General features: G+C 71.6%; 64 protein-coding genes, 1 tRNA gene and 1 riboswitch (2 of these 66 cut by a window edge). Of the genes, 36 read left to right on the top strand and 29 right to left on the bottom strand.

Annotated elements, in window-relative coordinates; genetic code table 11:
• Both ACFQ2V_RS14560 and ACFQ2V_RS14555 read left to right on the top strand, forming a co-directional pair.
• Positions 1 to 232: the 3' end of a CHAT domain-containing protein gene (locus ACFQ2V_RS14560; protein ID WP_386053565.1), read on the top strand. 2,036 nt of this gene lie to the left of the window's left edge; only the last 232 of its 2,268 coding nucleotides appear in the window; its start codon lies beyond the left edge, outside the window; it ends in the stop codon at positions 230 to 232.
• A gap of 3 nt (positions 233 to 235) precedes the next feature.
• A complete protein-coding gene (locus ACFQ2V_RS14555) occupies positions 236 to 2,191 on the top strand; it encodes a caspase family protein (RefSeq protein ID WP_386053564.1) in 1,956 nt (651 codons plus the stop codon).
• Between the two features lie 191 nt (positions 2,192 to 2,382).
• Here ACFQ2V_RS14555 and ACFQ2V_RS14550 read toward each other — a convergent pair.
• From ACFQ2V_RS14550 to ACFQ2V_RS14530, 5 genes are all read right to left on the bottom strand, one after another.
• Positions 2,383 to 2,455, bottom strand: a tRNA-Ala gene (locus tag ACFQ2V_RS14550).
• A gap of 83 nt (positions 2,456 to 2,538) precedes the next feature.
• A complete protein-coding gene (locus tag ACFQ2V_RS14545; protein WP_386053563.1) occupies positions 2,539 to 3,192 on the bottom strand; it encodes a histidine phosphatase family protein in 654 nt (217 codons plus the stop codon).
• Positions 3,189 to 3,599: a ribosome silencing factor gene (rsfS, locus tag ACFQ2V_RS14540; RefSeq protein WP_386053562.1), complete on the bottom strand. Its 411-nt coding sequence runs from the start codon at positions 3,597 to 3,599 to the stop codon at positions 3,189 to 3,191. The genes ACFQ2V_RS14545 and rsfS overlap by 4 nt, the downstream gene beginning before the upstream one ends.
• Positions 3,596 to 4,219 (bottom strand): nicotinate-nucleotide adenylyltransferase, encoded by a 624-nt coding sequence (gene nadD / locus ACFQ2V_RS14535; RefSeq protein WP_386053561.1) that lies wholly within the window; start codon positions 4,217 to 4,219, stop codon positions 3,596 to 3,598. The genes rsfS and nadD overlap by 4 nt, the downstream gene beginning before the upstream one ends.
• Positions 4,220 to 4,236: 17 nt before the next feature.
• Positions 4,237 to 4,455, bottom strand: a complete 219-nt coding sequence (locus tag ACFQ2V_RS14530) for a hypothetical protein (RefSeq protein ID WP_386053560.1) — start codon at positions 4,453 to 4,455, stop codon at positions 4,237 to 4,239.
• A 229-nt stretch (positions 4,456 to 4,684) separates the two neighbouring features.
• Between ACFQ2V_RS14530 and ACFQ2V_RS14525 the strand changes: the two genes are divergently transcribed.
• Positions 4,685 to 5,812 (top strand): glycosyltransferase family 2 protein, encoded by a 1,128-nt coding sequence (locus tag ACFQ2V_RS14525; RefSeq protein WP_386053559.1) that lies wholly within the window; start codon positions 4,685 to 4,687, stop codon positions 5,810 to 5,812.
• Here the strand turns inward: ACFQ2V_RS14525 and ACFQ2V_RS14520 are convergent.
• Positions 5,797 to 6,492 (bottom strand): class I SAM-dependent methyltransferase, encoded by a 696-nt coding sequence (locus ACFQ2V_RS14520; protein ID WP_386053558.1) that lies wholly within the window; start codon positions 6,490 to 6,492, stop codon positions 5,797 to 5,799. The two genes, ACFQ2V_RS14525 and ACFQ2V_RS14520, sit on opposite strands and share 16 nt — an antisense overlap.
• Before the next feature lie 47 nt (positions 6,493 to 6,539).
• A complete protein-coding gene (locus ACFQ2V_RS14515; protein WP_386053557.1) occupies positions 6,540 to 7,823 on the bottom strand; it encodes a glutamate-5-semialdehyde dehydrogenase in 1,284 nt (427 codons plus the stop codon).
• A 112-nt stretch (positions 7,824 to 7,935) separates the two neighbouring features.
• Positions 7,936 to 8,047: riboswitch (TPP riboswitch) on the top strand.
• Between ACFQ2V_RS14515 and thiE the strand changes: the two genes are divergently transcribed.
• The 8 genes from thiE to proB all read left to right on the top strand — a co-directional run bounded on the left by thiE (position 8,046) and on the right by proB (position 15,498).
• Positions 8,046 to 8,753, top strand: coding sequence for a thiamine phosphate synthase (gene thiE / locus ACFQ2V_RS14510; protein WP_386053556.1), 708 nt, complete (start codon positions 8,046 to 8,048; stop codon positions 8,751 to 8,753). It overlaps the preceding riboswitch by 2 nt.
• Entirely contained in the window at positions 8,750 to 10,003 is a 1,254-nt protein-coding gene (locus ACFQ2V_RS14505; protein ID WP_386053555.1) for an FAD-dependent oxidoreductase, read from the top strand. Before thiE ends, ACFQ2V_RS14505 begins: the two co-directional genes overlap by 4 nt.
• Positions 10,000 to 10,200 carry a sulfur carrier protein ThiS gene (gene thiS / locus ACFQ2V_RS14500; protein ID WP_386053554.1) on the top strand — a complete coding sequence of 67 codons (201 nt, stop codon included), beginning with the start codon at positions 10,000 to 10,002 and terminating at the stop codon, positions 10,198 to 10,200. Before ACFQ2V_RS14505 ends, thiS begins: the two co-directional genes overlap by 4 nt.
• Positions 10,201 to 10,202: 2 nt before the next feature.
• Positions 10,203 to 11,003 carry a thiazole synthase gene (locus tag ACFQ2V_RS14495; RefSeq protein WP_386053553.1) on the top strand — a complete coding sequence of 267 codons (801 nt, stop codon included), beginning with the start codon at positions 10,203 to 10,205 and terminating at the stop codon, positions 11,001 to 11,003.
• A gap of 77 nt (positions 11,004 to 11,080) precedes the next feature.
• Positions 11,081 to 11,782: a thiamine phosphate synthase gene (locus ACFQ2V_RS14490; RefSeq protein ID WP_386053552.1), complete on the top strand. Its 702-nt coding sequence runs from the start codon at positions 11,081 to 11,083 to the stop codon at positions 11,780 to 11,782.
• Positions 11,779 to 12,603, top strand: a complete 825-nt coding sequence (gene thiD / locus ACFQ2V_RS14485) for a bifunctional hydroxymethylpyrimidine kinase/phosphomethylpyrimidine kinase (RefSeq protein ID WP_386053551.1) — start codon at positions 11,779 to 11,781, stop codon at positions 12,601 to 12,603. The genes ACFQ2V_RS14490 and thiD overlap by 4 nt, the downstream gene beginning before the upstream one ends.
• A complete protein-coding gene (gene thiC / locus ACFQ2V_RS14480) occupies positions 12,600 to 14,324 on the top strand; it encodes a phosphomethylpyrimidine synthase ThiC (protein ID WP_386053550.1) in 1,725 nt (574 codons plus the stop codon). Before thiD ends, thiC begins: the two co-directional genes overlap by 4 nt.
• Before the next feature lie 61 nt (positions 14,325 to 14,385).
• A complete protein-coding gene (gene proB / locus ACFQ2V_RS14475; protein ID WP_386053549.1) occupies positions 14,386 to 15,498 on the top strand; it encodes a glutamate 5-kinase in 1,113 nt (370 codons plus the stop codon).
• Between the two features lie 147 nt (positions 15,499 to 15,645).
• Here the strand turns inward: proB and ACFQ2V_RS14470 are convergent, their stop codons facing one another.
• From ACFQ2V_RS14470 to ACFQ2V_RS14415, 12 genes are all read right to left on the bottom strand, one after another.
• The gene (locus tag ACFQ2V_RS14470) at positions 15,646 to 17,277 is read right to left on the bottom strand and encodes a solute symporter family protein (protein WP_386053614.1); all 1,632 of its coding nucleotides are present in this window, start codon (positions 17,275 to 17,277) and stop codon (positions 15,646 to 15,648) included.
• A gap of 11 nt (positions 17,278 to 17,288) precedes the next feature.
• A complete protein-coding gene (locus tag ACFQ2V_RS14465; protein ID WP_386053548.1) occupies positions 17,289 to 17,576 on the bottom strand; it encodes a DUF485 domain-containing protein in 288 nt (95 codons plus the stop codon).
• A gap of 182 nt (positions 17,577 to 17,758) precedes the next feature.
• Positions 17,759 to 19,450: a sodium/solute symporter gene (locus tag ACFQ2V_RS14460; RefSeq protein WP_386053547.1), complete on the bottom strand. Its 1,692-nt coding sequence runs from the start codon at positions 19,448 to 19,450 to the stop codon at positions 17,759 to 17,761.
• Positions 19,451 to 19,483: 33 nt separating this feature from the next.
• Positions 19,484 to 19,939, bottom strand: coding sequence for a hypothetical protein (locus ACFQ2V_RS14455; protein ID WP_386053546.1), 456 nt, complete (start codon positions 19,937 to 19,939; stop codon positions 19,484 to 19,486).
• A complete protein-coding gene (locus tag ACFQ2V_RS14450) occupies positions 19,936 to 20,724 on the bottom strand; it encodes a LytR/AlgR family response regulator transcription factor (protein ID WP_386053545.1) in 789 nt (262 codons plus the stop codon). Before ACFQ2V_RS14450 ends, ACFQ2V_RS14455 begins: the two co-directional genes overlap by 4 nt.
• The gene (locus ACFQ2V_RS14445) at positions 20,721 to 21,845 is read right to left on the bottom strand and encodes a sensor histidine kinase (protein WP_386053544.1); all 1,125 of its coding nucleotides are present in this window, start codon (positions 21,843 to 21,845) and stop codon (positions 20,721 to 20,723) included. Before ACFQ2V_RS14445 ends, ACFQ2V_RS14450 begins: the two co-directional genes overlap by 4 nt.
• A 93-nt stretch (positions 21,846 to 21,938) precedes the next feature.
• Positions 21,939 to 23,471: a GTPase ObgE gene (gene obgE / locus ACFQ2V_RS14440; RefSeq protein WP_386053543.1), complete on the bottom strand. Its 1,533-nt coding sequence runs from the start codon at positions 23,469 to 23,471 to the stop codon at positions 21,939 to 21,941.
• A gap of 134 nt (positions 23,472 to 23,605) precedes the next feature.
• The gene (gene rpmA / locus ACFQ2V_RS14435) at positions 23,606 to 23,875 is read right to left on the bottom strand and encodes a 50S ribosomal protein L27 (RefSeq protein WP_045190101.1); all 270 of its coding nucleotides are present in this window, start codon (positions 23,873 to 23,875) and stop codon (positions 23,606 to 23,608) included.
• 47 nt (positions 23,876 to 23,922) lie between these two features.
• On the bottom strand, positions 23,923 to 24,231 hold the full coding sequence (gene rplU / locus ACFQ2V_RS14430) for a 50S ribosomal protein L21 (RefSeq protein WP_188031777.1): 309 nt from the start codon (positions 24,229 to 24,231) through the stop codon (positions 23,923 to 23,925).
• Positions 24,232 to 24,355: 124 nt separating this feature from the next.
• Complete coding sequence (locus ACFQ2V_RS14425) at positions 24,356 to 27,742, bottom strand: Rne/Rng family ribonuclease (RefSeq protein ID WP_386053542.1); 3,387 nt, start codon at positions 27,740 to 27,742, stop codon at positions 24,356 to 24,358.
• A gap of 210 nt (positions 27,743 to 27,952) precedes the next feature.
• Entirely contained in the window at positions 27,953 to 28,726 is a 774-nt protein-coding gene (locus ACFQ2V_RS14420) for a TIGR03936 family radical SAM-associated protein (RefSeq protein ID WP_386053541.1), read from the bottom strand.
• 35 nt (positions 28,727 to 28,761) lie between these two features.
• The gene (locus tag ACFQ2V_RS14415) at positions 28,762 to 29,538 is read right to left on the bottom strand and encodes a lysophospholipid acyltransferase family protein (protein WP_386053540.1); all 777 of its coding nucleotides are present in this window, start codon (positions 29,536 to 29,538) and stop codon (positions 28,762 to 28,764) included.
• Positions 29,539 to 29,623: 85 nt separating this feature from the next.
• On the opposite strand from ACFQ2V_RS14415, the gene ACFQ2V_RS14410 reads away from it, so the two are divergent.
• From ACFQ2V_RS14410 to ACFQ2V_RS14370, 9 genes are all read left to right on the top strand, one after another.
• The gene (locus ACFQ2V_RS14410; protein WP_386053539.1) at positions 29,624 to 30,907 is read left to right on the top strand and encodes a DUF2207 family protein; all 1,284 of its coding nucleotides are present in this window, start codon (positions 29,624 to 29,626) and stop codon (positions 30,905 to 30,907) included.
• A gap of 107 nt (positions 30,908 to 31,014) precedes the next feature.
• Positions 31,015 to 33,681, top strand: coding sequence for a valine--tRNA ligase (gene valS / locus ACFQ2V_RS14405; protein ID WP_386053538.1), 2,667 nt, complete (start codon positions 31,015 to 31,017; stop codon positions 33,679 to 33,681).
• A gap of 92 nt (positions 33,682 to 33,773) precedes the next feature.
• Positions 33,774 to 34,598, top strand: coding sequence for a DUF4129 domain-containing protein (locus ACFQ2V_RS14400; protein WP_386053537.1), 825 nt, complete (start codon positions 33,774 to 33,776; stop codon positions 34,596 to 34,598).
• Positions 34,595 to 35,134, top strand: a complete 540-nt coding sequence (locus ACFQ2V_RS14395) for a hypothetical protein (protein ID WP_386053536.1) — start codon at positions 34,595 to 34,597, stop codon at positions 35,132 to 35,134. Before ACFQ2V_RS14400 ends, ACFQ2V_RS14395 begins: the two co-directional genes overlap by 4 nt.
• A 2-nt stretch (positions 35,135 to 35,136) precedes the next feature.
• Positions 35,137 to 36,126: an AAA family ATPase gene (locus ACFQ2V_RS14390; RefSeq protein ID WP_386053535.1), complete on the top strand. Its 990-nt coding sequence runs from the start codon at positions 35,137 to 35,139 to the stop codon at positions 36,124 to 36,126.
• Between the two features lie 7 nt (positions 36,127 to 36,133).
• On the top strand, positions 36,134 to 37,447 hold the full coding sequence (locus ACFQ2V_RS14385) for a DUF58 domain-containing protein (RefSeq protein WP_386053534.1): 1,314 nt from the start codon (positions 36,134 to 36,136) through the stop codon (positions 37,445 to 37,447).
• Complete coding sequence (locus ACFQ2V_RS14380) at positions 37,444 to 38,034, top strand: hypothetical protein (RefSeq protein WP_386053533.1); 591 nt, start codon at positions 37,444 to 37,446, stop codon at positions 38,032 to 38,034. Before ACFQ2V_RS14385 ends, ACFQ2V_RS14380 begins: the two co-directional genes overlap by 4 nt.
• A 154-nt stretch (positions 38,035 to 38,188) precedes the next feature.
• Positions 38,189 to 38,833: a TetR/AcrR family transcriptional regulator gene (locus ACFQ2V_RS14375; protein ID WP_386053532.1), complete on the top strand. Its 645-nt coding sequence runs from the start codon at positions 38,189 to 38,191 to the stop codon at positions 38,831 to 38,833.
• Positions 38,834 to 39,046: 213 nt separating this feature from the next.
• Complete coding sequence (locus ACFQ2V_RS14370; protein ID WP_386053531.1) at positions 39,047 to 40,594, top strand: DHA2 family efflux MFS transporter permease subunit; 1,548 nt, start codon at positions 39,047 to 39,049, stop codon at positions 40,592 to 40,594.
• Positions 40,595 to 40,741: 147 nt separating this feature from the next.
• Here ACFQ2V_RS14370 and ACFQ2V_RS14365 read toward each other — a convergent pair whose 3' ends face one another.
• From ACFQ2V_RS14365 to tig, 7 genes are all read right to left on the bottom strand, one after another.
• Positions 40,742 to 41,380: a hypothetical protein gene (locus ACFQ2V_RS14365; RefSeq protein WP_386053530.1), complete on the bottom strand. Its 639-nt coding sequence runs from the start codon at positions 41,378 to 41,380 to the stop codon at positions 40,742 to 40,744.
• Positions 41,381 to 41,427: 47 nt separating this feature from the next.
• A complete protein-coding gene (gene clpX / locus ACFQ2V_RS14360; RefSeq protein WP_386053529.1) occupies positions 41,428 to 42,705 on the bottom strand; it encodes an ATP-dependent Clp protease ATP-binding subunit ClpX in 1,278 nt (425 codons plus the stop codon).
• 331 nt (positions 42,706 to 43,036) lie between these two features.
• The gene (locus ACFQ2V_RS14355) at positions 43,037 to 43,291 is read right to left on the bottom strand and encodes an acyl-CoA-binding protein (RefSeq protein WP_386053528.1); all 255 of its coding nucleotides are present in this window, start codon (positions 43,289 to 43,291) and stop codon (positions 43,037 to 43,039) included.
• A gap of 140 nt (positions 43,292 to 43,431) precedes the next feature.
• Positions 43,432 to 44,085, bottom strand: a complete 654-nt coding sequence (locus ACFQ2V_RS14350; RefSeq protein ID WP_386053527.1) for an ATP-dependent Clp protease proteolytic subunit — start codon at positions 44,083 to 44,085, stop codon at positions 43,432 to 43,434.
• A 33-nt stretch (positions 44,086 to 44,118) separates the two neighbouring features.
• Positions 44,119 to 44,766, bottom strand: coding sequence for an ATP-dependent Clp protease proteolytic subunit (locus ACFQ2V_RS14345; RefSeq protein WP_386053526.1), 648 nt, complete (start codon positions 44,764 to 44,766; stop codon positions 44,119 to 44,121).
• 201 nt (positions 44,767 to 44,967) lie between these two features.
• Positions 44,968 to 45,384 carry a hypothetical protein gene (locus ACFQ2V_RS14340; protein ID WP_386053525.1) on the bottom strand — a complete coding sequence of 139 codons (417 nt, stop codon included), beginning with the start codon at positions 45,382 to 45,384 and terminating at the stop codon, positions 44,968 to 44,970.
• Positions 45,385 to 45,547: 163 nt separating this feature from the next.
• Positions 45,548 to 46,897: a trigger factor gene (gene tig, locus ACFQ2V_RS14335; protein WP_386053524.1), complete on the bottom strand. Its 1,350-nt coding sequence runs from the start codon at positions 46,895 to 46,897 to the stop codon at positions 45,548 to 45,550.
• Between the two features lie 140 nt (positions 46,898 to 47,037).
• On the opposite strand from tig, the gene ACFQ2V_RS14330 reads away from it, so the two are divergent.
• A complete protein-coding gene (locus ACFQ2V_RS14330; protein ID WP_386053523.1) occupies positions 47,038 to 47,553 on the top strand; it encodes a hypothetical protein in 516 nt (171 codons plus the stop codon).
• Between the two features lie 14 nt (positions 47,554 to 47,567).
• Here the strand turns inward: ACFQ2V_RS14330 and ACFQ2V_RS14325 are convergent, their stop codons facing one another.
• Positions 47,568 to 47,864, bottom strand: coding sequence for a DUF2087 domain-containing protein (locus ACFQ2V_RS14325; RefSeq protein WP_386053522.1), 297 nt, complete (start codon positions 47,862 to 47,864; stop codon positions 47,568 to 47,570).
• Between the two features lie 205 nt (positions 47,865 to 48,069).
• Between ACFQ2V_RS14325 and ACFQ2V_RS14320 the strand changes: the two genes are divergently transcribed.
• The gene (locus ACFQ2V_RS14320) at positions 48,070 to 49,332 is read left to right on the top strand and encodes a tyrosine-type recombinase/integrase (RefSeq protein WP_386053521.1); all 1,263 of its coding nucleotides are present in this window, start codon (positions 48,070 to 48,072) and stop codon (positions 49,330 to 49,332) included.
• On the opposite strand, the gene ACFQ2V_RS14315 is transcribed toward ACFQ2V_RS14320, so the two are convergent.
• Together ACFQ2V_RS14315 and ACFQ2V_RS14310 are read right to left on the bottom strand one after the other, a co-directional pair.
• Positions 49,283 to 49,996, bottom strand: coding sequence for an ImmA/IrrE family metallo-endopeptidase (locus tag ACFQ2V_RS14315; protein WP_386053520.1), 714 nt, complete (start codon positions 49,994 to 49,996; stop codon positions 49,283 to 49,285). The genes ACFQ2V_RS14320 and ACFQ2V_RS14315 overlap by 50 nt on opposite strands.
• A gap of 2 nt (positions 49,997 to 49,998) precedes the next feature.
• Complete coding sequence (locus ACFQ2V_RS14310; protein WP_386053519.1) at positions 49,999 to 50,346, bottom strand: helix-turn-helix domain-containing protein; 348 nt, start codon at positions 50,344 to 50,346, stop codon at positions 49,999 to 50,001.
• 80 nt (positions 50,347 to 50,426) lie between these two features.
• On the opposite strand from ACFQ2V_RS14310, the gene ACFQ2V_RS14305 reads away from it, so the two are divergent.
• The 14 genes from ACFQ2V_RS14305 to ACFQ2V_RS14240 all read left to right on the top strand — a co-directional run.
• The gene (locus ACFQ2V_RS14305) at positions 50,427 to 50,660 is read left to right on the top strand and encodes a helix-turn-helix domain-containing protein (protein WP_386053518.1); all 234 of its coding nucleotides are present in this window, start codon (positions 50,427 to 50,429) and stop codon (positions 50,658 to 50,660) included.
• Entirely contained in the window at positions 50,657 to 50,872 is a 216-nt protein-coding gene (locus ACFQ2V_RS14300) for a hypothetical protein (protein WP_386053517.1), read from the top strand. The genes ACFQ2V_RS14305 and ACFQ2V_RS14300 overlap by 4 nt, the downstream gene beginning before the upstream one ends.
• A 189-nt stretch (positions 50,873 to 51,061) precedes the next feature.
• Positions 51,062 to 51,280, top strand: a complete 219-nt coding sequence (locus ACFQ2V_RS14295; protein ID WP_386053516.1) for a hypothetical protein — start codon at positions 51,062 to 51,064, stop codon at positions 51,278 to 51,280.
• The gene (locus tag ACFQ2V_RS14290) at positions 51,277 to 51,579 is read left to right on the top strand and encodes a hypothetical protein (RefSeq protein WP_386053515.1); all 303 of its coding nucleotides are present in this window, start codon (positions 51,277 to 51,279) and stop codon (positions 51,577 to 51,579) included. Before ACFQ2V_RS14295 ends, ACFQ2V_RS14290 begins: the two co-directional genes overlap by 4 nt.
• The gene (locus ACFQ2V_RS14285; protein ID WP_386053514.1) at positions 51,576 to 52,007 is read left to right on the top strand and encodes a hypothetical protein; all 432 of its coding nucleotides are present in this window, start codon (positions 51,576 to 51,578) and stop codon (positions 52,005 to 52,007) included. Before ACFQ2V_RS14290 ends, ACFQ2V_RS14285 begins: the two co-directional genes overlap by 4 nt.
• Positions 52,001 to 52,138: a hypothetical protein gene (locus ACFQ2V_RS14280; protein WP_386053513.1), complete on the top strand. Its 138-nt coding sequence runs from the start codon at positions 52,001 to 52,003 to the stop codon at positions 52,136 to 52,138. Before ACFQ2V_RS14285 ends, ACFQ2V_RS14280 begins: the two co-directional genes overlap by 7 nt.
• Positions 52,135 to 52,263: a hypothetical protein gene (locus tag ACFQ2V_RS14275; RefSeq protein WP_386053512.1), complete on the top strand. Its 129-nt coding sequence runs from the start codon at positions 52,135 to 52,137 to the stop codon at positions 52,261 to 52,263. The genes ACFQ2V_RS14280 and ACFQ2V_RS14275 overlap by 4 nt, the downstream gene beginning before the upstream one ends.
• Complete coding sequence (locus ACFQ2V_RS14270) at positions 52,260 to 52,394, top strand: hypothetical protein (protein ID WP_386053511.1); 135 nt, start codon at positions 52,260 to 52,262, stop codon at positions 52,392 to 52,394. The genes ACFQ2V_RS14275 and ACFQ2V_RS14270 overlap by 4 nt, the downstream gene beginning before the upstream one ends.
• Complete coding sequence (locus ACFQ2V_RS14265; RefSeq protein WP_386053510.1) at positions 52,391 to 52,885, top strand: DUF1643 domain-containing protein; 495 nt, start codon at positions 52,391 to 52,393, stop codon at positions 52,883 to 52,885. The genes ACFQ2V_RS14270 and ACFQ2V_RS14265 overlap by 4 nt, the downstream gene beginning before the upstream one ends.
• Positions 52,882 to 53,124, top strand: coding sequence for a hypothetical protein (locus ACFQ2V_RS14260; protein ID WP_386053509.1), 243 nt, complete (start codon positions 52,882 to 52,884; stop codon positions 53,122 to 53,124). Before ACFQ2V_RS14265 ends, ACFQ2V_RS14260 begins: the two co-directional genes overlap by 4 nt.
• Positions 53,121 to 53,273, top strand: coding sequence for a hypothetical protein (locus ACFQ2V_RS14255; protein ID WP_386053508.1), 153 nt, complete (start codon positions 53,121 to 53,123; stop codon positions 53,271 to 53,273). The genes ACFQ2V_RS14260 and ACFQ2V_RS14255 overlap by 4 nt, the downstream gene beginning before the upstream one ends.
• Positions 53,270 to 53,569 (top strand): hypothetical protein, encoded by a 300-nt coding sequence (locus tag ACFQ2V_RS14250; RefSeq protein ID WP_386053507.1) that lies wholly within the window; start codon positions 53,270 to 53,272, stop codon positions 53,567 to 53,569. Before ACFQ2V_RS14255 ends, ACFQ2V_RS14250 begins: the two co-directional genes overlap by 4 nt.
• The gene (locus ACFQ2V_RS14245; RefSeq protein WP_386053506.1) at positions 53,566 to 53,862 is read left to right on the top strand and encodes a hypothetical protein; all 297 of its coding nucleotides are present in this window, start codon (positions 53,566 to 53,568) and stop codon (positions 53,860 to 53,862) included. The genes ACFQ2V_RS14250 and ACFQ2V_RS14245 overlap by 4 nt, the downstream gene beginning before the upstream one ends.
• A protein-coding gene (locus ACFQ2V_RS14240; protein ID WP_386053505.1) for a hypothetical protein crosses the window boundary here: on the top strand, positions 53,859 to 53,989 show its 5' portion. The gene runs 46 nt beyond the window's last position; only the first 131 of its 177 coding nucleotides appear in the window; it begins with the start codon at positions 53,859 to 53,861; its stop codon lies beyond the right edge, outside the window. Before ACFQ2V_RS14245 ends, ACFQ2V_RS14240 begins: the two co-directional genes overlap by 4 nt.

The raw sequence follows: 53,989 nt of genomic DNA, 5'->3' as shown, positions 1-53,989 counted from the left end.
GCGTGACGGCGGGTACGAGCTCGAGGCGCGCGTGCCCTGGTCGGCGGTCGGACGCACCGTCGCACCCCAGCGGGGCGACGTGCTGGCGATGAACGTCGACGTCAGCGACGCGAAGGGCTCCGGTGCGGACTGGACGCTGCGCACCATGCTGAGCAGCAACCCGCAGCGCACCGGGCCCAACCAGCCGTTGCCGGCGCGGTGGCAGAGCGTCACGCTCGGGGACTCGGGCTGACCCGTGCCCGGCCGGCTCTACGCCCTCCTCGTCGGGATCGACGCCTACCCCGCCCCGATCCCGACCCTGTCGGGGTGCGTCAACGACGTCGCTGGCATGGCGGGTCTGCTGCGTGAGCGCGTCGGTGACGCCGCCCTGGACCTCGTCGTCCTGACCGACGCCGACGCGACCAGGTCCGCTGTCGCCGAGCGCTGCGCGGACCACCTCGGCCGAGCCGGCCCGGAGGACGTCGCGCTCTTCTACTACAGCGGCCACGGGTCGCAGCAGGCCACGCCCGAGGAGCTCTGGGACCTCGAGCCCGACCACCGCAACGAGACGCTCGTCTGCGTCGACAGCCGCACCGAGGGCAGCTGGGACCTCGTCGACAAGGAGCTCGCCGGCCTCCTGCAGGCCATCGCCTCCTCGGGCTGTCACACGCTCGTCGTCCTCGACTGCTGCCACGCAGGCGACGGCACCCGGGACGCCGACGACGTCGTACGCCTGGCGCCACCGGACCCGAGGTCGAGGCCGGCCTCGACCTTCCTCGGCCTCGCTCCCGAGGGGGCCTCGCGCCCAGGCATCCCCGCGGTCTCGGCCACGCGCACGGGACGATGGACACCGGCGGGAAGGCACGTGCTGCTCGCCGCCTGCCGGCCGTCGGAGACGGCCAAGGAGGTCACCGTGCAGGGCCGCCAACGGGGTGCCCTGTCGGCGGCTCTGGAGGCCGCCGTCCTCGGCACGGACGGGCGTCCGTCCTACCGCGATGTCCTGCGCATCGTCACAGCCGACGTCTCGAGCCGGGTGCGCGGCCAGCACCCGCAGGTCGAGACGGCCGAGGCCACGGAGCTCGACCGGCCCTTCCTCGGCGGTGCCATCCCGGCCACGCCCCGCCCGCTCACCCTGAGCCGCCTCCCTGACGGCTGGTCGATCGACTCGGGCGCGGTTCACGGTGTCCCCGCCCCGATCGGCGACGACACGACCGAGCTCGCCGTCTACCCCCTCGGCGGAGAGACGTCCGGTTCGCCGCTCGCGACCGCAGCGGTCAGCAGGGTGCTGCCCGACCGCAGCATCGTGACGCTCACCCCTCCCCTCGACCCGGCGTTCGTGTACCGCGCGGTCGTGACGTCGATCCCGCTCAAACCGGTGCTCGTGGGCGTCGTCGGCGACAGCGCCGGCGCGGCCGCCCTGCGCGAGGCCGCCGACCACGCCGACGAGGCGCTCGTCGACCTCGTCGAGGGCGCGGAGGCCACCGACGCCGACCTCCTCGTCGAGGCGACCGCCGGCGGGTTCGTGATCACCCGCCCCGGAGTCACGCGACCGCTCGTGCCCGTCGTCGACGGCGCCGGCCGTGAGGAGCGCACGATCCGCGCGCTCGAGCAGGTGGCGCGCTGGCTGCGCCTCTCGGCCCTCGCGAACCCGGTGTCCCGCCTGGTCGTCGACGCCGTCCGCGTCGAGGTCGAGGCGGGCACGGCCACCGTGCGGGCGGGCGGCACCCTCACCATCGCGTATGCCGGCAGCGACCCCCCACGTTTCACCGTGCGTCTCGCGAACACGACGGCACGACCGTTGTGGGCGGCCCTCATCGACCTGACCGAGACGTACGGCATCTTCACCGACGCCTTCCCGGCCGGCTCGGTCGCGCTCGGTCCGGGCGAGTCGACCGCCGTCGAGCTCGTCGGGCAGGTCGCCGACGGCCAGTGGCAGGCCGGCACCGTGTCGCTGCGTGACCAGCTCATGGTCGTGACGAGCACGATCGAGTTCGACCCCCGCTCCCTCGAGCAGGAGGAGCTCGACGTCAGCAGGATGCCGTCGGGCCCCGCAGCGACGAACCGCGGCGGTGACCCGGCGGGGCCGGGTTCCAACCTGGAACGCGCGCTCAGCTCCACGAGGACGCGTCGGCTCGGACCCCGCGCGGGCACCGCGGCGGTCGCCGACTGGCGCACCGACTCTGTCTTCGTCGTGACGAACCGCCCGCGCTGACGGGCGGCGCGACACATCCAGAAAACGCGAAGAAGACCGGACGAAAAGCGTGTCCGGTCTTCTTCGCGTTGGTGGAGCTGAGGGGAGCCGTCGGCTCCGCTGCGCTCCGCCTCCTCCCGAGTCCCCGCATACCCATACGGAAAATGCGAAGAAGACCGGACGAAAAGCGTGTCCGGTCTTCTTCGCGTTTGTGGAGCTGAGGGGACTCGAACCCCTGACCCCCTGCATGCCATGCAGGTGCGCTACCAGCTGCGCCACAGCCCCTTGCGGGTGGCCGCTCCGTGAAGCGACTGCGTAACCATAGCGAATCGTCAGCGCTTCGCCAAAATCGGGGGCGGCCCTTCGAGTCAGACGTTCCAGGGCCCGAGGTTCCACCCGCTGATGCGCCACCGCGTCAGCTCGGAAAAGCTCTTGCCGGCCTCGACGAGCTCGATCCAGTGACAGTTGTCGAGGCCGCGGAACACGGCGTCGGACACGTCCTGGGCGAGCCCCACCAGGTCGCTCGCCGCGACCCGCGCGGACACGCCGTGGGCGACGACTACAGCCGTCTCGCCGGGCAGCAGCTCGCGCGCGACCTCGCGCAGGACGGCCCCGGCCCGCACCGCGACCTCGGCGCGGGTCTCGCCGGTGACTCCGCGCGGTGGGTCCTCACCGCGGTCGAGCGCGGCGACGAGGTCGGGGTACTGCTCCCGCACGTCGTCGGCGTGCATGCCCTGCCACTCCCCGACGTGCACCTCGCGCAGGCGGGAGTCGAGGCGCACCCCCACGCCGGTCAGCCCGGCGATCGCGTCGGCCGTGGAGGCGGCGCGCTGGAGGTCGCTCGAGACGATGAGCGCGGGGTCGTACGCCGCGAGGTGCGGAGCGGCGGCGGCGACCTGCGCGCGCCCCACCTCCGACAGTGCGGTGTCCTTGTGGCCCTGCCAGACGCGCGCGGCGTTGTCGACGGTCTCGGCGTGGCGCACGAGCACGATGCGCCGCGGTCCCGGCGAGCCCGGGGTCACGCCTTCTCGACCTCGTCGTCGGCTTCGCTGCCCGGCTTCACCGGCGCCTCGACGGTCGACAGGTCGATCTCGGGGCAGTCCTTCCAGAGGCGCTCGAGCGCGTAGTACTCGCGCTCCTCCTCGTGCTGGACGTGCACGATGATGTCGCCGAAGTCGATGAGCACCCAGCGCCCCTCGCGCTCGCCCTCGCGGCGAATCGGCTTGCTGCCGAGGTCACGCAGCCGGTCCTCGACCTCGTCGACGATGGCTCCGACCTGACGCTCCGACGGCGCCGACGCGATGACGAAGACGTCGGTCAGCGGCATCTGCTCGCTGACGTCGATGGCGAGCACCTTCTCGGCGAGCTTCTCCTCGGCGGCGAGGCCGGCGGCCTTGGCGAGCTGGAGCGAACGGTCTGCTGCGGTCACGGATCTCCTTGGGGCGTTGCCGACGACGGCGCCGGCACGGTGCCTGCGCCGGCCAGGTCGGCGGCATACAGGCGGTACTTGTTGATGTACTGGACGACTCCGTCGGGCACGAGGTACCAGACCGGCTCGCCGTCGGCGACCCGCTCGCGGCAGTCGGTCGAGCTGATCGCCATGGCGGGCACGACCTGGAGCGTGACCCGGTGCTCGGGCAGTCCCTTGTCGGACAGCTCGTGGCCCGGCCGGGTGACCCCGACGAAGTGGGCCAGCTCGAAGAGCTGCTCGGCGTCCTTCCAGGACAGGATCTCGGCCAGGGCGTCGGCGCCGGTGATGAAGAAGAGCTCATCGTCGGGGCGCTCGGCCTTGATGTCGCGCAGCGTGTCGATCGTGTAGGTCGGGCCGGGCCGGTCGATGTCGACCCGGCTCACCGTGAAGCGCGGGTTGGAGGCCGTCGCGATGACGGTCATGAGATAGCGGTCCTCGGCGGGTGAGACGTGCCGGTCGGCCTTCTGCCAGGGCTGGCCCGTCGGCACGAAGACGACCTCGTCGAGGTCGAAGAGCGACTGGACCTCGCTGGCGGCCACGAGGTGGCCGTGGTGGATCGGGTCGAACGTCCCACCCATGACGCCGAGGCGCATGGTCAGTGGTGGGCTCCGTCGGATCCGCTCGCCGTGCCGTGCGTGCCCTCGCCGCGCCGCGGCGCCTGCACCTTGTAGGCGGTGTTGCGGAAGCTCCAGGTCACGGCCAGCGCCACGAGGAAGAGGGCGAACGTGATGAAGAAGTAGGCGATCACCGGCATGGGAAGCTCGCGTGCGGCTTCCTCCCCCTCGGTGACGAGTGCGATGACACGATCAGACATGCGGCCAGCCTAGCGCCCGGACCCGTGCCTCGAGTCACCAGCCGCCCGGGTGGGCGTCACGGCGCCGCCGGCCTCCGCGGTCCCCGTCCTCGATGACCACCGCGCTCCTGCCTCGTCGGGCTCGGTCACGCCGGGCACGCCGCTCGCTGGGGTGTCGCCACGCGCGGGACACAGCCCGGGCACAGGACGGTGACAGCGGCAGCCCACCAGCGGCCGTACCCTTGTTCGCATGGTTCCTGAGTTGTCCGTGGTCATCCCGATGTACAACGAGGAGGAGGTGCTCCCCCTCCTCGTCGAGCGGCTCCGTCCGCTCCTCGACGGCATGGGCACGACCTACGAGGTGGTCGCGGTCGACGATGGCAGCAAGGACCTCACCGCCGCCCTGCTCCAGCGCTACCACCGCGAGTGGCCGCAGCTGCGCGTCGTGCGCCTGCGGGCCAACGCCGGTCACCAGGCCGCCATCTCGGCGGGGCTCGTCAGCGCGCTCGGCGACTACGTCGTCACGCTCGATGCCGACCTGCAGGACCCGCCCGAGATCATCCCGCAGATGCTCTCGGCGGCGAAGGACGACGGCGTCGACGTCGTCTACGGCGTGCGCAACGACCGGTCCACCGACACGTGGTTCAAGCGGGCGTCGGCCCAGGCCTTCTACAAGCTCATCGGCCTCATGTCGCAGACCTCCGCCCACGCCGACGCCGGCGACTACCGCCTCATGTCACGCGCGACCATCGACGCCATCAACAGCCTCCCCGAGCACAACCGGGTGCTGCGCTTCATCGTGCCGGCGCTCAACTTCCCGTCCGACACGGTCGACTACAAGCGCGAGGAGCGCGCGGCCGGCGCGTCGAAGTACCCCCTCATCAAGATGATCAAGCTCTCGCTCGACTCGCTGACGGGCTTCTCGACGGCCCCGCTGCGGCTGGCGACGTTCGCCGGCTTCGGGGGCGCGGTGCTCGCGGTGCTGCTCGTGCTCTACACCCTCATCTCGCGTTCCCAGGGGCACACCGTCGCGGGCTGGACCTCGACCGTGGCCATCGTCGCGGGCGTCGGCGCCGTGCAGCTCGTCTGCGTCGGCATCCTGGGCGAGTACATCGGCCGGATGTACGCCCACATGCAGGGACGCCCGACCTACTTCATCGCCTACGACTCGCTGACGGCCGACACCGGCGCGCACGGCCCCACCGACACGCCGCTGCCGGCGCAGCCGAGTGAGGCCCACATCCCCACGACGAGCCAGCACACCATGGCGCAGGCAGCTGCCGGCAGCGCCGGCACGGCTGGCACCGCCGGCACGGGAGCCGCGGCCAACGGTTCGGCGCGGGCCGCCGAGCCCGGACGGAGTCAGCTGCGCGGCTGAGCCCGCACGAGCAGGCTGACGCCCGGCAGCTGCTTGACCGGGAGGTAGCGCTCCGCGGTGATGATCGTGCGTAGGCCGAAGTTCACGACCGGGTGCAGGTCGTCGAGGTCGGAGCCCGAGCTCACCTTGCGCCGCATGGCCACGACCGGGCGCAGCAGCACGTTCCAGGAGCGGACGTCCGCGATGTCGAACCCACCGCGGTCGAGCAGCGAGAGCAGCCCGTCGCGGGTGTAGCGGCGCACGTGGTCGACCGCCTCGTCGTGGCTCGACCACAGCTTGGGGTCGGCCGGGACGGCGACGAGGTAGGTGCCGGTCGGCTTGAGCACTCGGTGCACCTCGGCGACCGCCGCGTCGTCGTCGTGGAGGTGCTCGAGCAGGTCGAAGGCCATGACGAGGTCGAGCGAGTCGTCGGCGAACGGCAGCCTCGTGGCGTCACCTCGCAAGGTGGCGAGGCCACGCCCGTGGGCGACCTCGGCACCGTCGGCGCCGTACTCGAGCGCGACGGCGTCCCAGCCGTGCTGACGCAGGACCCGGGTGTTGCCACCCCCTGCCGCGCCGATGTCGAGGGCGCGTCCGGGGGCCAGCCCCGAGATGGCCTTGGCCAGGAGGTGACGCCGCTCGCGGTACCACCAGTGGTCGTCCTCCAGCTCAGCGAGCTTCCGGACCTCGGTGCCTTCCATGGACGGACATCATGCCACCCCGTCGGCGCGAGCCGGTGAGGCGCCCGTCAGCGGGTGTGTCCGTCGCCCTCGACGACCCACTTGGTCGTCGTCAGCTCGGGCAGCGCCATCGGGCCGCGGGCGTGGAGCTTCTGCGTCGAGATGCCGATCTCGGCGCCGAATCCGAACTCACCACCGTCGGTGAAGCGAGTACTTGCGTTGACCATGACCGCAGCGGCATCGACCTCCGCGGTGAAGCGGCGGGCCGCCGCGCGGTCGTCGGTGACGATCGCCTCGGTGTGGCCGGTGCCGTAGCGGCGGATGCGGTCCATCGCCTCGTCGACGTCGTCGACGACGGCCACGCTCATCTCGAGCCCGTGCCACTCGGTGCCGAAGTCCGTCTCGCTCGCGAGGTCGTATGCCGCCCCGGCCGCCTCGGCGTACTCGGTGACCTCAGGTGCCACGTGCAGTCGCACCCCGGCGCCGGCGAGGTCGGTGAGGGCCTTGGGCAGGAAGTCGGCGGCGACGTCGCGGTGGACGAGCAGCGACTCGGCCGCGTTGCACACGCTGGGCCGGTGGGTCTTGGCGTTGAGGGTGATGGCCCGCGCCTTGTCGAGGTCGGCGGCGCGGTCGACGTAGACGTGGCAGACACCGACGCCGGTCTCGATGACGGGCACGGTCGACTCGCGAACGACGGTCTGGATGAGGTCGGCGCCGCCCCGCGGGATCACGAGGTCGACGTGGCCGCGAGCCGTCATCAGGGCGCGAGCAGCGTCGCGTCCACCCTCCTCGAGCAGCGTGATGGCCTCGACCGGAAGTCCTTGCGCCGCAAGGGAGTCGCGCATCGCTTGGACGAGGGCGTGGTTGCTGCTGGCAGCTGCCGAGCCGCCTCGGAGGAGCACGGCGTTGCCCGACTTCAGGCACAGGCCCGCAGCATCCACGGTGACGTTGGGCCGGGCCTCGTAGATCATCCCGATGACGCCCATGGGGACACGCACCTGACGGATCTGCAGGCCGTTGGCCAGCGTGGAGCCGCGGACGATCTCGCCCACGGGGTCGGGCAGGGCGGCGACGTCGCGCAGCGCCTGGGCGACCGCCGACACACGGGCCTCGTCGAGGCGGAGCCGGTCCTGCAGGCTCTCGCTCATGCCGCCGGCCCGGCCGCGCTCGATGTCCTCGGCGTTGGCCGCGACGATCGACGGGGTCGCGGCGTCGACGGCGTCGGCGAGACGCAGCAGCACGGCGTCCTTCTCGGCGCGGGACATGAGGGCGAGGCGGCGGGAGGCGACGCGCGCCTTCTCCGCGAGCGCCGTCACCTGCTCGACGACGGCGGGGTCGATCGTCTGGGACATGCCACCAGCGTAATTCGTGCTGCCGGAGGAGGACCGGTCCTTCCGTGGCGTGGACCGACGGGCCTGTCGTGGTCACCGGATGCGGACGGGGTCGCGATGTGGTTATGGTGGCGACGTCCTTCACGGGAGTCCGGCGCACCGGGCTGAGAGGGGGCTGACGCGGCCCTGACCGTCCACACCTGATCCGGATCATGCCGGCGCAGGGACCAAGGAGTCGCGTTCATGTCACGAACCAGCCGGGGCCTCGTCCCTGCACTGCACGTCCTCACCGACACCCGCGAGGGTCGCGACCCGCTGCCCGACGTGCGGGCCGCCGTGTCGAGCGGCCCGTGCGCCGTCCAGGTCCGGGCCAAGGACCTGTCCGACCGGGACCACCTGGCCCTCACCCTCGCCGTGATCGCCGTCGCGCGGCCGGCCGGCTGCCTCGTCATCGTGGACGACCGCGTCGACGTGGCGGTCGCCGCGGACGCCGACGGCGTGCACCTCGGCGCGTCCGACCTCCCGGTCGACCTCGTGCGCACCATCACGCCGCCCGAGTTCGTCATCGGGGCGACTGCCCGGGATGCGCTGACCGCCAAGGCCGCCGAAGATCTCGGCGCCAGCTACCTGGGAGTGGGTCCGGCCTACGCGACCACGACGAAGGCCGGGCTTCCCGAACCGCTCGGCCCGGAAGGCGTCGCCCTTGTCGTGGCGGCCACGTCCCTGCCCGTGATCGCGGTCGGCGGGGTGACGGCTGCCCACGTGCCGGCGCTGCGTGCCGCAGGCGTGCACGGCGTCGCGGTCGTCACCGCCGTGAGCGAGGCGACCCACCCGACCGCCGCAGCAGCCGCGCTGGCCGCTGCGCTCGGGTGCCCACCCACACCACCCACACCACCAGCGGCGCCCGGGGCGCCGCGGTCCGAGTCCAGAACGACTTCCACCCGCGCGTGAGCCGCTGGGCCGCCCCTGCCGGGGCGCGAGCCTCGGGCCGGCGGCAGGTCGCCGTGATCGGCGCCGGGATCGTCGGGCTCTCCTGTGCCTGGCGCCTCGTCGAGCAGGGACATGCCGTCACGGTCTTCGACCCGGACGTCGCCGGCGGCGCGACCCACGCGGCTGCAGGCATGGTCGCACCCGCGAGCGAGGCGGTCTTCGGCCAGGACACCCTGCTCGCGACGGGGCTGGCGGCCGCAAGGGAGTGGCCGCGGTTCGCCGCCGACCTGACCGGCGCCGGCGGACAGCCCGTCGAGCTTCGGCCCCGTGCGACCCTGCTCGTCGCCCTCGACGCCGACGACGAGGCCAGCCTCGCGCGGCACGCACGGCACCTCGAGCGCCGGAACTGCCCGGTCGAGAGGCTCTCCACCCGCTCGGCCCGCCGGCTCGAGCCGGCCCTGTCGCCCCGGGTGCGGGGTGCAGTGCGGCTGGCCGAGACCGCGGTCGACCCGCGTGTCGTCGCGCGCGCCCTGGCGCACGCCGTCGTCGCGGGCGGCGGGGCCGTCGTGCCTCTCGACGTCGAGCCCGTCGTACGCGCGGGGCGGGCAACGGGCGTACGCAGTCGGCGGGCAACGGGCGTACGCGTCGGGCCGGCCACCGCTGTCCGCGGCGTCACCCAGGGCACCCAGGGCACCCAGGGCACCCAGGGCACCCAGGGCACCGTCACCTACGAGGCGGACGTCGTCGTCGTGGCAGCGGGCTGGGCGTCCGCGCCCTTGCTCCGGGCCTTGGGTCACGCGGTCCCGGTCCGTCCCCTCAAGGGCCAGGTGCTCCGCCTCGACGCCACCCCCGGGGTCCTCGCCCACACGGTGCGCGCGACCGTGCGTGGCCGTGAGGTCTACGTCGTCCCCCGTCCCGGCGGCGAGGTCGTCGTCGGGGCGACGAGCGAGGACGTCGGGGCGAACACGTCGGTGACGGCAGGCGCCGTGCACGACCTGCTGCACGACGCGATCGAGGTCGTGCCCGAGCTGGCCGAGGCAGGGCTTCGGGAGACCACCGCACGGCTGCGCCCGGCGACCGCCGACAACCTGCCGCTCGTGGGTCCGACGTGCGTCGACGGACTCCTGCTCGCCAGCGGACACGGGCGCGACGGGGTGCTGCTCGCACCCGTCACCGCCGACGCCGTTCTCGCCCACGTCGAGGGACGACCGCCACCCCGGGCCATGGAACCCCTTGCCGCCCGACGCCTCTGCCAGAAGGAGCACCCATGACGATCCAGCTCAACGGCGCCGAACGCCTCGTGCGACCCGGCACGACCGTGCGCGACCTCCTCGACGAGCTCGGTCTGGAGTCCCGCGGCATCGCCGTTGCCCTCGACCACGTCATCGTCCCGCGCTCCGCGTGGGCCGCGACGGTGGTGGCCGTGGGCGCCCGGGTGGACGTCGTCACCGCGATGCAGGGCGGCTGACGATGAGGACCCCGGTTGCCGGCCTTTCCGGCCCCCAGGACTCCCTCGTGCTCGCCGGCCGCACGCTGGGCTCCCGGCTCATCATCGGCACCGGTGGCGCCACGAGCCACGCCTCGCTCGAGTCTGCCGTCCGGGCCTCCGGCACCGAGCTCGTCACCGTCGCCGTGCGCCGGGTTCCCCAGGGCGGGGTCGGCGGGCTGCTCGACGTGCTCGGGCGCTGCGGCGTCTCCCTCCTGCCGAACACGGCGGGCTGCCGCACGGCCCGGGAGGCGATGCTCACCGCACGTCTCGCCCGCGAGGCGCTCGGCACCGACTGGGTCAAGCTCGAGATCGTCGCCGACGACCGGACGCTGCTGCCCGACGTCGTCGAGCTCGTCGACGCCGCCGACCAGCTCGTGCGCGACGGGTTCGTCGTGCTGCCCTACACCACGGACGACGCCGTCGTGGCGCGCCGCCTCGTCGATGCGGGCTGCGCGGCCGTCATGCCGCTCGGGTCGCCGATCGGCAGCGGCCTCGGCATCCGCAACCCGCACGCCATCGAGCTCGTCCGCGACGCCGTCGACGTGCCCGTCGTGCTCGACGCCGGCATCGGCACCGCGTCCGACGCAGCCCTGGCGATGGAGCTCGGCTGCGACGCGGTGCTCCTCGCCACCGCCGTGACCCGCGCCGAGGACCCGGCGGCGATGGCGGCCGCCATGCGTCATGCCGTGGTCGCCGGCCGGCTCGCACGCCTGGCCGGGCGCGTCCCCGTACGCCGCCTGGCCCTCGCCTCCTCTCCCACCGACGGACTGGTCGGCTCATGACCGCGGTCACCCCACCCACCACTCCACCCGCCTCCCCACCGAACGGGGCGCTCGGGCGCCGGCGGGTCGGAGCCGACGTGCCCCGGGTCCTCGTGCTCACCGACCGGGCCCAGCTTCGTCCGGGCCGCCACCTCCTCGACGTCGTCGAGGCGGCACTCGAGGGCGGAGCCGACGGCGTGCTCGTGCGGGAACGCGACCTCCCCGAGGAGGTACGCGCCGGGCTGGTGGCCGACGTCCTATCCCGGTGCGTCAGCGCCGGGGCCCTCCTGGTCGTGGCCACGCCCGCACCGCCCGGCGCGTCGGCGGACCTCGGGGTGCACCAGCGCGGCACCGACCTCGGCCGGGTGTCGGCGCCGGTCGTGGGCCGCTCGTGCCACGGGGCCTCCGACCTGCTGCGCGCCGCCGGCGACGGGCTCGACTACGTGACGCTGTCGCCCGTCTCCACGACCAGGTCGAAGCCCGGCTACGGGCCCGCCCTCGGACAGGCCGGTCTGCGAGCCACCATCACGACCGCCCGCCGCAGCCGCGGGTCCCTGCCACGGCTGCTCGCCCTCGGTGGCATCGGCCCGCACGACGCAGGTCGCTGGATCGGTGCCGGGGCCGACGGTGTCGCCGTGATGGGCACGGTCATGCGCTCGGACGACCCCCTCGGCACCATTCGGGCCGTCGTCCGCGGCGTCGCGGCGGCCCTGGCAGAACGCGCCGAACGCGCCGAACGGGCCGAACGGGCCGAACCTCACCTCTGCCCGCCGCGCGACGCCGAGGCCGGACCGGCATGAGGACCCCACCTGTGGCCCTCACCGTCGCCGGCTCCGACAGCGGGGGCGGCGCCGGCATCCAGGCCGACCTCGCGACGTTCGCCGCCCTCGGGGTCCACGGCGCCAGCGCGGTCACGGCCGTCACGGTGCAGGACACGAGGGGCGTCCACGCGATCCACCCGGTACCGAGCGACGTCGTCGTCCAGCAGGTGGCGGTCGTCGTGAGCGACCTGGCACCCCGTGCGACGAAGACGGGCATGCTCGGCGACGCCGCGACGGCCAGCGCCCTCGCCATCCTCGCGGCTGACGGGCTGCTGCCCCGCCTCGTGGTCGACCCGGTGCTCGTGTCGACCTCCGGCCACGCCCTTGCGACACACGACGTCCTCGCGGTGATGCGGGACGACCTGCTGCCGCACGCGGCCGTCATCACCCCCAACACCGACGAGGCGGCAGCCCTGCTCGGCTGCTCCCCCGCGGCCTCGCTCCGCGACCAGACCGACCAGGCCCGCCGCCTGCTGGAGCTCGGATGCGCGGCCGCCGTCGTCACCGGTGGCGTCGACGCCGGCGCCCGCCTCGACGTCCTAGCGACACCCACCGACGTGCAGGTGATGGCCGGCCCCGGCATCGACACCCGCAACGACCACGGAACGGGCTGCACCTTCGCGGCCGCCGTGGCCGCCGGGCTCGCCCACGGTCTCACGGTCGATCGCGCCGTCACCGCCGCGCGCGCCTTCGTCCGTGCCGCCCTCACCGAGTCGGTGCAGTGGCGGCTCGGGCGAGGACGCGGTCCCGTCAGCCATCTCGCACCCAGCAGCACCGTTCCCAGAGGAGAGTCCGTATGACCGGCACGCCGTCCGACACCCGACCGCCCGCCCGACGCAAGGTCCACACCCCGAGCGAGCGGTACGGCATACCCGTGCCGTGCACGGAGGTCACCCTGTCGGGAGGGCACGAACCCTTCCGCCTCTACGACACGTCCGGTCCCGGCAGCAAGCCTGAGGTCGGCCTCCCGCCGCTGCGGGCCGCCTGGGTGGCCGAGCGTGGCGACGTCGAGGCATATGCCGGCCGCGGCCGCTCGCTCGCCGACGACGGACGCTCGGCGGTCCGCCGCGGCGAGGCGTCCCGCGAGTGGCGCGGTGACCGTCGAGAGCCCTTGCGCGCCAAGGAGTCCCAGCGCGTGACCCAGATGGCGTACGCCCGGGCGGGCATCACGACGAAGGAGATGGAGTTCGTCGCCACCCGCGAGCGCTGCGACGTCGAGCTCGTCCGGTCCGAGGTCGCTGCCGGGCGCGCCATCATCCCGAGCAACGTCAACCACCCGGAGAGCGAGCCGATGGTGATCGGCCGTGCGTTCCTCGTCAAGGTCAACGCCAACATCGGCAACTCCGCCGTCACCAGCTCGATCGCCGAGGAGGTGGAGAAGCTGACGTGGGCCACCCGGTGGGGTGCCGACACCGTCATGGACCTCTCGACGGGCGACGACATCCACACGACGCGCGAGTGGATCGTGCGCAACTCCCCCGTCCCGATCGGCACCGTCCCGATCTACCAGGCGCTCGAGAAGGTCGACGGCGACGCAGCCCGCCTCTCGTGGGAGGTCTTCCGCGACACGGTGATCGAGCAGTGCGAGCAGGGCGTCGACTACATGACCATCCATGCCGGCGTGCTCCTGCGCTACGTGCCGCGCACCGCACGGCGGATCACCGGCATCGTCAGCCGCGGCGGCTCGATCATGGCGGGCTGGTGCCTCGCGCACCACGAGGAGAACTTCCTCTACACGCACTTCGACGAGCTGTGCGAGATCTTCTCGCGCTACGACGTCGCCTTCAGCCTCGGCGACGGCCTGCGGCCGGGATGCACCGCCGACGCCAACGACGAGGCCCAGCTGTCCGAGCTGCGCACCCTGGCCGAGCTCACCTCGCGCGCTTGGGAGTTCGACGTCCAGGTCATGGTCGAGGGTCCGGGACACGTGCCGCTCGACCTCGTCAAGGAGAACGTCGACCTCCAGCAGGACTGGTGCCACGGCGCGCCCTTCTACACGCTCGGCCCGCTCGCGACCGACGTCGCCCCCGGCTACGACCACATCACCTCGGCGATCGGCGCCACGCACATCGCGTGGCACGGAACCGCCATGCTCTGCTACGTCACGCCGAAGGAGCACCTGGGGCTGCCGAACCGCGACGACGTCAAGACCGGCGTCATCACGTACAAGCTGGCCGCGCACGCCGCCGACGTCGCCAAGCGCCACCCCTACGCCCGCGACTGGGACGACGCCCTCTCCCGGGCCCGGTTCGAGTTCCGGTGGGAGGACCAGTTCAACCTCTCGCTCGACCCCGACACGGCGCGCGCCTTCCACGACGAGACCCTGCCGGCCGAACCTGCCAAGACGGCGCACTTCTGCTCGATGTGCGGCCCGAAGTTCTGTTCGATGCGCATCAGCCAGGACGTCAGGAGGTATGCCGCCGAGCGGGGTCTCACGGACGAGGTGGCCCCACGGGCCGGCATGGACGAGAAGAGCCGGGAGTTCGTCGAGCTCGGCTCCTCCGTCTACGTGACCCCCTGAGCCGATGACGACATGTGGTCAGCCCGGGCTGACGGCCGCCGCCCGTCACTAGGCTGGCCACGTGTCTCCCCGGTCCGTCATCAGCAGCGCCCGCCGGCTCGTCGTCAAGGTCGGCTCCAGCTCGCTGACGGGTGTCGACGGCGGCCTCGACCGTGCCCGGCTCGTGGCTCTGGCCAACGCCCTGGCGCGAAAGCACCTCGACGGCACGCAGATCGTCCTGGTCAGCTCGGGCGCCATCGCGGCCGGCATCCACCCGCTCGGCCTCGCCTCACGGCCCCGTGACCTCGCCACCCAGCAGGCGGCGGCCTCCGTCGGGCAGGGAGCCCTGCTGGCGGCGTACACCCTGGCGTTCGCGGGGCACGACATCACGGTCGGGCAGGTGCTGCTGACCGCCGACGACGTGACCCGACGCACCCACTACGCCAACGCCCGACGCACGCTCGAGCGTCTCCTCGACCTCGGCGTGCTGCCGATCGTCAACGAGAACGACACGGTGGCCACGAGCGAGATCCGCTTCGGCGACAACGACCGGCTGGCCGCCCTCGTCGCGCACCTCATCGACGCCGACGCCCTCGTGCTGCTCTCCGACGTCGACGCGCTCTATGACGGACCCCCGAGCCGTCCTGGCGCACAACGCATTCCGGTGGTCCGTGGCCCCCACGACCTCGTCGACGTCGAGATCGGCGGCACCGGCTCGAAGGTCGGCACCGGTGGCATGACGACGAAGATCGAGGCGGCCCGCATCGCCACGGCGGCCGGCGTCGTCACCTCGGTGACGGCCGCCGACCGCGTCACGCAGGTGCTCGCGGGCGAGGACGTCGGCACGGTCTTCCTGCCGATCGGCGTGCGCGGCCGCTCGCGACGCCTGTGGCTGGAGCACGCCACCACGGCGCGCGGTCGGCTCGTCATCGACGACGGGGCCGTCGCGGCGCTGGTCCACCGCAAGAAGTCGCTGCTCCCCGCCGGCATCACCGCCGTCGAGGGCAGCTTCCACGACGGCGACCCCGTCGACGTCTGCTCACCCGACGGCACGCCCGTCGCCCGCGGTCTGGTGAACTACGACTCGAACGAGCTGCCCGCCCTGCTCGGCCGGTCCACCAGGGAGCTCGCCCACGACCTCGGCCCCGAGTACGAGCGAGAGGTCATCCACCGCGACGACCTCGTCATCCTCTGACCGACGCGTCGGGCAGGACGTCGACAGAACAGTCGGACAGGACCGTCGGACAGGAGTGTCGGACAGGAGTGTCGGGACGCACGAGTGGCCGTGCACCTGGCGGTGCACGGCCACTCGACCACGGGTCGCTCCCCTGTCAGCGCGACCTCAGTGGTGGGTCGCCGCCTCGGCGCCATGGCCGGTGAGCGAACGCACCTCCATCTCGGCGTACTTGGCCGCGTTGTACTCCTTGCTCGTGACGGTGCCGATGTAGCCGAGCAGGAAGCCGAGCGGGATCGAGACGATGCCCGGGTTGTCGAGCGGGAACCAGTGGAAGTCCACGCCCTGGAGCATCGAGGGACTCTTCTTCGTCGCCGGGTCGATCGCCTTGCCCGACACGACCGGGCTGAAGATGATCAGGGTGATCGCGCTGACGAGCCCGCCGTAGATCGACCACAGGGCACCCCGGGTGTTGAACCGCTTCCAGAACAGCGAGTAGAGGATCGTCGGGAGGTTCGCGCTGGCCGCGATGGCGAAGGCGAGGGCCACGAGGAACGCGATGTTCTGGCCGAGGGCGAAGATGCCGCCGACGATCGCGATGGCACCCAGGACGAGCGCTGCGATGCGCGCGACCTTGACCTCCTGCTCCGGGGTCGCCTGGCCCTGCTTCACGACCGTGTTGTAGATGTCGTGCGACAGGGACGCGCTGGCCGTGATCGTGAGTCCGGCCACGACCGCGAGGATCGTCGCGAAGGCCACGGCGGAGATGATGCCGAGGAGGATCTCGCCACCCAGCTTGAAGGCGAGCAGCGGGGCGGCGGAGTTCACGGCGCCGGGAGCGTTCTTGATCTCGGCGGCACCCACGAGGTCTGCGGCACCGAAGCCGAGCACCAGCGTGAACAGGTAGAAGATGCCGATCAGCCAGATCGCCCAGACGACCGACCGACGGGCCTCGCGGGAGGTCGGCACGGTGTAGAAGCGCATGAGCACGTGCGGCAGACCGGCGGTTCCGAGCACGAGCGCCATCGACAGCGAGATGAAGTCGATGGGGTTCTTGTACTGCAGCCCCGGCTGGAGCAGGTCCTTGCCTCCGGCGCTCTGCGAGGCGGTGGACGCGTCACCGAGCAGGCTCGAGAGGTTCAGGCCGAACTTGCCCAGGACCCACACCGTCATGATGCCGGCGCCGATGATGAGCAGCACGGCCTTGATGATCTGCACCCAGGTGGTGCCCTTCATGCCGCCGTAGATGACGTAGAAGATCATGATGACGCCGACGACGGCGATGACGAGGCGCTGGCCGGCCGCGCCCTCGATGCCGAGCAGCAGCGCGACGAGGCCACCGGCTCCGGCCATCTGCGCGAGCAGGTAGAAGAACGAGACGACGAGCGTCGAGATGGCCGCCGCGATGCGGACCGGACGCTGGCGCAGCCGGAAGCTGAGCACGTCGGCCATCGTGTACTTGCCGACGTTGCGCAGCAGCTCGGCGACGAGCAGCAGGGCGACGAGCCAGGCGACGAGGAAGCCGATGGAGTAGAGGAAGCCGTCGTAGCCGTTGAGCGCGATGGCGCCTGCGATGCCGAGGAACGACGCGGCGGAGAGGTAGTCACCGGCGATCGCGATGCCGTTCTGGCGTCCGGTGAAGGCGCGACCACCCGCGTAGTACTCGGCCGCACTCCGGTTGTTGCGCGACGCCCGGATGACGATCGCGAGCGTCACGACGACGAACAGGGCGAAGATGCCGATGTTGATCGCCGGGTTGCCCACCGTGGTCGCCGCAGGGGCGATCGACGGAGCCGACATGACCAGGGCGCTCACCGGTGCTCTCCCATCCTGCGGGCGAGGGCCTCGGCCTCGGGGTCGAAGACGCGGTCGGCCCAGCGGGCGTAGACCATCGTGATCACGAAGGTCGACACGAACTGCAGGAGCCCGAGGACCAGGCCCCACGTGACGTTGCCGACGACGCGCGTGCCCATGAAGTCCCGGGCGAAGACGGACAGCAGGACGTAGAGGAAGTACCACGCGAGGAAGAGCGCGGTCAGCGGGAAGACGAACTTGCGGAACTTGGTCCGCAGCTGGGCGAACTCGGCTGAGTTCTGCATGGCGACATTGGCGTCGTCCACCACGCGCTCTGGAGCTTCTTTGCTCACTGGGCCACCTCCGGGGCGGTTGGTCGTGACGGCCACACGGCCGGCGACACCACGGTAGGAGCGCACAGGGCCGCCCGGGAGCCGCGGCAACCGAGGCATCGCCCAGTGGCGGCGAGCACTCGCCGTGCGCGGGCTCAGCCGCGACGAACGGTCGTTCCCGGACGACGAGCGGTCATCCCACCGCTCACGTAGGCCGGGTGCTCCCCCGCCGATGTCGCACCGGTTCGCGGGTCGGTCGCGTCGCGCGACCCGCCGGGCTGCGCGGACTCGGGCGAGGCCTCGTCGGTGCGAACCGCCCTGCGGTACCAGCGTTCCGGGTGGAACGACCCGCGGTTGAGGTCGATGTGCTCCGGCGCATGGAGCCGCACCATCGTCTGCGCCACGTGCTCCGGGACCCGCGACCGGGTCGCGAGCGAGGCCAGCACCATCGTCGTGAACGCCAACGGCACGCTCACGGCGGCCGGCTGCGTCATGACGATGCCGAACCAGCCGGCACTGCCGAGGCCGAACGTCGTGGACAGCACTGCGCCCATGGAGAGTCCGCCGCCCACGAGCAGGCCGGCGATCGCCCCGGCCGCGGTCAGGCCCCGCCACCAGATGCCGAGCAGGAGCATCGGGCAGAACGTCGACGCGGCCACCGCGAAGGTCAGCTCGACCGCTCGAGCCACCGGCACGCCGGCCGCCACCAAGGTCAGGCCGAGTGACACGGCGACGACGATGACGGTCGAGATGCGGAAGGTGCGGATTCCCTGTCGGTGCCCGCCTCCCCACCGCACGAGGTCCTGGCTGAGCACGCCCGCGACCGACACGACCAGGCCCGTCGAGGTGGACAGGAACGCGGCGAAGGCGCCGGCGGCGAGCAGCGCCGTGAGCCCCTCGGCCAGCGGCCCGTCGAAGACCCGGCTCGGAAGCTCGAGCACCACCGAGTCGGCGCGGCCGGCCGCCACGAGGTCGGAGGCGAACCAGCGACCGAGCGCACCGTAGGCGACCGGCAGCAGGTAGAAGCCGGAGAGGACCACGAGCACTGCGAGCGTCGTGCGGCGCGAGGCCCGGCCGTCGGGGTTGGTGTAGAAGCGGACGACGACGTGGGGAAGCCCCATCGTGCCGAAGAAGGTCGCGAGCACGAGCGAGTAGGTGAGGTAGAGGGCGTTGTCACCGCCGAGCGGCTCGACCCAGTCGGCGACGAAGACCGCACCGACGTCGGGGCCACTTCTTCGCGAGCCGACGGCACCGAGGAAGAAGAAGAGCGGTGTCAGCAGGGCGAAGAGCTTGAGCCAGTAGTGGAACGCCTGCACGAGGGTGACGCTGCGCATGCCGCCCGGCAGGACGTTGAGGCACACGACCAGGGCGACGACGAGCTGGCCGGCCCACGAGGGGGCCCCGGTCAGGGTGCGCAGGGTCAGCCCTGCACCCTGGAACTGCGGGATGAGATAGAGCAGGCCGATGACGACCACGAGCAGGCTCGAGACCCGCCGCGCCACGGCGGACTCCAGCCGCAGCTGGGCAAAGTCGGGCAGCGTGTAGGCGCCGGAACGCCGCAACGGCGCCGCGACGAAGACGAGCAGCAGGAGGTAGCCCGCGGTCCAGCCGACGGGCAGCCACAGCATGTCGACACCGCGAGCCAGGATGAGACCTGCGACGCCGAGGAACGAGGCGGCGGAGAGGTACTCGCCGCTGATCGCCGACGCGTTGAGCACCGGGCTGACACCGCGGGAGGCGACGTAGAAGTCGCTCATGGTGCGCGAGAGACGCAGGCCGAAGGCACCGACCGCGAGCGACGCGATGGACACGAGGACGACGGCGACGATGCTCGCGGTGTTGCTCACCGCCCACCCCACCACGACGTTGCCGGCACGGCCCTACCGACCCTCGAGCAGGTCGCTGAACGTCGCCTCGTTGCGCTCGGCCCGCCGCACGTAGACCCATCCCAGCGTGATGATCTCGGCGAACGCCACGACGGTGAGCAGCAGCCACGGCAGCGGCACTCCGAGCAGGTCGACACGACCGATGGCCGGGAAGAGGTGGAACGCGAGCGGGAGCAGACCGAGGGTCGCCCCGAGCACGAGCAGCACCTCGAGGGCCAGGCGCAGCTGGCTGCGCATGAGGGAGGTGATGTACACCTCGCCGAGCCGCGTCTGCTCGTCGATCTCCGAGGCGATCGAGACCGTACGCGTTCGGGCGGCCGAGGTGCGCGGGCTCGTCACCCGCACCCTCGCCCGTACCGGCACTCCGGTGGTCGCGCTCTCGTCGGACGCTGGGAGCTCTCCCTCATCCGGCGGCATACGGCCGGGGGTGACGGCGTCGTGCTCGCTCACGACCCACCCCGACCCAGCGGTTGCGCCCGGCGGACGAGCAGGTCGCGCAGCGCACGGGTGTGGCGACGGCTCACGACGAGCTCGTGGCCGCCGACGACGACGGTCGTGCGACCCCCCTCGGTGCGCCACTCGCTGATGTGACCGAGGGCGACGAGGGAGGAGCGGTGGATCCGCACGAACCCGGCCTCGCGCCACTGGTCGGCCAGCGTCGAGAGCGGCACGCGCACGAGGTGGCTCTCGGCCGCCGTGTGCAACCGCGCGTAGTCGCCCTGGGCCTCGACGAAGAGCACCTCCGACCGCGGCACCAGCCGGCTCACCCCGGCCAGCTCGACGACGATCTGCTCGTCGTCGTCGGGCTCGGCGGTGGTCTCGCGGCCGTGGAGCTGGCGCACGACGCGGCGCACGGCCTGGTCGAGCCGCTCGTCGCGCACCGGCTTGAGCACGTAGTCGACGACGTTGAGCTCGAACGCGTCGACCGCGTGCTGCTCGTGGGCGGTCACGAACACGACCGGAGGCTGCGTCGTGAAGCGCGACAGGACGCGCGCGAGGTCGAGACCACTGAGGCCGGGCATCTGCACGTCCATGAAGATCGCATCGACCTGCTCCTCGTGGAGCACCCGCAGCGCCGCCTCCCCCGACCCGGCGGGCACGACCTGGCGCACGCACTCGTGACGACCGAGCATCCAGACGAGCTCGTCGAGGGCCGGGGCCTCGTCGTCGACGGCGAGCACCCGGAGCAGCTGGTTGGCGTTGGTCGTCGCCGGTCCGTTCACTGGGCTGCTCACACGTGCACCCCCGGCCGGAACTTGGGCAGCCGCACGACGACCTTCGTGCCGGCGCCTGGCGCCGTCTCGACCACCAGCCCGTAGTCGTCGCCGAACGCCGTGCGCAGCCTCTCGTCGACGTTGGCCATTCCGACGGAGTCGCTGCCGGGGTCGCCCGCGAGCACGCGGCGTACGCGCTCGGGGTCCTCGCCGACGCCGTTGTCCTCGATCGTCACGACGCACTCGTGGTCGGCGTCCTGGGCGAGGATGCTGATGTGGCCGTCTCCGGCGCGGCCCTCGATGCCGTGCTGGACGGCGTTCTCGACGAGCGGCTGGAGGCAGAGGAAGGGCACGACGACGGGCAGCACCTCGGGGGCGACGCGGACGGTCACCGTGAGCCGGTCGCCGAACCGGGCCTTCTCGATGACGAGGTACGCCTCGATCGAGCGCAGCTCCTCGGCGAGCGTCGTGAACTCGCCGTGCCTGCGGAAGGAGTAGCGGGTGAACTCGGCGAGGTCGACGAGCAGCTCGCGGGCCCGCTCGGGATCGGTGCGGGTGAAGGACGCGATCGCCGTGAGCGAGTTGTAGACGAAGTGCGGGCTGATCTGCGCCCGCAGGGCTCGCACCTCCGCCTCCATGAGGCGGGTGCGCGACGCGTCGAGCTCGGCCAGCTCGAGCTGCCCGGAGACCCAGCGCGCCACCTCGGTCGTCGCTCGCACAAGACCGGCCGAGGCGTTGCCCGTGAAGACCTGCAGCGTGCCCACGACCTTCTCGTCGACGTCGAGCGGCGCGACGATCGCCTGGCGCACGACGCACGACGGCTCGGCGCAGGCCACGTCGGCGCCGTCGACGACCGTCGTACGGCCGTGACCGAGCGTGCCCGCCGAGATCATGGCGGGCTGGTGCGAGTGGTGCGACCTGCCGCCGTCCCAGGCGAGCAGCCCGTTCGTGTCGGTCATCGCCACGGCCGGGGCCCCGAGCAGGGAGCGCAGGTGCTTGAGCGAGCGCTCGGCGGCGGTCGGGGTCAGCCCCATCCGCAGCGGCGGCGACGCGAGCAGGGCGGTGTGCAGGGTGCGGTAGGTCGCGCGGTCGGCCTCGGTGCCGAGGTGACCGCGACGCCACAGCGCGCCCCACGAGCTCATGCCGACACCCTAAGGCGCAGAGGCTGCCACGACGTCCGGTCGAGGTGATCCGCAACCTCGGGTGGTCGCCGGTCACCTCGAACCAGGGGTGCGTCAGGCGTCGTCGTCGGAGTCGGCGGCGAGGTGCCACAGACCCGAACGGCGCTCGGCCTCGAGCTCCTCCTGGGTCGCGGCGCGGGCGGCGTAGCGGTCGCGCTGCGCCTCGCGCTTCTCGTCACGCGTCGGGCGCGACGACTCCGCCAGGCGAAGGTCGGTGCCGCGCGAGCCGAGCAGCTCGGCGCCGGCCTGCAGGGTCGGCTCCCAGTCGAAGACCACGGCGTCGTCGGTGGCGCCGATGACGACGGTGTCGCCCGCGACGGCGCCGGCCTTGAACAGCTCGTCCTCGACGCCGAGCCGGCCGAGCCGGTCGGCGAGGTAGCCGACGGCCTCGTCGTTGCTGAAGTCGGTCTGGCGCACCCAGCGGACCGGGCGGTCGCCCGTGACCCGGAAGAAGACGCCGTCGGGGCCGTTCTCCTTCGTGACCGCGAAGCCCTTGTCGTCGACCGACTTCGGCCGAAGCACGACCCGCTTCGGCGCGGCTGCCTCGGCCTCGATCTCGGCCCGCGCCTGGTCGACGTGTCGGGCCATGGCGAACGTCAGCTCGCGCAGGCCCTGGTTGGCGACCGCGGAGACGACGAACACCTCGATGCCACGGGCCTCGAGGTCGGGCTTGACCATCTCGGCCAGCTCGCGCGCCTCGGGCACGTCGGCCTTGTTGAGCACGACGATGCGGGTGCGCTCGGAGAGCGGCCGCCCACCGAGCGACGCGTCGGGGACGTAGAGCGACAGCTCGTTCTCGATGACGTCGAGGTCGGTCATCGGATCGCGGCCCGGCTCGAGCGTGGCGCAGTCGATGACGTGCACGAGCACCGAGCAGCGCTCGACGTGGCGCAGGAACTCGAGCCCCAGACCCTTGCCCTCGTGAGCGCCCGGGATGAGCCCGGGCACGTCGGCGATCGTGAACCGGCTCGACCCGGCGGTGACGACGCCGAGGTTGGGCACCAAGGTGGTGAAGGGGTAGTCGGCGATCTTCGGCTTGGCGGCCGACAGCACCGACACGAGCGAGGACTTGCCAGCGCTGGGAAAGCCGATGAGGGCGACGTCGGCGAGCGACTTCAGCTCGAGCACGACCTCGACGTCCTCGCCCGGCTCGCCCAGCAGGGCGAAGCCGGGGGCCTTGCGCCGGGCGCTCGCGAGGGCCTTGTTGCCCAGGCCGCCACGGCCTCCGGCCGCGATGACGTGCTCGGTGCCCATGCCGACGAGGTCGACGACGATCTGGCCGGACCGGTCCTTCACCACGGTGCCCTCGGGCACGGGCAGCACGAGGTCGTCGCCGTCGGCGCCGTTGCGCTCGTCGCCGGCTCCGGGTGCGCCGTTGCCGGCCTTGCGGTGCGGGTGGCGGTGGTACTCGAGCAGCGTCGTCGACTGCGGGTCGACACGCAGGATGACCGAGCCGCCCCGGCCGCCGTTGCCGCCGTCGGGGCCGCCCAGCGGCTTGAACTTCTCGCGCTTGACGGACGCGACACCGTGCCCGCCCGCCCCGGCGCTCAGGTGCAGCACCACGCGGTCGACGAAGGTCACTGCCATGGGAGGTCACTCTTCCAGATCAGGGTGGGCGGACGGCATACGCACGCTTGCGTATGCCGCGTGCCCGGGAAAGGCGGAAGGGCGGGCCACGCGGGCCCGCCCTTCCGGAAAAAGCTCAGTCGGTGATCAGGTGATCACTCGGCAGCGGCGGTCTCGACCTGCTCGATGTTGACCGTCTTGCGGCCGCGCTTGGTGCCGAACTTCACGGCGCCGGCGACGAGGGCGAACAGCGTGTCGTCGCCACCGCGACCGACGCCCTCACCCGGGTGGAAGTGCGTGCCGCGCTGACGGACGAGGATCTCGCCCGCGTTGACCTTCTGGCCACCGAAACGCTTGACGCCGAGGAACTGTGCGTTCGAGTCGCGACCGTTGCGGGTCGAGGACGCACCCTTCTTGTGTGCCATGTCAGTTACTCCTTGAGAGGTTCTGTGCCGAGCCGGTCAGGCGTCGATCACGCGTTGATTTCAGTGATCTTGACCTGGGTCAGCGGCTGACGGTGGCCCTGACGCTTGCGGTAGCCGGTCTTGTTCTTGTACTTCATGATGACGATCTTGGGGCCCTTGGCGGCCTTGACGACCTCGGCCTTCACCGACACCTTCGACAGCTTGTCGGCGTCGGACGTGACGGTCGTGCCGTCCACGAGGAGCAGCGGCGTGAGCTCGATGGCATCGCCGGGCTGACCCGTCACCTTGTCGACGAGCAGGACATCGCCCACCGACACCTTCTCCTGGCGACCGCCAGCGCGAACAATCGCGTACACAGTGAAACTCACTCTCTCATCAGGATTCGGAACGCCGCTTTCGGCACCGGCCCGTCAACACGGGCCCGGTGGGCGCACCAAGGAACAAGATTACCGGCTGGGACGGTCCAGCTCCAAACCGAGGTCAGCCCTCGCCCGCGGTCTCGGACCCGCCGCTCGAGCGGGGCGGCCCCGCGGGGGCCACCACGCGGCCACGCCGACGACGTCCCCGCGGTGCGGGCTGCACGTCGACCGCCGACTCGACGGGCGTGGGCCCCTCGGACTCGACGGAGGCCGCCACCGACACCTCGGTGCGTGCCGGCGCTTCGGCCGCGTCGCGCGACCCGTCCTGCGACGCGTCGACGACGGTCTCGTCGGTGACGTCCGACTCGAGCTCGACGTGCGAGCCGCCCTGGGTGGCCTGGTCGTCGGACGTGTCGTCGTGGGCGTCGTCACCGGACCACGGGCCGGAGTCCTCCGGGAAGGCATGCGGATGCCCATCGGTCTCGGCCGGCACGCGGGCGCCGCCCTGGGCCCCGACCTCCGCGCCTACCTCCATGCCGGCCTCCGCGATGGCCTCGGCAGCAGCCTCCCCGGCGGGCTGGCCGGACGCGCTCTTGAGCGCCGCCGCGTGGGCGGCCGCCGCGATCTGCGCAGCCGTCGGTCCGCTCGGCTTGGACTCCGCCTGGCTGGGGGCCTGCTGCCCGCCGCCCTGCCCGTTGCCGTGCCCGCTGCCCTGCCCGGCGCCACCCTGGTTGCCACCGGACGAGCCACCGCCCTGGGTGCCGCCCTGGTTGCCGCCCTGGTTGGCGCCCCGACCACGCCGGCGGCTGCTGCCGCCGTCGCCCTGGCCCGAGTCGTGCTGGTGCGCGCCGCGGTCGACCGGGTCGGTGTGGATGATGAAACCGCGTCCGTTGCAGTGGTCGCACGTCTCGGAGAAGACCTCGATGAGGCCCGACCCGACGCGCTTGCGCGTCATCTGGACCAGGCCGAGCGAGGTGACCTCGGCGACCTGGTGCTTGGTGCGGTCACGTCCGAGGCACTCGAGCAGGCGCCGCACGACGAGCTCGCGGTTGCTCTCGAGCACCATGTCGATGAAGTCGATGACGATGATGCCGCCGATGTCGCGCAGCCGGAGCTGGCGCACGATCTCCTCGGCCGCCTCGATGTTGTTCTTGGTGACGGTCTCCTCGAGGTTGCCGCCCGAGCCGACGAACTTGCCGGTGTTGACGTCGACGACCGTCATCGCCTCGGTGCGGTCGATGACCAGGGAGCCACCGCTCGGCAGCCAGACCTTGCGGTCCATCGCCTTGGAGAGCTGCTCGTCGACGCGGTGGTGCGTGAAGAGGTCCTCCTGGGAGGTCCACTTCGTGACGCGGTCGGCGAGGTCGGGCGCCACGGAGCTGATGTAGGGGTGGATCTCGTTCCACGCCTGGTCGCCCGCGACGACGAGCTGCTTGAAGTCCTCGTTGAAGACGTCGCGGATGACACGCACGGTCAGGTCGGGCTCGCCGTGCAGCAGCATCGGGGCCTGGCCACCGGTCACGGAGCCCGCGCCGCCGTTCTTCTTCTTGCCCTTGCTCTTGCCTGCTCGGGGGGTCGAGGCGGCCTCGGCCTTGGCCTGGATGTCCTCCCACGTACGCGTGAGGCGCTCGACGTCGGCGCGCAGCTCCTCCTCGCTCGCCCCCTCGGCGGCGGTGCGCACGATGACACCCGCCGAGTCCGGGACGACCTCGCGGAGGATCTTCTTGAGGCGCGCCCGCTCGGTGTCGGGAAGCTTGCGGCTGATGCCGGTCATCGAGCTGTTGGGCACGTAGACGAGGTAGCGGCCGGGCAGCGAGATCTGCGACGTCAGGCGGGCGCCCTTGTGGCCGATCGGGTCCTTCGTCACCTGCACGAGCACCGTCTGGCCGGAGCTCAGCGCGTTCTCGATGCGCTTGGGCTGGTTGGCCTCGAGGCCGGCGGCGTCCCAGTTGACCTCACCGGCGTAGAGCACGGCGTTGCGGCCCTTGCCGATGTCGACGAACGCCGCCTCCATCGACGGCAGCACGTTCTGGACCCGGCCGAGGTAGATGTTGCCGGCCATCGACACGTTGGTGGCCTGGTCGATGTAGTGCTCCACGAGGACGCCGTCCTCGAGCACACCCATCTGTGTGCGGCCGTCCTTGTTGCGCACGACCATGACGCGGTCGACGGCCTCGCGGCGGGCCAGGAACTCGGCCTCGGTGATGATCGTGCGCCGGCGTCCGGCCTCACGGCCTTCGCGACGACGCTGCTTCTTGGCCTCGAGACGGGTCGATCCCTTGACCGCCACCGGCTCGTCGCTCTGCGCCCGCGGCTGGCGCACGCGGGTCGAGACGTTGGGGCTGTCGTCGCCGGAGTCGCTCGACGAACCCGCACGGCGACGGCGACGACGACGACGGCTCGAACCGCTCTCGTCGTCGGTGTCGCTGTCACTCTCGGCCCCCGAGTCATCGGAGTCGTCGGAGTCGGGCTCGTCACCGTCGCCGGTGTCGGCCGAGGGACGCCGCGAGCCGCGCTCGTCGTCGTCGGACGACTGGTCCTGCGACTCGTCCTCGTCGGAGGCTCGCCCGCGGCGGCCCTTGCCGCCACGGCGGCGGCGCGAACGTCGGGGCGTGGTCTCGTCGTCGGTCTGCTCGTCGGACGGGCCGCGCTCGTCGTCGCTGGCCTCCGGCTCCTCGAGGTCCTCGAGGTCCTCGGCCGACGGAGGCGTCTGCTCGGGCGCGCTGGCCGCCCTGCGGCGACGCGTCGGGGTCGCCTTCGTCGCGTCGGGGGCCTGGAAGAGGACGCTGAAGCTGGGGGCCACCGCGGCGGGGCGGTCGTCGTCGGCGGTGCTGTCCGTGTCGTCGGTGCCCGCCTCGCCGAAGGCCACCACGGGCTCGTCGGCGGCCTCCTCGAGCGCCTCGAGGTCCACGAGCGAGCCGGGGTCGAGCGGCGTCTCGGCCGGGCCGTCACCCGGGGCGTCACCCGACGGCGTGCCCGACTGGTCGGCGGTCCCGACCTCCGCCACGAGCTCCTCGAGCGCCGCGGCCGCACGATCGGCATTGGCGCGGGAGCCGCGCCTCGCCGTCGCCTTCGCGGGCGGCGCGGTCTCGTCGGCGTCGGCCGCCTTCTTGCGGGTGGCCCGCTTGCGGGCGGGACGCTTGGCAGCCGGGGCGTCAGCGGCAGCGGCCGCGTCGAGGGTCACGTCGACGGTCACGGCGTCGCCCGCGCCTGCCTCAGGAGCCGCCGCGCCGGCAGCCTCGGCGCCCGTGGACCCGTCGCCGGAGAGCTCAGCCTGCTCGACAGCCTGCTGGGGAGCCTGCTCGGCCTCGGCGGCAGCTGCCTTCTTGGGGGGGCGGCGCGTGGCCCTGCGGCGTGGCGCCTTCTCGGCGGCCGGCGCCTTGGCGGCGGGCGGGGTCGCACCGGCATCGGAACCGGCGTCTCGGCCGGTCTCGGCCGGGAACAGCGTGGCTCCCTCGCCAGCAGCGTCGCCGTTGTTGTCGCCGGAAATGTTGTCGTTGGGTGCCATCAGGCAGTCTCCCGTCAGGTGCGGTGTGACCCACACGCCGGCCGGGGCCGTCGACACCGCACGTGTGCGGTTGCAGTCGTCGCGCCGCGTGTGCGACGGGACGGAAGTCGTCTCACTACACCCGAAAACGGTTCGCGCTGGGCGCGGCCCCGTGATCGAATGCCGTCGGCGTTCTTGTCGGCAACCGCTTCGTCGTCATGACCTGGTGGGTCATTCCAGCGGGTCGGTCACCCTCGCGGTTGCAGTGTCGAGCGGTCCCTGCGCCAGACGCGTCACCAGTGGCGGACGCGGAGGCTGCAGGTCGGCGATCTCACGCAGCGCGGTCAGAATGTCGTCGGGGCGTACAGCAGGTGTGGTGTGCCGTACGACCATGCGCAGTATCGCACAGTCGTCGCCGACAACGTGAGTCGCCACGACGTCCGTGAGCGCGTCCGCAGAGGTCAGCACGCGTGCCGACACGATGGAACCCCGCACGTCGAAGGTGCGTGGACCCGACTTCGTCATGCGTGTCACCTCCGCCGTGTCGCGGGCCAGCAGCACCTCGACCGCGGCCCGGAGGACCTCGATCGGCAGGCCGGCGAACTCGAGCACCCAGTCGCTCGCCTCGAGCCTGTCGGCGAGCGCGCCAGGGGTCGCCTCGACGACCTGGAGGATGTCGATCCCCTCCGGCAGGGCCTCGTCGAGCGCCTCGCGCACCGACTCGACGTCGACGCGCTGGGTCACCGAGATCTCGAAGTACTCGGCCTCGCTCGCCGTGCCGGTGGCCGCAGCGTTCGCGTAGCTGATCTTCGGGTGCGGGTGGAAGCCCGCCGAGAAGGCCATCGGCACGTCGGCCCGGCGCAGCGCCCGCTCGAGCGCGCGCTGGAAGTCGCGGCTCGAGGTGAACCGGAGGCGCCCCCGCTTCGTGTAGCGGATCCGGAGCTTCTGGACCGCGGGGTCCGGGGCCGGACCCTCGGGGACGCGCTGACGTACCTGACGAGCCATGCCCGGAAGGCTACCGGCGCGCGTACGGACCGCCGTCAGGAGTCTGACGAGAAGCCCCGACGCTCGTCGGCCCGGCGCTGGCGCTCGGCCGACTCGGCCTCGTCGAGCCGGGTCGCCTCGGCCAGCGTCGGGGCGGTGCCACCCATGCTCGCCGGGAGGTACCTGAGGTCGGGGCCGGTGAGGGGCTCATAGGCGGCGCGCGCGACGTCGAGCATGTGGGCCATGACCGCCTTGTAGCGGGCGGTCACCTCGTCGGGGTCGGCGTCGGCAGCGACCGGGACGGGCTCGGCGACCGACATGATGATCGGCACGTTGGTGCGGCCCAGACGTTTCGGGTGGCCCTTGGTCCAGACCCGCTGCGAGCCCCAGATGACGACGGGCAGGATCGGCACCCCGGCCTCGGCGGCCATGCGGGCGGCGCCGGTCTTGAACTCCTTGAGCTCGAACGAGCGGGAGATCGTGGCCTCCGGGAAGACACCCACGATCTCGCCCGCCCTGAGCGCGTCGACCGCGGCGGCATACGACGCCGCCCCGGCCGTGCGGTCGACGGGGATGTGCTTCATGCCCCGCATGAGCGGCCCACTCACGGGGTGGGAGAAGACGCCGTCCTTGGCCATGAACCGCACCAGCCGGCCGGACTTCTGCGCCGCCAGGCCGGCGTAGGCGAAGTCGAAGTAGCCCGTGTGGTTGACGACCATCACGGCGCCGCCGGTGCGCGGCACGTTCTCGTCGCCGAGGATGGTGAACTTCAGCCCCTGGACGGCGAACACCCCGCGGGCGAAGCCGATGACTGACGAGTAGACGGGCTCCATGGGGGACACTCTGCCCTGCGCGGCTACGCTTCGGCACGCCGATGGCCCAGCGCGCCTCGTGGGCCGGCTGACGACAGGGGACGACGTGACCAGCATCACCGGGCAGGCGATGGCGTATGCCGTCGCCCCGGCGCTCGTGGACCGCGACACCGTCGTGGGGGCCTCGCTCCTCGGGCTCGTCCCCCTCGCTCTCGCCGGCCTCGTCGTCCTCGTCAAGTGGTGGCGCGGACGCGACGAGGTGTTCGACGCCCTCACGCCCGGGCTCGTGCCCGACGACCCGGCACGCGCCCCACGCCACCGGGCACGCGGCGGCGAGTGGTCGGGCACCGTGGCGCCGGCCTTCGCTCCCCCGCGCGAGGTCCGGCCCGGCGTCGTCGGCACCGTCATCGACGGGGTCGCGCACGCCCACGACGTGAGCGCGACCCTGGTCGACCTCGCGGTACGCGGCTGGTTCCGCATCGTCGAGGTCGCCGCCGGGGGCGCCTCCCCCGACCAGGGCACGGACACCGGTCGGGGCAAAGCCCGCGACTGGGAGCTGCGTCGCACCGCCACCCCACCCGACGAGGCGCCGAGCGCCTTCGAGCGGCTCCTCCTGGACCGGCTCTTCGAGGGACGCGACACGGTGCGCCTCTCGAGCCTCAAGGGGTCGTTCGCGATAACGATGCGAGAGGCCCAGATCGGGCTGTACCGCGAGGTCGTCGACCGCGGCTGGTACGCCGGGCACCCGCGGGCCCGCAACGGGCGCACCCGGGCAGTGGGCCTCGTCGTGCTCGTGCCACTCACGCTCGTCGCGGCCGGCGTCCTCGTCACCGACCTCGCCGACGAGCACGACTGGTCCCTCACGCCGCTGTTGGTCGGGCTCGTGCTCGCCCTCGTCGTGCTCGCCCGGTGGGGCGGCACCCGCACGCCACGCACGGCCGAGGGCAGCGCCCTGCGCATCCAGGCGCTCGGTTTCCGCGAGTACCTCGCGACCGCCGAGGTCGGCCGGCTGCGCTTCGAGGAGAAGCGGGCGCTGCTCAGCAGCTACCTGCCGTATGCCGTCGCCTTCGGTCTCACGGGCCACTTCGCCGCGCTGCTGCGCGAGCTGGCGAAGGACAGCCACTGGACCGACTACGTCGACGGGCTCGACTGGTACGACTTCGGCGGCGGGGACGGTGACGTCTCGCTCGGCGACGCCCTGTCCGGCTTCGGCGACGCGGCCGGTGAGCTGAGCGGGCTGGACGCCCTCACAGACGTCGGCGGCGTGTTCGACGGCGTCGACGGTTTCACGGACGCGACCGACTCCCTCTTCTCCTTCGACGGCCTGACCGGGTGCGGCACCGGGTTCGACGGCTGCGACGGGTGCGACCTTCCCGGCTGCGACTTCTGACGCGAGGACGCGCCCGCGGACCCCGCCGCACGCCCGGGCCCGGCCGGACGGCATACGCACTCAAAGCCGGTCGAGGGCACCCCTTCGCCCATGGAAGGATTGGGCGCATGACTGACGCACCTGGCACCACGGACTCGCGGATCCCCGAGCGGCCCACGCTCGACGGCCTCGAGGAGAAGTGGATGCAGGTATGGGCGGAGCAGGGCACCTACTCCTTCGACCGCGAGAAGGCCCTGGCCGCGCCGCGTGAGCAGGTCTTCGCCATCGACACCCCGCCGCCGACCGCGAGCGGCTCGCTCCACGTCGGCCACGTGTTCTCGTACACGCACACCGACTGCATGGCGCGCTACAAGCGCATGCAGGGCTTCGAGGTCTTCTACCCGATCGGCTGGGACGACAACGGGCTGCCCACCGAGCGCCGGGTGCAGAACTACTACGGCGTGCGCGGCGACGCGACGCTGGCGTACGTCGACGGCTACGAGCCGCCGTTCACCGAGGGCGTCGACGCCAAGGGCAAGGCGATCAAGCCCGCCGACCAGCAGGCCATCAGCCGCAAGAACTTCATCGAGCTCTGCGACATCCTCACGGTCAAGGACGAGGTGACCTTCGAGTCGCTCTTCCGTCGCCTCGGTTTCTCACTCGACTGGGACATCACCTACCGCACCATCGACGAGCGTTCCCGCGCCGTGGCCCAGCAGGCGTTCCTGCGCAACCTCGCCCGCGGTGAGGCCTACCAGAGCGAGGCACCGGGCCTGTGGGACGTGACGTTCCAGACGGCCGTGGCGCAGGCCGAGCTCGAGGCCCGCGACTACCCGGGCGCCTACCACCGCGTAGCCTTCCACCGCGACGGCGGCGAGCCGGTCCACATCGAGACGACCCGCCCCGAGCTCATCCCGTCGGTGGTCGCCCTCATCGCGCACCCCGACGACGAGCGCTACCAGCCGCTCTTCGGCACCACGGTGCGCTCACCGCTCTTCGGCGTCGAGGTGCCCGTCCTGGCGCACCGGGCCGCCGAGATGGACAAGGGCGCCGGGATCGCGATGTGCTGCACGTTCGGCGACCTCACCGACGTCATGTGGTGGCGCGAGCTGCAGCTGCCGATCCGCTCGCTCATCACCCGCAACGGGCGCCTGCAGGCCGAGACACCCGAGTGGATCGCCGGCGGGCCCGGCGAGGCGCTCTACGCCGAGTCGCTCGCGACCAAGACGACCTTCAGCGCCCGCGAGGCCGTCGTGGCCGCACTGCGCGAGTCGGGCGACCTCGACGGCGAGCCGCAGAAGACCCAGCGCAAGGCGAACTTCTACGAGAAGGGCGACAAGCCCCTCGAGATCGTCACGTCGCGCCAGTGGTACATCCGCAACGGCGGTCGCGAGGAGTCGCTGCGCTCGAAGCTCGTCGGCATGGGCGACGAGGTCGACTTCCACCCGGCCTTCATGCGCTCGCGCTACAAGAACTGGGTCGAAGGCCTCAACGGTGACTGGCTGATCTCGCGCCAGCGCTTCTTCGGCGTGCCCTTCCCGGTGTGGTACCCCGTGACCGCCGAGGGCGAGACCGACTACGACCACCCCATCGTCGCCCCCGAGTCGGCCCTTCCGGTCGACCCCCAGGTCGACGTGCCCGTCGGCTACGACGAGGCCCAGCGCGGCGTGCCCGGCGGGTTCGTCGCCGACCCCGACATCATGGACACCTGGGCCACCTCGTCGCTGACGCCCCAGATCGCGGCCGGGTGGCCGGTGCGCGAGGGCGCGCCCGAGGGCGAGCGCCTCGGCTCCGACGAGGCACTGTTCGGCTCGCTTTTCCCCTACGACCTGCGTCCGCAGGGGCACGACATCATCCGCACCTGGCTGTTCGCCACGGTGACGCGGTCCTTCTTCGAGCACGGCGTCGCGCCGTGGCGCCACGCCGCGATCAGCGGCTGGATCCTCGACCCGGACCGCAAGAAGATGAGCAAGTCCAAGGGCAACGCCGAGACGCCCGAGGACGTCGTCAAGGCCAACGGCGCCGACGCCGTCCGCTACTGGGCCGCCTCCGGGCGGCTGGGCACCGACGCCGCCTACGACACCGGCCAGATGAAGGTCGGGCGCCGTCTCGCGATCAAGGTGCTCAACGCGAGCAAGTTCGCGCTCGGCTTCGGTGGGGTGTCCGGCGACCTGCGTGCCGCTGTCACGAATCCCCTTGACCTGTCGATGCTCTCGGCCCTCGCCGAGGTCGTCGACAAGGCCACGCAGGGTTTCGAGGGCTGGGACTACACCCGCTCCCTCGAGGTGACCGAGACCTTCTTCTGGACCTTCTGCGACGACTACCTCGAGCTCGTCAAGGACCGCGCGTACGGCGGTCAGGGCGACGAGGCCGCCGCGAGCGCCCGGGCCGCCCTGCGCCTCGCGCTCGAGACGCTGCTCAGGCTGCTCGCGCCGTTCATCCCGTACGCCACGGAGGAGGTCTGGTCGTGGTTCGGCGAGGGCTCGGTGCACCGCCAGTCGTGGCCGACCCGTGACGAGCTGCCCTCCGGTGGCGACGCCGCGGTGCTGCCCGCGGTGGGCGCGGCGCTGGCCGGCGTGCGCAAGGTCAAGTCCGAGGCCAAGGTCGGCATGCGTGCCGAGGTGCGCACCATGACCCTCGTGGCGCCGGCCGCCTCCGTCGAGCGGATCCGCGCCGCCGAGGCCGACCTGCGTGCGAGCGGCCGCATCAGCGAGCTCGCGTATGCCGAGGGCGAGGTCGTCGAGGTGCGCGATGCCGAGCTCGTCCCGGTCGAGAAGCCGGTGGCCCGGGCCTGAGCGACGCGTCGTTGCCGTCCCGACCTCTCGGGACGGCAACGATCCACGCCCGAACCGGGTCTGAGAGGCCACGCTGGAATAGGGTTTCGCGCATGTCGAGGCGGGGGGTCCAGCTCACCATCGCCGCTGGTGCGGTCGTCATGGCCGCGCTGGTCGTCGCGTCCACCGGCACGCCGGTGCCGCTGCTCGTGCGGCCCTCGGCACCCCTGCCGACGATCCCTCCGGTCCCGACGGCCCCGACGTCGGTCGTCACCGACACCGTGCCCTCGCTGACGATCACCCCGACCCCGGCGCCCTTCGAGCCCTCGCCGATCCTTGTCGCGTTCGTGCAGATCCTGCTCGTCGGCACCGTGCTGGTGCTGCTGCTCGCGCTGGTGCGGCTGCTCGTGGCGCTCGCACGCAGGCCGCACCTGACCGTCCACGAGGAACCGACCTTCACGGTCCCGCTCGTGCCGGCCGAGCTTCTCGAGGCGGCACGCGAGCGTTTGCGCGACCTGGAGTCGGGCGAGCCGCGCAACGCCATCGTCGCCGCCTGGCTCGACCTCGAGGGATCGGCTGCGGCGACGGGGCTGCCCCGGCTGCCGGCCGAGACGTCGACCGAGTACACCGCGCGGGTCATCACCGTGTGGGCGGTCGACCGCGAGCGCCTCGCCGACCTCGCAGCGCTCTACCGCGAGGCGCGCTTCTCGATGCACTCGCTGGGTGAGGAGCACCGAGCGCGGGCGATCGGTGACCTGCGCGTGCTCATCGCCGACCTCGAGCGCGTGGCCGACGAGCAGGCGCGCGCACACGCCGCCGAGGCCGGTGCGCAGGCCGGTGCGCGGGTGGGTGGGCAGGCCGGTGCGCGGGTGGGTGGGCAGGTCGGTGTGCGCTCGTCCGCGCCCCCGGCCGGCCGTTCGGGCCCGGAGGCGCGATGAGCGTCCTGCCGTCGCGCCTCGATGCGATGCGTGTCGCCCTCCGGCCCTGGAGGCGACGACTCGTCGGGCTCGTGGCCGTGTGGGCCGGCATCTCCCTGCTGACGGCCGCCCTGGGCCTGCGGCCCGACGTGCCGGGCCTGCTCGCGATCCTGCTCGCCGTCGCACTCGTCGTCTGGCACGTCCTCGACCACACGGCGCCGCAGCACCTCACCGTCTGGCCGCTCGTCGACAGCGAGCTCGGCAGCCAGGGCCGCGGCAACGACTTCCGGGTGGCGAACCTCGCCGGACGGCTCGAGGCCGCCGACGCGAGGGCCGAGGGTCGCGAGTCGTTGGTCCACGACCTGCACCTGCAGCTGCAGGGGCTCATCCGGGAACGGCTGTTCGCCAAGCACGGCATCATCGCCGAGGAGGAGCCCAAGTGGGCCCAGGGCGTCACCCCGCCCGACCTCTGGGACCTGCTCGTCGGGCTGCCGCCGCCCGACCTCTACCGCCCCCAGCGACTCGACCCCATCCTCCGACGAATCGAGCAGTGGTGACCATGACCGAGATGCCGATCTCCCGCGTCAGCGAGCGCAGCCGTGCCGTCCTCGACGAGGTCGGCCGTGCCGTCGTGGGCAAGGAGGAGGCGCTGCGGCTCGTGCTCTCCGGCATCCTCGCCGGCGGCCACGTCCTCATGGAGGACTTCCCGGGCCTCGGCAAGACCCTGGCCGCCCGAAGCTTCGCCCAGACGCTCGGGCTCGAGTTCAAGCGGGCCCAGTTCACGCCCGACCTGCTGCCCGGCGACATCACGGGATCGTTCATCTACGACCAGCGGGCGGGCGACTTCGAGTTCCGGGCCGGGCCGCTCTTCACCGGCCTGCTGCTCGCCGACGAGATCAACCGCACGCCGCCGAAGACGCAGGCGGCGCTCCTCGAGGCGATGCAGGAGAAGCAGGTCACCGTCGAGGGTCGCACCTTCCAGCTGCCCCGGCCCTTCCACGTGCTCGCGACCGCCAACCCCGTCGAGTACGAGGGCACCTACCCGCTGCCGGAGGCCCAGCTCGACCGGTTCCTCATGCGCATCTCGTTCGGCTATCCCTCGCTCGACGAGGAGTGGCAGATCCTCGCGAACCGCATGGCGCGCCAGCAGGAGGAGCAGCTGCTCCAGGCCGTGGTCGACGCGGAGACGCTGCTGCAGATGCAGGCCGCGATCGAGGCCACGGTCGTCGACGAGTCGGTGGGCCGCTACTGCGTCGCCCTCGCCGCGGCCACGCGCAGCCACGGGGACGTGCTGATGGGCGCCTCCCCCCGCGGCGCACTCGGCCTGCTGCTCTGCTCCCGGGCGTATGCCGTCGTCGACGGTCGCGACTACGTCACGCCCGAGGACGTCAAGGCAGTCGCGGTGCCCGTGCTGGCCCACCGCATCACCGTCAGGCCGGAGCTCTGGATGAGCAACGCGTCCGGCGCGGCCGTCGTCGAGAGCCTCCTGCGCACCGTGGCGACCCCGTCGGCACGGGAGGCCGCCGTCCCCCGGCCCTCGGTCGGCTGACCGACCCGTGGCCCCCTGGCACCCCCATCGCACCGCCTCACGCCACCTGGGCGTGTGGGAGTCGACCGCTGCCCACCAGCGGGCGATCCTCCTCGCGGCTGCGGGAGCGCTGGCGGCCGTGCTGGGTCGCCGTCCCGACCTGCTGGTGATCGTCACCCCTCTGGTCGTGGCCGCCGTCTGGGGGCACACGACCCGGCCCCGGACCGAGGTCACCGGCACTGCGCGGCTGGGCGACGCGACGCTGCGCGAGGGGTCCGCGACCGGCCTGTACGTGCACACGACTCCGGCGCTGCCGGACGTCCACGGCGTCGTCACGGTGGCACGCGTCCCGTGGGTCTACCGCAAGCCGTCGAGCGGCATCGCCGAGCTCGACGACGGGGCCGCGACCATCGGTCTCCGGTCCACTCGGTGGGGGCGCCGCCGCATCGGGACCGTCAGCATCGCGCTCGTCAGCACGTGGGGCGCCTTCCGGGTGGGGCCCGTCGACCTGCCCGACCTCGACTCGGCCACGTTGCCGGTGCCGGCCTCGTTCAACGCGAGCACGCCGACTCCACACCCCCGCGGGATCGTCGGCCTCAACCGCTCCAACCGGCCCGGCTCGGGCTCCGAGTTCAACACGATCCGCCAGTTCCACCCGGGCGACCGGCTGCGGCGCATCCACTGGCCCGTCTCGATGCGCACCGGCACGCTGCACGTCACCTCGACCTTCACCGACGAGGACGCCCACGTCTTCCTGCTGGTCGACTGCTTCAGCGACCTCGGTCCGCGCGAGGGCATCGACGGGCGGCCGACCAGCCTCGACGTCACCGTCCGGGCAGCAGGCGCCATCAGCGAGCACTTCCTGCGCAGCAACGACCGGTTGACGCTGCGGACCGTCGGGGCCGCGGAGGTGCCCACCCTGGGGGTGGGCTCGGGCACCAACCACCTGCGGCGCGTCCTCGACACCCTGGCGGCGATCGCGCCCGCCACCGAGCGTCGCGACACCGGGGAGCGCGCGATCCGTGGTGTCGACCCGATGGCGCTGTGCCTCGTGCTGTCCCCGCTCATCGAGCCGACCATGGTGACCCTCGCCCACACGCTCGCGGCGCGGGGCATGACGGTCGTCGTCGTCGACACCTTCCCCGACCATCTCGTCCACGACCCCAAGAGCGTCCACCTGGCCCTCGCCTGGCGCATGCGGCTGCTCGGCCGGCAGGCCGATGTGCACAACCTCCGGCTGCGCGGCGTGCCGGTCGTGCCGTGGCACGGCCCCGGGTCGCTCGACAACGTGCTGCGCGACATCGCGCGCCGCGCGTCCGCGCCCCGCATGGCGAGGCGGTGACGGTGCTCCCCCGGCCCGGCGACTCCGACCACCGAGAGGTGCACCCCGTCCGGCGCACGATCCACTTCGGCGCCGGGCCCGAGTGGTCGCTCAGCCAGCTTGGCGCGACCGCGGCGGCGATGGGCGGCGTCCTCGTCTACCTGGCGAGCCTGTCGCTGGCTGCCGGCGGGTTCGACGTGGTCTGGTGGTCCCTCGTGCTGCTGCCGCTGATGACGATGGTCTGGGCAGGCTCGGCCGCCCCGCTCTTCTACTGGGGGCTGCTCCTCTACGGCTGGTTCACCCTGACCGCCGCCGGCAGCTTCTCGTGGTGGTCGCTGCCGGCCGCGGCAGGGTGCGTCATCGGGCACGCGGCCACGGCACTGTCCGCGTCGTCCCCGCCGGCAGGCTCGTTCACGGGCCGCACGGCACGACGGTGGGTGCGGCACACGGCCGCGGCCTTCCTCGCAGCGGTGCCCGTCGCGGTGCTCGCGGGGCTGCTCGCCGGGCGCTCGATCCCGCTCTCGCCGACGGCATACGTCGTCGGCCTGCTCGGTGTGTCGGTCGGTGTCTGGCTGGTGCGCACGAACCCCCCGATCGAGCGCGAATGACGCCGGCGTCCGAGGCCCGACCGCTCGGTAGCGGCCGGTAGCGGCCGGTCAGCAGCGACCGGCCCGGGCCGTTCTTGCAGTTTCCGGATCTGCGCCTTACTCTTCGGATAGAACGAAACAGTTTCGTTTCATCCGAGGAGAAAGCGAGGGCGGGATGAGCACCACCGTGGGCACCGAGGCCTCGCAGCCCGCCAGCCGCCCCCGTGTCGCCGGCGACCGCGAGGTGGAGATCCTCGAGTCGGCGATCGACGTGCTGCGCGACCTCGGCTACGACCGGCTCACCTTCGACGCCGTGGCCACGGCAGCGAGGGCATCGAAGGCGACGCTCTACCGACGCTGGCCGCACAAGCGCGACCTCGTCATCGACGCCGTGGGCCTGTTCATCGACTGTCCTGCCGAGCAGGACCCCGACACCGGTTCGCTGCGCGGCGACCTGCTCGCGCAGGCCTGCGCCGACGGGGGCCTCGACGACGAGGTCGTCATCGGCACGTGGAGCGCCCTGCTCCCCGTCATCCACCGCGAGCCGGAACTGGCCTGCGGCATCCACGAGCGGTTCCTGGCCCCGAAGATCGCGGCCACCCGCACCATCTTCGAGAACGCCCAGCAGCGAGGTGAGGTGGGCGCCGACGCCGACCTCGACACCTTGCTGATGATCCTGCCGTCCCTCTCGATCCACGAGGCGCTGCTCTCGGGCAGGCGGCCGGGTCCCGAACGCATCGCCGAGTTCATCGACACCGTCGTCCTCCCGGCCTGCGCCGCCACCGTCACGGCCACGCCCGTCGCAGCCTCCCCGCGCTGACACGACCACCCGCACCAGAACCACCAGAACGCCGCACCCGCCAGCCTCACCGCACCACCAGCCTCACCGCACCACCAGCCTCACCGCACCACCAGCAGCCCTCACCGGGCCTGCGATCGCGCCCGCCGACGCCGCCGCGCCGCGATCACGCACGCGCCCATCGCGCACCCGTTCCGCACGCCCTTGACGCGTGCTCTCGAGAGGAATCACCCCATGTCTTCGACCACCGTCGAGCAGGTGCAGGAGCCCACGGGCGACTTCACCTCGAACGACACCCCGCCCAGGCGGCTCGGCCTCGCGCTGTTCGTCATCTGCGCTGCCCAGCTCATGATCGTGCTCGACGGCACCATCGTGAACATCGCACTCCCCCACATCGCGACCGACCTGGCCTTCAGCCAGGCGAACCTCCAGTGGGTCGTCACGATCTACACGCTCGCCTTCGGTGGCGTGCTCCTGCTCGGCGGCCGACTCGGTGACCTCTACGGACGACGCCGCATGTTCGTCTGGGGCGTCGTGCTCTTCACGCTCGCCTCCCTCGTCGCGGGCGTCGCGCAGAACGAGGCCATGATGCTCGGCGCCCGCGCCGTCCAAGGCCTCGGCGGCGCGCTCGCCGCCCCGAACGCCCTTGCCCTCATCACGACGACCTTCCCGGCCGGCAAGGAGCGCAACCGCGCCATGGGCGTGTTCGCCGCCATGTCGGGCGCCGGCGCCGCGATCGGCCTCATCCTCGGCGGCGCCCTCAGCGAGGTCGACTGGCGCTGGAACTTCTTCATCAACCTGCCGATCGGCGCCCTGGTCGCCTTCTTCGGGCAGCGGATCCTCAGCGAGTCCGAGGACGGCCACGGCTCCCTCGACGTCCCCGGCGCCATCACGTCCATCGCCGGTCTCTCGGCGCTCGTCTACGGCCTGACGCACGCGGCCAGCACCTCGTGGGGCGACGCCACCACGGTCACCTACCTGGCCGTCGGCGCGGCGCTGCTCGTCGCATTCGTCGTCATCGAGACCCGCGTCGCGCACCCGCTCCTGCCGATGCGCATCCCGGGCGACCGCACCCGCGGCACGTCGTACTTCGTCATGCTCGTCGTCGGCGCGGGCATGTTCGCGATGTTCTACTTCCTCGGCATCTACATCCAGAACATCCTCGGCTACTCGCCGCTCAAGTCGGGCCTCGCGTTCCTGCCGTTCTCGGTCGGCATCGTCGTGGCCGCCCAAGCGGCATCGTTCCTCATCTCGCGCGTCGACCCGCGCTGGATCTCCGGCGCCGGTGCCGCCTTCGCCACGGTCGGCATGTGGGGGTTCACGCACCTGACGCCCGAGAGCACGTATGCCGCGAACCTCCTCCCCTGGATCGTCGTCCTCGCCTTCGGCCTCGGCCTCATCTTCGTGCCGCTCACGTTGACGGCGGTGCACGGCGTGGCCCACGAGGACTCGTCCGTGGCCTCCGCGGTGCTCAACACGATGCAGCAGGTCGGCGGCACCATCGGCCTCGCGACCCTGAGCACGATCTTCGTCAACAACCTCAACGACAAGGTCGCCGAGCTCACCGCGAAGATGCCGCAGAGCGGCCCCGCGCCGACGCAGGAGCAGCTCGCGGCGGCGCAGAAGATGATCGCCGACGAGGCGTTCACCTACGGCGCGAGCCGCGCGTACGTCGTCGCGGCGATCATGATCGCGGTCGGCGGCATCATCACCCTCGTCGCGCTCAACGTGCGCCACCGGGAGCTCGCGAGCGACGGCGCAGCCCCCGCCCACATGGGCTGACCCCCCACCGTCGAGAGGCCGATGTTTGTCGCCTCGGTGTAGTCGAAAGGCCATTGTTCGTCACGGACAGTGGCCTTTCGACGTGCGTCAGGCAACACCAACTGGCCTCCCGACGGTGCCAGGGGCGGGGTCGGTCGGGCGGGAGCGCTACGTCGCGCGGACCGGCCACACGGCAGCCCAGGGGTGGTCCCAGCCGCCGATCTGGAGGCGGCGCTCGACGAAGGCGTGCTGCGGCAGGTCGACGACCCGCCCGCTCGAGGGCTCGTAGACGTCGAGCTCCTGGCCACCGGTCGGAGGCATGACGAGCACGACGTGCCGCGGGGTCCACGCGTTGCCGACGTAGAGCAGCGCGGGGGCGCCGGTGCGCACCCGAGCGCGCAGGTCGGCATACGTGTGCGCCAGCCCCCCGCGACCGCGGTGACGGAACCAGCTCAGGTCGTAGTCGGCGTCAGGGTCGGACGCGCCGAGCTCGAGCTCGTTCAGGGCGCCCCACGGCGGGGTGCCGAGCGCTCTGGGCCATGGCAGCTGGAGGCGTCGCCCCGCGCCGAAGAGGGCGTTGGTGCGCGCGGCGACCACCTGCTCGTACGCGGCGAAGCGCTGTGCCTCGGTGCCGGCGTCGGGCGCGTCGCCGTCACGAGCATCCTTGCGTATGCCGTCACGGATCCACGCGGCGAACGCCGGGTTCACGAGCATGCGGGCGACCGTCAGCGACGCGGAGCCACACGTCGTCTGCGTCTGCTGCACGGGTGCGTGGTCCCCCGCGACCAGCCGGAACGGAGCGGGCACGGGTCAGCCTCCGTTCACGCGGACGGGACGCGAGGCGACCTCGTGGGTCAGGCGGACTCCTTGCGTTGGCGCTTGGCCCGCGGCTCGGCCTCGCGGCGCACGATCGTCGGGTTGACGTTGTCGAGGACGACCTCGCGGGTCACCACGACGCGGGCGATCCCGTCGTCGCTCGGCACGTCGAACATGACCGGGAGGAGGACCTCCTCCATGATCGCGCGCAGCCCACGGGCGCCGGTGCCGCGGAGCAGCGCCTGGTCTGCCACGGCGGCGATGGCGTCTTCGGTGAACTCCAGGTCGACGCCGTCGATCTCGAACATCTTCTGGTACTGCTTCACGAGCGCGTTGCGCGGCACCGTGAGGATGTTGACGAGCGCCTGCTGGTCGAGCGGCGCGAGGGTCGTCAGGACGGGCAGGCGGCCGATGAACTCGGGGATGAGCCCGAACTTCAGGAGGTCCTCGGGCATGACGTCGGAGAAGCTGTCGACGAGGTCCTTGGGGCTGTGCAGCGGCTGGCCGAAGCCGAGGCCCTTGCGGCCGGCACGCGACTCGATGATCTTCTCGAGACCGGCGAAGGCGCCACCGACGATGAAGAGCACGTTGGTCGTGTCTATCTGGATGAACTCCTGGTGCGGGTGCTTGCGTCCGCCCTGCGGGGGCACCGAGGCCGTCGTGCCCTCGAGGATCTTGAGCAGCGCCTGCTGCACGCCCTCACCGGAGACGTCACGGGTGATCGAGGGGTTCTCGCTCTTGCGGGCGATCTTGTCGACCTCGTCGATGTAGATGATGCCCGTCTCGGCCTTCTTGACGTCGTAGTCGGCTGCCTGGATGAGCTTGAGGAGGATGTTCTCGACGTCCTCGCCGACGTAGCCGGCCTCGGTCAGGGCGGTCGCGTCGGCAATGGCGAACGGGACGTTGAGCATCTTCGCGAGCGTCTGTGCGAGGTAGGTCTTGCCGGAGCCGGTGGGCCCGATGAGCAGGATGTTGGACTTCGCGATGTCGACGTGGTCGTCGTCGCGCTTGACGCCCTCACCGGCCTGGATGCGCTTGTAGTGGTTGTAGACGGCGACGGCGAGCGACTTCTTGGCGACGTCCTGGCCGATGACGTAGTTCTCGAGGAAGTCGAAGATCTCGCGTGGCTTCGGCAGGTGGTCGAGGCCCAGCTCGCTGCTCTCGGCGAGCTCCTCCTCGATGATCTCGTTGCAGAGGTCGATGCACTCGTCGCAGATGTAGACCCCGGGGCCGGCGATGAGCTTCTTGACCTGCTTCTGGCTCTTTCCGCAGAAAGAGCACTTGAGGAGGTCTCCGCCTTCTCCGATGCGTGCCACCGATTCGCTCCTGGTTCGTCGGCGCCGAACGCTGGGGTGCACCCGGCCGACCCCAACCTAGGGGCCGACTCCTATTAGACGACGGAGGGGGCCACCCCCGCTCGCGCAACGCCGTTTGTCCGCTGATGGCGGACAAACGACGCCGGTGTCACTTGAACGGCGTTCCAGCCGAATCCGGCTGCCCCGACGCCCGATCCGCTCGTGTGGCGAAGTGTGCGGCGGCCGCACCGCCATCAGTGGCCGTTGCCCACAGGAGTGCGCGCCGGCATCAGTGGTGCGGGGCGCACGCCACACGCGGGAAGGAACCCTGCACCCCTGGCGGAGGCGGCGCTCAGCCTGCGGTGAGGTCCCGCACGATCGTGACGTACTGCTGCTCGGCGGCCTCGGGCGCGGTGCCGGACAGCGTGGCCCAGGCGTCGTACTTCGCGCGCCCGACCGGGTTGGTGAACCCCGGCCGCGAGCCGCTGACGTCACCCTCGGTCGCCTGCTTGAGCAGGCCGTAGAGCTTCAGCTTCACGTCGTTTCCCGGGTCGGCGGTCAGTCCCTTGACCGTCTCGACCGCCTGCTCGAACTCCGCACTCGCCATGCCACGACCTCCATGCTCGACGTCACGTGGTTCCCATCCAAGCAGGTGTGCCGCCGGGAACCGAAAGAGCAGCCCGTCCCGCCCTGCACCCGCGCCCGGGAGCGCGGAAGGGGAACGAACTGCTCTTTCGACTCTGAGGGTCAGACCTCGAGGGAGGCCTTGCGCGAGGCGAGCACCTCGTCGATGAGGCCGTACTCCTTGGCGTCCTCGGCGGAGAGGATCTTGTCGCGCTCGATGTCGTTGCGGACCTGGTCCGACGTGCGACCGGTGTGGCTCGCGAGGGTGTCCTCGAGCCAGGTACGCATGCGCAGCACCTCGTTGGCCTGGATCTCGATGTCGGAGGCCTGGCCGTAGTCGCCGCCCGAGAGCGCCGGCTGGTGGATGAGGATGCGGGAGTTCGGCAGGGCGAAGCGCTTGCCCGGAGCACCCGCGCCGAGGAGCACTGCCGCGGCCGACGCGGCCTGGCCGATGACGAACGTCTGGATGTCGGGCCGGACGAACTGCATCGTGTCGTAGATCGCCGTCATGGCGGTGAACGAGCCACCCGGGCTGTTGATGTACATGAGAATGTCACGGTCGGGGTCGAGCGACTCCAGCACGAGCAGCTGGGCGATGATGTCGTCGGCCGACGCGTCGTCGACCTGCACCCCGAGGAAGATGATGCGGTCCTCGAAGAGCTTGTTGTAGGGGTCGGACCGCTTCATGCCGTAGGAGGTGCGCTCCTCGAACTGCGGCAGGATGTAGCGGCTCGACGGGGCGGCGACCGCGAGGCGGTTGGTGGGTTCGATGTTCATGCGTGTGGTCTCCAAGTCCTGTTCAGGCCGCGGTCAGTTCTCGCCCTTGGCGTCGGCCTGGCCGACGCCCTTGCCCTCGACGGCCTGGTCGGACCGGCTGAAGACGTGGTCGACGAAGCCGTAGTCCTTGGCCTCCTCCGCGCTGAACCAGCGGTCGCGGTCGGAGTCCTTCTCGATCTGGTCGACGCTCTGGCCGGTGTGCTCGGCGATGAGTTGGGCCATCTGCTTCTTCACGTAGAGCATCTGCTCGGCCTGGATCTTGATGTCGGTCGCGGTGCCGCCGATACCGCCGGAGGGCTGGTGCATCATGACGCGCGCGTGCGGCGTCGCGTAGCGCTTGCCCTTCGTGCCGGCCGAGAGCAGGAACTGGCCCATGGAGGCGGCCATGCCCATGGCGACGGTGGCGACGTCGTTGGGGATCCAGTTCATCGTGTCGAAGATGGCCATGCCGGCCGAGATCGACCCACCGGGGCTGTTGATGTAGAGCCAGATGTCCTTCTCGGGGTCCTCGGCCGAGAGCAGCAGCAGCTGCGCGGCAATGGCGTTCGCGTTGTCGTCGCGCACGTCGGACCCGAGGAAGATGATGCGTTCCTTCAGCAGGCGGTTGTAGATGTGGTCGTCCAGACCACCCGGCATGCCGTTGCCGTTGGCGGAGGTCTCCGAAGTCACCCAAGTCTCCATCGTCGAAGTGGTCCAGCCTCTCGCCACGGGGTGCGGCGCCGGCTGGCTCGTCACTGACCCTAACGCCCGAGCCCCGGGCCAGATTTCCCGAACCGCACTCTGTTCGCCGTGAGCGCACAACCTTGAGCCGGTGGCGCGCAACCAGACGCGCGGGACCCCGCCGACGTATGCCGTCGTGCGGGGTCTCGAGGGGTGTGTGACCTACTCGTTGAGGCCGTTGTCCTGCCCGGAGTCGGCGGCGTTGGTGTAGGAGGACAGGTCGTCGCCGCCGACGGCGTCGGCGCTCGCGCCCGACGGGTCGCGCACCGCGTCACCGGCGTCGTCGAGCGACTGCTCCCGGGACGTCTCGTCCGGTGTGCTGCCGTCGAGGTTGCCGCGCTCTGCGTCCGAGCTGTCGACGCCGGGGCCCTCGCTGGTCTCGTCGTCGGCGCCGCCCAGAGTGTCGGCGAGGTCGGTGCCGCCGAGGTCGGTGTCACCCCCCGGGTCTCCCGACGGGTCGACCTGGTCGTCACTGCCGCCGATCTCGCCGGGGGTCTGCGCGGCCCCGCCCGGCTGGTCGGCGAGCGACTCCGCGGGGCTCTCGGGGCTCGAGTCGGTCAAGTCGTCGTACGCGGTCATCTCGGCTCCTTCGTCCAGGGTCTGGTGGCCCCGGATCGCCGGCGACCAGCCTCCACGTACCCACGGACGCGGGATCCGCAACGACCTCGGGAGCACCCGAGGACGACGCTGGGCCGGCTCCCGTGCGGAAGTCGGCCCAGCGGCATACGTGGTCAGGGGACGCTCAGGCGTCGGCCTTCTCGGTCGACTCGGCGGTCGCCTCGGTGCTGTCGTCCTCGTCGATCTCCTCGACCTCGAAGTCCTCGGTGCCCGGGACGGACTCGTTGAGGTCGATGACGTTGCCGGCGGTGTCCTTGACGGAGACCTTCTCGAGGACCGTGGCGAGCGCCTTGCGGCGGGCGACCTCGGCGACCATCGCGGGGATCTGGCCGTCCTGGTCGAGCGACTGCGCGAACTGGTTCGGGTCCATGCCGTACTGCTGCGAGCTCATGACGAGGAACTCGATGAGCTCCTGCTGCTCGACCTTGACCTCTTCCTTCTCGGCGATGGCGTCGAGGACGAGCTGGGTCTTGAGGCCCTTGCGGGTGCTCTCGTCGACCTCGGCACGGTGCTCGTCGTCCTCGAGACGACCCTCGCCCTCGAGGTGGCTGTGCACCTCCGCCTCGACGACGCCCTCGGGGATCGGGACCTCGATCTTCTCGAGGATGGCCTCGAGAAGCTTGTCGCGGGCGGCAACGCCCTGGGCGAACTTCGCGTCGACCTCGGCCTTGGCCGTGAGGTCGGCCTTGAGCTCGTCGAGCGTGTCGAACTCGGAAGCCAGCTGGGCGAACTCGTCGTCGAGCTCGGGGAGCTCGCGCTCCTTGACCGCGGTGACGGTCACGGTGCAGTCGGCGTCCTGGCCCTCCTGGTCGCCGCCGGCGAGCGGGGCGGTGAAGTTCTTGGTCTCGTCGGCCGTCATGCCGATGAGTGCCTCGTCGAGGCCCTCGAGCATGTTCTTGCTGCCGACCTCGTACGAGACGCCGGTGACGGAGTCGATCTGCTCGCCGTCGATCTCGGCGGACAGGTCGATGGAGACGAAGTCGCCGTCCTGGACGGCGCGGTCGACGCCCTTGAGCGTGCCGAAGCGGGCGCGCAGGTCGGTGAGGCGCTGCTCGACCGCCTCGTCCTCGACCTTGGCCTCGTCGACGGTCAGCTCGATGCCGGAGAAGTCGGGCAGCTCGATCTCGGGACGCTTGTCGACCTCGGCCGTGAACGTGAAGTCCTCGCCGTCGGACGCGGGGACCTTGAGGTCGGTGATCTCGGGCTGGCCGAGCGGACGCACGGCGTTCTCCTCGAGCGCCTGGCCGTAGAACGTCGGGAGGGCGTTGTTGACGGCCTCCTCGAGGACGGCCGCGCGGCCGACGCGCTGCTCGATGATGCGGGCCGGGACCTTGCCCTTGCGGAAGCCGGGCACCTGGATGTGCTCACCGATGTGCTTGATGGCCGCGTCGAGGCTCGGCTTGAGCTCCTCGAACGGGACCTCGATGGTCATCTTGACCCGGGTCGGGCTGAGGGTCTCGAGCGCACTCTTCACTGCTGGGTACTCCATTGGGGTGGTGCCGACGTGGTCGTCGACGGTGAACGGACGGGCCAGCGCACCATGCTATAGGGCACACGGCCGATGGCTAAATGCGCGGATCGTCCGCGGCCCGGCGACGCCTATGCTCCTGAGCCATGAGCACCCCGCCCAGCCCCTTCGCCTCCTCCGCGAACGCATCACTGCGGCCGATCCAGATGGTCTCTGTGGCCGTCGGCATGGGTGCCCTGATGATCAGCGCGGTGCGCGTCCTCGTCGACCCGTCGGCTCCCCTGCCCTCGCCGTGGGCCGTTGCCATCACGCTCCTCGCGCTCGTCGGCTCGGCCGCGCTCATCCGCTACGCGGGGTATGCCGTCCCAGCCCTCCCGCTCGGGCTGCCGCGTGAGAACGCCGAGTCGACGAGCCTGCGCTACTTCACGTCGACGACGACGCTGCGCACGGCGCTCGCCGAGGCGCCGGTGCTCGTGGCCTTCGCCTGCTCGTTCGCGTTCACGCCGCACTCGTGGCTGCCGCTGCTCATCGCCCTGCCCGGTGGGCTCGCGCTCTTCTGGGTGCACGGCTGGCCGTCCGCACGCACCGCGGCGGCGGTCGAGGCCGGCCTCGAGGCGGACGGCGCCGAGAGCCACCTCAGCGAGGCGCTCGGCTTCCGCTGAGCCCGTCGGGCCGCTCAGTCGACGGTGCCGCCGGAGCGCCAGTAGAGCCCGTCAGCGCGGTCGAGGAAGCCTTCCTCGACGAGGTAGCGGCGCAGCGCTGCGACATCAGGGTGGAAGGCTCGCAGCCGGTTGTTGACCTGCGTCTCGTCGTACTTCTCCCCCGGCTCGAACTCCTGCGAGAGCAGGTCGAGCACGACGAGCCGCTTGCGGATCTTCGTCGGGATGCTCGTGAGCGAACCGTCGGGAGCGAGGAACGACCGGAGCACCGCGTCGCGGTCGCGGAGGGCGTCCTGGAGGTCGGGGCGGAACATGCTCACCACGGTAGGAAGCGAAGGCGCGACGGGCCAAGGGGGTTTCGGAGCGGGCGACGAGAATCGAACTCGCGTAATCAGTTTGGAAGATTGAACAGTGCTACCGTGAGAAGCGGCTGCCACGCATGATCTGAGCACGAAATGGGGCCACTGCTAGGGCACAGCCGGGGTAGAGCAAGGGCACAAAGAAGGGCACACTGGGGGCGTGGCAGCAGCGAGACGACCGGCCAAGCGCCGGCAGTACGGCACCGGCTCCGTCAGCCAGCGCAAGGACGGGCTCTGGATCGGACGCATCGAAGCCGGTTCCACACCCTCCGGAGGCCGCCGGCGAATCACCGTCAGCGGCCGCACCGAGGCCGAGTGCAAGGCGCGGCTCCTCGAACGCCGGCGCCAGATCGACTCCGACGGCGTCCCGGCGGCCGGCACGTCGAGGACCACCGTCAAGGCTTGGGCGCAGGAGTGGCTGCCGATCTACCGCAACGAGGTCAAGCCCCGCGTCTACGCGACGAACGCCTCCCTCGTGACGAAGTGGATCGTCCCCGCCATCGGGCACGCCCGTCTCGCCGACCTCAGTCCCCGAGACGTCCGAGCCGTGCACAAGGCGGTCACCGGTGCCGGCCGCTCCTCCACGACCGCCCACCACGCGTCCGTGCTCCTGCACCGGATGCTCAAGGCCGCGGTCCTCGACGGCCACCGCGTCCCCGCCAACGTCTTCGAGGTCAAGCACCCGCCGCTTTCCGCCAACGACCGCGACGCGATCCCCACGGACGACGCCCGGCGCCTCCTGGCCGTCGCGCGCAGCCGCCCCGACTACGCCCGTTGGCTCGCGCCGCTGCTCAACGGCATGCGCCGCGGCGAGATCCTCGGCCTCACCTGGGACTGCGTCGACTTCGAGAAGCGCACCCTCGACGTGTCCTGGCAGCTGCAGCTGCTCCCGTACGCGGACAAGCGCGACCGGTCGAAGGGGTTCGAGATCCCGCCGAAGTACGAGGCGCGGCAGCTCGTCGGAGCGGCGCATCTGCTGCGGCCGAAGAGCAAGAAGTCCCGGCGTGTGATCCCGCTCGTCCCGTGGCTGCACGGAGAGCTCTTGGCGGCACGCGAGGAGTGGACGCCGAACCCGTGGGGCCTGGTGTGGGCCAGCATCAACGCCAAGGGAGAGCCGATCCCCCACCGCTTCACCGACAACACGGCGATGTGGCGCGCCATCCAGCAGGAGGCCGGCGTCGCCCACCCGTCCGGGCGGCCCTACCACCTCCACGAGGCGCGTCACACGACTGCGACGCTGCTGCTCGAGGAGGGCGTCGACCAGGCGGTGCGCATGGCGATCATGGGGCACTCGTCGATCGAGGCGACCCGCGGCTACCAGCACCTGTCGCAGGACCTGTCGCGGGCCGCGGTGGCCGCGGTGGCTGCCCGGCTCACGCCGTCCGGCGACGCACCCGAGATCGCGTCTCCATCCGAGCCTTGAGGATCGCGCACGCCTGCGGGTGAGCGGCCCAGGCGCTCGGAGACCTGAGAGCGGCGACCACGCGCTGGTAGTGCCGGGCCTCGTTGACGCCGAACCGGTCCATGATGGCCTGCGCCTTCCTGCCGTCGCCCGCCCGCGGGTCGTTCAACCACTCGGCCTCGAACGCGATCGCGTCGACCATGGCGTCCGTCACCGCGGCCACGAGCTGCCGCGACTGCTCGACGACGTCGTCGACCGGCTTCTCGTCGGGAGGCTGGCCCTCGCACAGCGGCGGCCACCCCCCGAAGGCGCCTCCCTCGATCTCACGCATCCGTTCGACGAACCGGTTCGGAACACCGAGCTCGGCCGCGACGGCCCCGATGCCGGCCTCGGAGAACGTGGCCTCGGCCTGTCGGTACGCCGCTTCCTCGACAAGGAGCATCGCGGCGTGGGCGTCGGCCTCGCGCTCCTGCCGGGCGGCGCGGCGTGCGTCGTGGTTACAGGCGGTGTGACCGTGCCACGCGTGCCCGAGCTCGTGCGCCAGCGTGATGCGCTGGGTCGCGGCCAGGCGTCGCGTGTTGATGCGGATGACGCCGTCTTCGTACTCGCCGTTGCGCTCCCCGAGGTCGTCCTTCAGCTCGACGACGAGGCCGCGCCGCTGGGCGGTCTCAAGGAGCTCATCCACGTCTAGGGGCTCTCTTCCTGGGCGCTCAACTCGGTGTCGAGATCGGTCTCGTCGGCCACTGCCCGCAGGTTAAGTGCCGGGTCCGACAAGACCTCGTAGACGAACCCGGTCTCACCGGCGCGACGTGCGGTCTCGCTGAGCGGCAGCCCGACGGCCTCGCACAGCGCGAGCAGCTCGTTCAGCGTTGCCGGACGCTTGCCCGCGAGTATGCGGGACACCTGCGACTGGGACACGCCAACAGCCTCCGCCAGCTGTGCCTGCCCGATGCCGCGGGCCCGCCGCTCCTCCTCGATGACATGCATGATCGCCGTCTCGCGATCGCCCGGCAGACTCTTCGACCCTCTAGCCATACGCACCAGTGTGCAGTACTGCAAGAAAAATACGCGACTGGGCTTGACGTATGCAGTACTGCACGTCCATGCTGTATTGCATGCCCACCCCGACAGCTCCCAACCTTCTCGCCGAAGTGCGAGCAGAGATGGGCCGCAAGGGATTCACGGCTGGGAGGCTAGCGGCCGCCTCGGACATCAACCCGGCCACGCTGTCTCGTCGACTCGCCGAGCGATCCCCCCTTACCGTCCCTGAGCTGCTCCGCATCTGCGACGCGCTGGGCGTCTCGCTCGAGACGCTCGCGGCCCGGGCCGAGGCGGTGAGCGCAGCGTGACCACTCAGCCGGTCCTGATGAAGCTCGCCGACGCGGCCGCCTACACCAGCCAGTCGCCGGACACCCTCAAGAAAGCCTCCCGGATCACGGACCCTCGGGCCTTCCCGCCGCCCTTGCGCGCGAAGCGCCAGGGCACCGCACCCAATGCAGCCCTGATGTTCCTGCGCGCGGACCTCGACGACTGGGTGGAGCGATTCCCGGACGCGTCCTAGATCGCCGGGCCTGCCGAGCTTCGACCCCTCGGCAGGCCTGAGCAAGACCGGATTCCCTCTCCGGTCGGCGCCGGGAGCCTCCTCCCCCTGTCGGGCTCCCGGCGCCATCCCCCACTCGGCACGACACAGCACGAGGCCCGGCTCCCCCTCCACGAGAAACCGGGCCTCATGACTCAAGGAGCAGTATCCATGCCCAAGCACCCGACCCGCCGGACCCTGTCCGGCAAGCGCGTCCCAGTCGTCTTCATGGAGCGCCGCGCGCCTGGCCTGCTCGGCCTCCTCGGCCGCACCGTCACCGTCAGCGACCAGGTGTTCTACAACGGCGTGCCCGCCAACGTGAAGGCCCGCCGGCGCGCCGCATCCAAGGTCGCGAGGCAGTCGCGCAAGGCGAACCGGGGCCGGCGATGAGGCCCGGGCAGCGCGTCGTCGTCGACACGATGCAGGGCCTCGTCATGAGCACCGTCGTCGACATCGCCACCGAGGAGCGCACCCGCGTCCTGCTCGACGGTCGCACGTCGCCCCTCGTCGTCGACAACATCCTCCTCGACGAGATCCCCGACGCCGTCGAGGCGCTCATCACGCACCTCATGCGCGTGCTCGCCGAGGCCACCGAGGACGAGCGCCCCGCCGTCACGACCCAGCTGCGCCGCCTCACCGGGCACGCCGACCTGATCGGGTTCGCCCGGTCGCTCCGGAGCGCGTCATGAGCGACCTCCTCATCCCGTTTCCCGGCAGCCGCACGTCGAGCTGCGCGCACTGCAACCGCCTTGCCGACCACGGCGGTCGGCACGCGCTCATGGCACCCGTGGACGACTGGCGCGCCCCTTGGATCGTCGCTTATGTGTGGGGCGAGGACGTGCATGCCGAGGCCCGCCGGCGCGGCCGCGAGAAGATCACCGCCCTCGCGAACGTCCGCCTCCTGACCGTCGTCGAGCTCATCGCCGACGGCGCCAACCCCGACGAGGCCTGGGCGCGCGCCGAGGGCGACCCCGTCGTCGTCGGCCTCGACGGCCACGTGCAGACGCTGCGCCAGTGGGTCCTCGGCGACGAGGCCGCGCCGAGGCGCTCGGGCCGGGAGCTCGGCGACGACATGCTCCCCGCCGACGAGGCCGTCGCGAGTGAACCGCCGTGCTGACGCGACTCACCGCGCGCCGCCTCGCCGTCTACGGCGGCCTCACCACCGCCGGCCTGTATGGCGGCATCACGGTCGCGATCGCGCTCGACCTCCTCCGCATGCGACGCAACGCGAGGAGGTGCACACGGTGATCGAGCGACCGATCGGCCTCGACCACGGCGAGCACTGCGACTCCGGCGACTGGGAGCACATGTGCGACGAGTGCCGCGCTGCGGCGTCTCGCGACTGGGCTACCGACCAGGAGTCGGACCGATGAGCCGCACCGACCACCACAACAACCGCAAGCCCGAGTGGGACCGGCTCGACCGCGTCGTCCGGCGCCTCCGTCGGCGGATCTCGGCGCGGCGGCGCGACCGCCGGCAGTCCAGGGCGGAGGTCGAACGATGAGCAACGGATTCACCGACTACGCCGAGATCTCGGAGGACGGCCACTACCGCTACATGCTCGGCCGCCGGTGGGACAACGGCCCGCTCGTCCGGTTCGTCATGCTGAACCCCTCCACGGCTGACGCGACGACCGACGACCCCACCATCCGCAGGTGCATCGGCTTCGCCAAGGCATGGGGCTTCGCCGGCCTGCACGTCGTGAACCTGTACGCCTACCGGGCGACGAACCCCCGCGAGTTGTGGGCGGTCGACGACCCCGTCGGCCCTGAGAACGACGCCTGGCTCGCCGACGAGGCCGCGTGGGCAAAGAGCCACGACCTGCCCCTCATCGCGGCGTGGGGCGTGCACGCCGAGCCGCGCCACGTCGCGTACGTCCGCACCTTTCCCGGCTTCGACCGCCTCCAGGCGCTCGGCACCACGAAGGACGGGCACCCCCGTCACCCCCTCTACCTGCGACGCGACGCGCAGCTCGAGCCGTGGCGGCCGTCATGAGCAGCGGCGTCTTCGACGAGCGGCGCTGCCGGGTGTGCGGCTGCACCGACGACCAGGCCTGCCCCGGCGCCGGCACGATGCCCTGCCACTGGATCGCCTGGGACCTCTGCTCCGCGTGCCAGCCGGCAGTGATCGGCCCCAAGGGCGTTCGCTTCCCCCTCACCGTCCAGCGCTACCCCGCCGACGTCGGCGGGCTCCTGGGCCTCGCCGTCGCCCGCGCGTTCCGGGAGTCCGCATGAGCGACGAGCTGCGCCTGCCGCCCCGCGACCGCGACGAGCAGCCCGACGACGTCTGGGCCCCGTATGCCGTCGCCGGCCTCCACCGAGGCCCCGACCACACCCAGCACCACGACCACCACGACCACCACGACCGGGAGGAACCCTCGTGAGCCTCACGTCAGACCCCAAGGACCCGAACCTCACCCACGGCGTCAACGACGAACCCGTCGAGCAGGCCAAGACGTATCTGGTCGACGACGGCACCGGGGAGTTCGTCCGTCCCGTCCGCCACACCTACGTCCACGACAAGGGCTGTGGCGCCGTGACGACGATGGGGCTGCGACTCGCCGAGACGTACGCGCGTGACCCGAAGTTTTACGGCGCCACCTACTGCGTCGGATGCCGGATGCACCGCCCGGTCTCCGAGTTCGTCTGGGACGGCACCGACGAGCGAGTCGGCTCATGACGACGATCGACGACTCCAATCGCCGCTACCTGGCGGCCATGCACGCCATGCAGTCCGGCGTCGCGATGGAAATGCAGGACCCCACGATCAAGGCCACCGACCCGAAGCACCTGCGTGTAGGCGTCAACTCCGCCCAGGTCGGCCAGGCAGCCCTGGCGCAGCTGCTCATTGCACGAGGCATCTTCACGCTCGACGAGTACCTCGAGGCGCTCGCGGTCGAGGCCGAAGCCGAGGCCGAGCGTTACCGGGCCCGTCTCAGCGCCAAGCTCGGGATCGAGGTGCACCTCGCATGATTCTCGCCGGAGTGCTCTTCATCCTCGCCGTGCTTGCGTGGGGTTTCCCCGTCGCGGTCGGCGGGCTCCTGGTCGCCGTGTTCGCGTTCCGCGCCGGCCAGTACCACCGCGGCCTCGGCCACGCCCG

Source organism: Terrabacter terrigena (assembly GCF_042676085.1).
Lineage (GTDB): Bacteria > Actinomycetota > Actinomycetes > Actinomycetales > Dermatophilaceae > Terrabacter > Terrabacter terrigena.
This window is presented reverse-complemented; position numbering and strand designations above follow the sequence as displayed.

Coding starts and splice junctions, on each gene's coding strand:
- nadD (WP_386053561.1), bottom strand. CDS start 4,219: ATGGGTGGGACGTTCGACCCGATCCACCACGGCCACCTCGTGGCCGCC.
- ACFQ2V_RS14530 (WP_386053560.1), bottom strand. CDS start 4,455: ATGTCTGATCGTGTCATCGCACTCGTCACCGAGGGGGAGGAAGCCGCA.
- ACFQ2V_RS14525 (WP_386053559.1), top strand. CDS start 4,685: ATGGTTCCTGAGTTGTCCGTGGTCATCCCGATGTACAACGAGGAGGAG.
- ACFQ2V_RS14520 (WP_386053558.1), bottom strand. CDS start 6,492: ATGGAAGGCACCGAGGTCCGGAAGCTCGCTGAGCTGGAGGACGACCAC.
- ACFQ2V_RS14515 (WP_386053557.1), bottom strand. CDS start 7,823: ATGTCCCAGACGATCGACCCCGCCGTCGTCGAGCAGGTGACGGCGCTC.
- thiE (WP_386053556.1), top strand. CDS start 8,046: ATGTCACGAACCAGCCGGGGCCTCGTCCCTGCACTGCACGTCCTCACC.
- thiS (WP_386053554.1), top strand. CDS start 10,000: ATGACGATCCAGCTCAACGGCGCCGAACGCCTCGTGCGACCCGGCACG.
- ACFQ2V_RS14495 (WP_386053553.1), top strand. CDS start 10,203: ATGAGGACCCCGGTTGCCGGCCTTTCCGGCCCCCAGGACTCCCTCGTG.
- thiD (WP_386053551.1), top strand. CDS start 11,779: ATGAGGACCCCACCTGTGGCCCTCACCGTCGCCGGCTCCGACAGCGGG.
- thiC (WP_386053550.1), top strand. CDS start 12,600: ATGACCGGCACGCCGTCCGACACCCGACCGCCCGCCCGACGCAAGGTC.
- ACFQ2V_RS14470 (WP_386053614.1), bottom strand. CDS start 17,277: ATGTCGGCTCCGTCGATCGCCCCTGCGGCGACCACGGTGGGCAACCCG.
- ACFQ2V_RS14465 (WP_386053548.1), bottom strand. CDS start 17,576: ATGCAGAACTCAGCCGAGTTCGCCCAGCTGCGGACCAAGTTCCGCAAG.
- ACFQ2V_RS14445 (WP_386053544.1), bottom strand. CDS start 21,845: ATGAGCTCGTGGGGCGCGCTGTGGCGTCGCGGTCACCTCGGCACCGAG.
- obgE (WP_386053543.1), bottom strand. CDS start 23,471: ATGGCAGTGACCTTCGTCGACCGCGTGGTGCTGCACCTGAGCGCCGGG.
- rpmA (WP_045190101.1), bottom strand. CDS start 23,875: ATGGCACACAAGAAGGGTGCGTCCTCGACCCGCAACGGTCGCGACTCG.
- ACFQ2V_RS14425 (WP_386053542.1), bottom strand. CDS start 27,742: ATGGCACCCAACGACAACATTTCCGGCGACAACAACGGCGACGCTGCT.
- ACFQ2V_RS14420 (WP_386053541.1), bottom strand. CDS start 28,726: ATGGCTCGTCAGGTACGTCAGCGCGTCCCCGAGGGTCCGGCCCCGGAC.
- ACFQ2V_RS14415 (WP_386053540.1), bottom strand. CDS start 29,538: ATGGAGCCCGTCTACTCGTCAGTCATCGGCTTCGCCCGCGGGGTGTTC.
- valS (WP_386053538.1), top strand. CDS start 31,015: ATGACTGACGCACCTGGCACCACGGACTCGCGGATCCCCGAGCGGCCC.
- ACFQ2V_RS14400 (WP_386053537.1), top strand. CDS start 33,774: ATGTCGAGGCGGGGGGTCCAGCTCACCATCGCCGCTGGTGCGGTCGTC.
- ACFQ2V_RS14395 (WP_386053536.1), top strand. CDS start 34,595: ATGAGCGTCCTGCCGTCGCGCCTCGATGCGATGCGTGTCGCCCTCCGG.
- ACFQ2V_RS14390 (WP_386053535.1), top strand. CDS start 35,137: ATGACCGAGATGCCGATCTCCCGCGTCAGCGAGCGCAGCCGTGCCGTC.
- ACFQ2V_RS14375 (WP_386053532.1), top strand. CDS start 38,189: ATGAGCACCACCGTGGGCACCGAGGCCTCGCAGCCCGCCAGCCGCCCC.
- ACFQ2V_RS14370 (WP_386053531.1), top strand. CDS start 39,047: ATGTCTTCGACCACCGTCGAGCAGGTGCAGGAGCCCACGGGCGACTTC.
- ACFQ2V_RS14355 (WP_386053528.1), bottom strand. CDS start 43,291: ATGGCGAGTGCGGAGTTCGAGCAGGCGGTCGAGACGGTCAAGGGACTG.
- ACFQ2V_RS14350 (WP_386053527.1), bottom strand. CDS start 44,085: ATGAACATCGAACCCACCAACCGCCTCGCGGTCGCCGCCCCGTCGAGC.
- ACFQ2V_RS14345 (WP_386053526.1), bottom strand. CDS start 44,766: ATGGAGACTTGGGTGACTTCGGAGACCTCCGCCAACGGCAACGGCATG.
- ACFQ2V_RS14340 (WP_386053525.1), bottom strand. CDS start 45,384: ATGACCGCGTACGACGACTTGACCGACTCGAGCCCCGAGAGCCCCGCG.
- ACFQ2V_RS14330 (WP_386053523.1), top strand. CDS start 47,038: ATGAGCACCCCGCCCAGCCCCTTCGCCTCCTCCGCGAACGCATCACTG.
- ACFQ2V_RS14325 (WP_386053522.1), bottom strand. CDS start 47,864: ATGTTCCGCCCCGACCTCCAGGACGCCCTCCGCGACCGCGACGCGGTG.
- ACFQ2V_RS14310 (WP_386053519.1), bottom strand. CDS start 50,346: ATGGCTAGAGGGTCGAAGAGTCTGCCGGGCGATCGCGAGACGGCGATC.
- ACFQ2V_RS14305 (WP_386053518.1), top strand. CDS start 50,427: ATGCCCACCCCGACAGCTCCCAACCTTCTCGCCGAAGTGCGAGCAGAG.
- ACFQ2V_RS14295 (WP_386053516.1), top strand. CDS start 51,062: ATGCCCAAGCACCCGACCCGCCGGACCCTGTCCGGCAAGCGCGTCCCA.
- ACFQ2V_RS14290 (WP_386053515.1), top strand. CDS start 51,277: ATGAGGCCCGGGCAGCGCGTCGTCGTCGACACGATGCAGGGCCTCGTC.
- ACFQ2V_RS14285 (WP_386053514.1), top strand. CDS start 51,576: ATGAGCGACCTCCTCATCCCGTTTCCCGGCAGCCGCACGTCGAGCTGC.
- ACFQ2V_RS14270 (WP_386053511.1), top strand. CDS start 52,260: ATGAGCCGCACCGACCACCACAACAACCGCAAGCCCGAGTGGGACCGG.
- ACFQ2V_RS14265 (WP_386053510.1), top strand. CDS start 52,391: ATGAGCAACGGATTCACCGACTACGCCGAGATCTCGGAGGACGGCCAC.
- ACFQ2V_RS14260 (WP_386053509.1), top strand. CDS start 52,882: ATGAGCAGCGGCGTCTTCGACGAGCGGCGCTGCCGGGTGTGCGGCTGC.
- ACFQ2V_RS14255 (WP_386053508.1), top strand. CDS start 53,121: ATGAGCGACGAGCTGCGCCTGCCGCCCCGCGACCGCGACGAGCAGCCC.
- ACFQ2V_RS14245 (WP_386053506.1), top strand. CDS start 53,566: ATGACGACGATCGACGACTCCAATCGCCGCTACCTGGCGGCCATGCAC.